The sequence below is a fragment of the Streptomyces sp. CY-1 genome (assembly GCF_047218265.1).
In the GTDB taxonomy this organism is placed as follows: domain Bacteria; phylum Actinomycetota; class Actinomycetes; order Streptomycetales; family Streptomycetaceae; genus Streptomyces; species Streptomyces niphimycinicus.
This window is the reverse complement of record NZ_CP178393.1, coordinates 8511645-8569315: the sequence shown is the minus strand read 5'-3', so window position 1 is coordinate 8569315 and position 57671 is coordinate 8511645. Positions and strand designations below refer to the sequence as shown.

Below are 57671 nucleotides of genomic sequence, written 5' to 3'. Positions count from 1 at the left end.
GTGACCCATGGCAATGGGGACCTTTCATGAGGAGAGAGAGCCAAGAGGGCGGAGGGCTGCTGTCAGGCGGCGCGGTCTTGGCGCTCGGGAGCGCGCCGCTCCTCGGCGTCGTTCGGCGTCTTCAGACGGTTGCCGGTGACCAGGCGTAGCCCGGGGCATGCCCTGGACCGGTCGTGTGCCTGGCGTTCGGCATCGACCTCGGCTTGCCAGGAGCGGAACGTGCGGCCGTTGAGCCTTTTGAGGAAGTGCGGAATGCGGTTGGCAGGGATCCCGACCAGCCGCGGGCCCAGTACCGCGAGGAGATCGCTGGCCTCTTGCGAGTGCCATCCGGCCGCGGCGATGGATTCCTCGTCGGGAAAGACGTCCGCCACCCGGTCACGCTCGGGGTCCAGCGCTGTGTCTTGGGTGCCGCCGAAGCTGAACACCCATAAGAAGTTGTCCGGCGGGTCCGGTTCCACCAGGGCGCGAAACCTGGCTACTTCTTTGGTGTAGGCGTAGAAGTTGACCGCTGGTCGGGCGCGGGTCACCCGAAGCCAGCTGCGTGTATAGGCGTCGGAGAAGAAGTCGCCTGAGTCGTGGATGCGCACCCAGACGCCGCGGAACTTCTCCGCTCCGAGTTCGGCGATCACCGCCTGTTCCCAGCCGGGTAAGTCATCCAGGACAAAGCGGAGGTTCGCCTGGTGCTTGGCTTTGACGGTGGGCCAGGTGTAGGTGCCGTGCCGGGCGTAGCAGACATGCCGGCAGATCCCCGCAGAGGGACAGGCGTTGTATGTCCGGCCGTCCGGCAACCGGCCTGCCCAGGCCGGCAGCGTCCAGTTCCATGCGCCGATCGCGCGCATTTCCCGGTTCTGGGTCAGCAACGGGGACGGGCGTGGTGGTGACACGGGAGACGGCGTTGACTTGGCAGAAGGCATGAGCGTGTCCTTCGTACGAAGGAGCAGAGGAGGGCATGGTCGGCTCCGCAGAACTGCGGGCATGGCAGCTTCACGGCGGCTTCCACGACGGGCTGACCGCTTTGCGCCGGTAGTCAAGCGGTATCAAGCTCGACCTGACTGCCGTTGTCGGGCTGGTAGTCACCCACGGCGTCGGCGGATTCGAGAGCTACGTAGGCATCCTCGGCCTCCGAGATGGCGTCGCTTTCGGCGTAGGCGGCGAGTTCGGCGGGGTCTGTGGTCACCAGGTGGTGCTCGGTGGGTGAGGCGATCGCTTCGAAGGCCACGCGTTGTGTTCCTGTGGAGAGCAGTCCTTGGCCGCGGTCGGCGGACAGCAGGAACTGGCGCTCACCGTCGGACAGGTTGAAAGCGGCCGTGATCTCGTCGATGGCCTGTGGGGCCTGGCGCAGCAGGATTTGGGTGGCGGCGTTGGCCACGATGGCCTTGCCGAGGTCGGAGCCGAGCACATCGGCGCTGTCCTGGGTGGCGACCGTGAGCCCTGCCCAGCGTTTGCGGAAGGACTTGGCCATGCGGAACAGGAATTCCGCTCCGGCGGGCTCCTGCATCAGCAACCAGGCTTCGTCGACAACGACCAGCCCGGGGCGGCGCAGGGCCGGGTTGGACACCCGCCGCCAGACCGAGTCCAGGGTCAGCAGTGTGCCGATCGGTTTGAGTTCGTCGGCCAGGTCGCGCAGCGAGAAGGCCACGAGGTGGCCTTCGGGCCTGCTGGTGGTCGGGCCGTCGAACAGACCGGAGAAGGCGCCGCGCACGTACGGGTCCAGCCGAGCGGCCAGATCCTGCGCTGTGCGGTTCTTCGACTGTTCCAGTACGGCTGCCAGGTCGGCGAGTAACGGAGCGGGGCGGGTCCAGGTCCGCGGGTCGGTCGTGATCCCAGCACGTTGGTAGGTCGCGGTAATCGCCCGGTCCAGCACGGCGCGCTCCGTCGGCGTGAGCGTGCTGCCCAACAGGACGCCGATGACCGTGTGCAGGAACAGAGCCCGGCGGATAACGGCATCTCGGGGAGCTGTACGCCGCCCGTCCGGTCGGGTGTGCAGGGGCAGGTCGAAGGGGTTGAGGCGGACCTGCTCGGCGCCGAGGTGGACGTAGGTGCCGCCGACCGCCTGGGTGAGGCGGGCGTATTCGTCTTCGGGGTCGATGACGTGGATCTCGATGCCGCGATAAAGCGATCGTAGAAGTTCGAGTTTGGCCAGGTAGGACTTGCCGGCGCCGGAGTGGCCGAGGATGACGGAGTTGTGGTTGTCCAGGGCGAAGCGGTCCCAGTGCACCAGCCCCTGCGAGCCGATGTTGTACCCATACAGCACGCCGGTGGGGGCGGCGGCGGAGGTGGGGTCGCTCGGGGGCAGGTCGGGGCTGGTGAAGGGGAAGGCTGCCGAGAGCGCCGCGGTGTCGAAAGTGCGGCGCATGCGGATCAGGTCCAGGCCCATGGGCAGACAGGTCACCCAACCTTGCAGGCTGCGGTAACTGGTCGGTTTGGCGTCCAGCAGCAGGCTCGCCGCCAGAGAGCGGACGGCGGCGACCTCGTCTGCCAGTTGCTCGGGGCTGGTTGCGTGCACGGTCAGGTAGAGCCCGAGGCGGTAGAGCTTGCCTTCGCCGCGGGCGACCCGGGAGGACAGCTCGTAGGCGTCCTCGGTGGCGGCTTCCACGTGCGGGTCGAGCAGCCGGCCCTTCTGCTCGGTGTAGCGGCGGCCGGATTCGAGCTTGGCGAGCTGCCGCTTAAGGCGGGTCGCGGCGGTGACCGGGTCGATCGGCTCGATGTGCACGCTGACGTCCACCCGGCCCGGGTAGGTCAGCAGGGGTTGCAGCCATCCGGGGTAGACCTCGCGGGGGAAGCCGGTGACGGCGAAGGAAGCCACCTGTTCCCCACCGATTTCCAGATGCCGGGGACTGACGGCCAGCGCATCCGGAGTGAAGGCACCAGCGCTCGCCATGGGCGCCTCCTGGCATGACGCGCGTGAACGGCCAGCACGCTTGCGGATCATCGTGATTCCCTCCCTGCCGACCGGTCGTGTTCGGTGACGTCGGCCTCTGGGCCGGACGTGTCCGGGCGTTCGAAGGCGCACTGGGCGGTGCCGTCTTCGGGGGTCGGGGCAAGGGTGATCACGTCGTCCGCTCCGGCGAGGTGGGAGGAGACGGGGACGAGGCTGTCGGGGTTGCAGGCGGCGGCCAGCACCGCGGTGGCTTGCCCGGCGTCCAGCGGGGTGACGACGATCCCGGTCGGGCTCAGCAGATCGACGGCCTCGCCGAGCCGCCGCACCAGGCGGGCTTCTGCCGCCCCGCGTGCCGCTTCCGCCGAGGGCTGAGCGGCGTCCCGGGACCGCGCGCGGCGGGTGAAAGCCGCGAGTGGTGAGGGGCCGCCGAGCCCGTCGACCCCCCGCTGTGCTCCCAGCGGTTCGCGCAGGACGAGCAGTACTTGGCGGCACAACAGGTCACTCTGGGCGCCCAGTTGAGCCAGATAGTCGGCATGTTCGCGGGCGGCTTCCTCCAGCGCCGGATGCGGCAGCCTGGGCGCCTGCTCGCGGAGCTCGCTGATCTGCCCCGTCAGGTCCAGGCGCTCGGTACGTACCAGCACCTGGACCGGGGCTGTGAGGGAGTGCAGGTAGCGGCCGAAGGCGGCGGTCAGGGATTCCTGCTCGGTCGGGGTGCGCAGGGAGAAGTTGACGGTGGAGCACACCGCTAGTGCCGCGACCCCGTCCGTGCCGAGGTCGACCACGCCGGTTTCGCTGACGCCTTCGGCGGGGAGCTCCAGAGCGGCTGGAGCAATCTTCCCCTTGGTTTTGAAGTCTTGCGAGTTGCGAGTGGCCCTGTGGGTCAGCCAGGCGGGGGCCGGGTGGATGCCTTCGGGGGCGGCGACCCGGTGGTGGGGGCTCATGCGCTGGCGGATGGCAGCCAGTGCCAGCCGGTCCAGTGCGATGCCGTCCCGCCGGCCGAGAGCCAGCAGGACGGTGGCCACCGCGATGGGGATGGCCACGACCGCGAACACCGCCAGCGGCACCACATCACGGACGGCCGTCCAGGTGCCGTAGAGCACGATGCCGGCCACCGCCAGGATGAGCAGCTGGCGGGCGGTCAGGTTCGCCAGGACGGTGTCCTCACGGTCGACGTCGGCGGGAATACGTACTGGCTGGGTCATCGCAGATCACCTCCTTCAGTTCCTGCGCCGTCCGTGGCTGGGCGATGGATGGGGATGAGGGGGTGGGGAGCTGAAGCGCGGCGGAGGTGGCGCACTGGTGCGCTTCCGCGGGCGCGGAGTGGTGGGACCGGGCACTGGTGGGCGGAAGGTCACCGGCGCGGGTTGATCACGAGTCCGTCGCGGCTGTGTGGGGGACGGATCGGTGGGCGGCTGAAACCGCGGCCGACCCGGGGATGTGGTGGGACGGCTGGTTCGGGCGGGTGGGGGTGTGCCGGATCCGGGTGCGCGGAAGGACGGCGCGCCAGGTGGTGTCGTGGGCCGGGGCGTGCGTGTGGAACGTGTGCTGGCCGAGCCGTCGTCGGCCGGGCGGGTGGGGGCGCGGAAGGTGGGCATGCCCGGCGGTCCGATCTGCGGGCCGAACCGAGGGGTTGCTCCGGGTACGGGTTCGCGGAACAGGGCGGGTCCGGGTGGGCGGCGCCGGATCACCGGCGGGCTGGGCGCTCGCGTGCTGCGGCGAGTCCGAGCGGGGATGGGCGTGCTGTTCCTGCCGGTGCGGGATCGCGATGCCGCACCAGCGGCGCTGGTTGAGTTCATACCGCGCAGTGCTCCGAAGGTTCGGGCGGCGATGTAGGTGCGCACCAGGCTCCCGGCGAGGGAACGCCGGTGGCTGCCGCGGAGAGAGCCGAGAATCCAGAACGGGATCTTGAACAGGATGTACATCAGGGCCAAGGAGACGATGAGGTCGACCAGGCCCGTTTTGCTGGGGCCGAGCAGAGTGAAGCCGTCGGGGTCCAGGAACACTCGCAGGGCGGTGACCAGGGCAAGGGACTGGGCGAGTTGGACGGCGAGCAGGCCGAAGAAGCAGCGCCACCACCAGCGGGCGATGCCGTCGGTCTGCGGCAGGGCATGGCACATCAGGGCCAGTGGCGCTCCGGCGACCATGATCATGGTCAGGGCGACGCGTACGGCGTAGGTGACAAGGAGCGCCACCAGCATCCCGGCGATGAATACACCCATGAAGATGACGAAGATGCCACCGTTGATGGAGCTGAGGATCAGATTGCGCAGCGTCTTCGCGGCCGTGTTCTCGTCCACGCCTTCACCGAGCACGGCTCGGGACAGGGCGTTGGCAGTGGCGATGGCCTTGTTGGCGACGAACAGCGACAGGGCCGCGGCCAAGAAGCCCAGCACGATACGGGGAGCGATCTCCTTGATGGAGTAGTGGGTCTGGACGGACTCGTAGGCCATCACCACGATCCCGGCGATCATGATGAGCATGCCGTAGCAGGCCAGCATGATGTGCCAGGAGTTCGACCACAGCTCGCCGATGCGCGGTAGTTGGTCCAGGATCGGGGTGGATAGCAGGGTTTTGCCGAGAAGGTCCAGCAGCGGGTTGAGCGCCTTGGTGACCAGTCCTTTGAAGAAGACGGTGATGGCGGCGTTGATGCCCTCGACGATCCAGCCGACGACACCGCCCGGGCCGCCCCCATCACCGTCGCTGTCGTCCGGTTCTGCGGTCGGCAGCGGAACGGAGCTGGCGCCGCTGCTGCTGGGCTGCGGAATGCAGTCCGACGGCGACGAGCTGCCCGACGGAGAGGAACACGGATCCTTCTTGGTCGTCGAAGGTGGTGCGGTGGGAACGTGAGGAATTCCTGGCGAAGAACCCCACGACGACGAACTCGGCGCCGGGCTGCGGGGGGCGACTGAGGCGGTGCCGGAGGGGGCAGGCGAGGGCGCGTCGGGCGCGGCCTGCGCCACCGACGCCAGGAGCCAGCCGAACAGCACCGCGATGACCACCGCTACGAAGCCCGAACTCAGGGCCCGTATCCGGACCACTGGCCGGTGAGGGCGCGCTCCGGCGGCTGTGTCGAGCGTGCCGCGTCGGCGGGCCACGGGCGGCGGGGGTGGCGGGGCGGCGGGCATCAGGCACCCACGATCCCTTTGAAGATCTCCACCACCAGCGGCGCCAGGGTGGCCAGCCCGTACCCGTAGCCGGCGCTCTTGAACGAGGACTTGGCCTTCTCGACCTCACCCGGGTCGCCTGCGGCCAGGATGTACCGCACGCCCCCGACGGTGAGGAACAATGTGGCCAAACCTGCCAGGATGCCCATGATCCAGTTACGCAGGTTGTCCAGGACCGTGTTGATCGACTTGGCCAGCGCCTGGACCCGTACCGGCTCGGCCTGTGCCGCCGACGTCAGCAGGATCGACACCGCGACAACGAGGCTGACGATCAGCAGGAACCGCCCTGCCCATGTGGCCATGCGTCGCGTGGAGCGTTGCTGGCCACCCTGATCGGCGTGGGCAGTGCGATCGCGTCGGAAGCGGCGGGACAGTGATGATGTCAGGCGCATCGAGGCACCTCCGGAGACGGCATGGACGATGCGGCGGGTGAACTCCCCCCGCACCCGAGAAGGCCGGTCTTCGGCCGCGAATTGGACAGCGGATCCCGAGCTTTCTGTGCCGTGCCCTGTGCCGCGTTACCTGGTGAGTCGCTAACGGAGCGTGACCAACCTGCGCGGAGCTGTCGGGCAGGCCGGTCCGGGTCGGCCAGCACCCTGGCGGCCACCGGGTCGTTCGGGTCGCTGTCCCGCACTTGATCCCGTATGAAGGCGACCAGTCGGTGCTCGGCGCGTTGGCGGGCCTTGTAGGCCGCGTCGGTCGTGGTCCGATTCGCGACTGCCCAGCCCGCGATGGAGGACTCCTCCAGTCGGGTTGCGCCGATCAGGTCGGCCTCGGTCCGGGTCAGGACCGACTCACGGACTGCCTGGGCCAAGACCAGGTCCGGGTGCCCCCATGGGGGCCTGGGCGGAGAGGAATGGAAGCCGTGGGCCACCGGTGTGGGGGCGTCGAGGGCTTCGGCCAGGGCGGCGTGCCCGGCACGATAGGCCGCCCATCGCAGCCGCACGAGCACCCGCGGGCGGCTCAAATCGAGGTCCGCCAGGGCGCGCAGAAAGCCGGAGAGGACCTCCGCGTGGACATCGAATGGATCGCCGGGATATCGGGCGGCCAGCCACCGGGAGGTGCTGGCGAGGGCGGGCAGCGCCATTCCGGTGCACGCCAAGGTCCAGGTGGCGCCTTCGTCCCGGGAGCGTTGCACCAGGTGGGTCCACACGGCGTCCCGGGTGTGGCGGGGGCAGCGGCGCTGCAGCATGCGGCGCCGCAACTCGTTCAACGGCACCAAGCGGTTGGGCAGGCCGGAAAATTTCCGGCCGTCCACCGACAGGGGATCTGGCCCGGTCACCAGCCAGGTAAAGCACTGCCGAGCTGTGTCCAGTGGCAACTGCTGGGTTTGACGGCGGTTCGAGCGATGGGCGCGCCTGCCAGTCATGAAACGCCCTCCTTCACACAAGGAGTGGAAACGACGCATCCATGAATTCAGGTCGCCGACAAGAAATGACCAAGAAGACAACAAGGCACTCACTCTTGTGCGCCGTCGACATCACTAAAGGATTCCTAAGCGTGACCTGAAGGTGATCATATGGAGGTAGTGGGGAACAGTTTCGAATGCATGCCCTTAGTCGCCCCTTAAGCTGCATTGACCTGCTGTTTTGTGCGTTTGGCAGGTGTTCCCTAGTAGTGCGGTAGGCCCGTGAAGTCGAGCGTTCCGGTTCCTGCTCTCGGCGTGGACGGTGAGCTCAGAGACCAAATATTTCTGGAAGAAAGCGCGGAGGGCTGCCGAGGTGTTGCCTGGGGCCAGGCCGAGGCGCCGACATTTCTATCTGTCGGCGTGCTGACGAAGAATTCCAGGAGAGCGTTCAGCTCGGTCACGACCTTGAGGGGCGGGAGTGAGTTTGGTCCGGCGGTGTCCAAAACCGGCCCGGATCCCGGTCTTTTCTGGTGTCCATGCAGCACTACGGATCTCAGGAGCACGGGTATGACACGCAACCGACGAGCTACCAGGCCACCCCAATGTGGAGAGGGGCGACACCAGTGCGCCCCTTCTGGCTGGCGGAACGGCGGGGGTGCCCAGGCCAGTTCGCCCTGGGTGGCACTGTGGGGCCGCTGGGCGCGCCCCGGATCGGTCTGGCCGGTCGCATTGGACCAGAGCCACCCGGACGCGGAAACCCTCCCCGGGTGGCTTCTGGGCGCCATCGTCAAGATCGTCGCCTTCTACAGCGAACCTGGGCAGCAGGTGCTGCTCCTTGCCCCGCCCAATCGCCAGAGTGAACCCACGGCTGACCCCGAACTCCCTTCAGGCCCGCCTGAGTCAGGACCCGGTCTGCTGACCGGACTGACCGACGCCGCCCAGACCGCGGCCCGACTCGGCCGCACCCTCCACGTGCGCACCGCTCGGCCCGCCAAGAGCCGGCTGTCCGATCCCCGACTCATCCACCAGTCGGCGATCGGACTGCCCCCGCAGCCGCCCGCCCCGACACCGACTCACACCGACTGTCCTACGGACCCGGGCTCGACCGCAGTCGGTCCGGATCGCTACGACGTTGTGATTACGTTCGTCGATCCACGAGACTCCGACTGGGTCGACGACGCCCCCTGGCACGATCTCCTGATGCCGAACGGGACCCTGGCATTCATCACCCATAGTGACCATCAACAGGGGCGCCTGATCGACCCCAGCAACCGGCTGACGCACACCGCGCACCGCGCGGCGCTCATCGCCCTCGATCACGTAGTCCTGTTGGAGATCCCTATCCGTCGAAGCAACCTGACCGCACCGCCGCCGCGTAAGGCGACAGCCCCGCTCCCGCAACGTCAGGCCGATGCTTCGAAAGCGCGCCACATGCGCATCCACTCTGACCTGTATCTGTTCGCACGTCCTCGGGCTGAGGTAGACACCGAAGCCGGGGAGATGCGCTGATGGCTGACCAATTCCCGCCGCTGTGCTGGGTAGGCCCGCGGCTCTCGGTGTGGAGCACCGGGCAGGACGATGCGTCCCTCCAACTCACGCGCGGTCCCTACTCGCCTGCCACAACCCAGGACAGCGCCCGCATGCCTCCGGCCGTCGCCGCTTACGCCGTCGCCGCGTACACCCGCCCCGGCGACACCGTGCTCGACCCCGACTGCGGAGCCGGCACGGTCCTGGTCGAGGCCCTGCGCGCCGGACGACATGCCATCGGGATCACCCGCCACCACCGGTGGCGGGCCATCGCCCGTGCCAACGTCACCGCCGCCAAACGTGACGGCGCTGTGCCGGATGGAATGGTGCTCGAGAGCCCACCCGACGCCGCCGCCATGCGCCACGCCGGTCTGGCTGGTCACAGCGACCTGCTCCTGACCACCTGGCGGCCCCCTCTGCGCTCCCGTGCGCACCGGGCAGATGAGCTCGATGGGGGCACCGGCACGCCCGCCGGAGAGAGCGCATCCACTGACCGCCTCCGTAGGCAACTGGCCCGGTGCCGGCCGCTGCTTCGACCCGGCGCTCATGTAATCGTTGTGGCCCCGCGACGCCGCAGCCGTGATGCTCTGCTCGACCTGCCCGGGCATGTACTGCGTGCTGGGTGGGCGGTCGGACTGCTGCCGGTGGAGCGGTGCGTCGCGCTGCTGGGTGAGTTGCGCGGCTCCCGGCTCGTAGCGTGTGCTTCGGCGGCCCAGCGCCGCAGCGTCGCTCGCCAGGAGCGGGCGCTTGGGCAGCCGGTCATGCTCCCCGCCCACCAGGATGTGCTGATCTTCCAGACACCCCGGCGGGCCGCCGCCGCGGCGTTGGCCGCTCCGCCGTCCGGGCCCAGCCCGCTTCACCGCAGTGAGCGGGTGGACGCCTCGCAGGGGAGGGCCGCCGCATGATCCCCCCGTACTACGCCGACGATTCAGTCACCCTCTACACCGGAGACGCGGTCGAGGTGCTGCGTGACCTCCCGGACGCCTGCGCGGAGTGCGTGGTCACCTCGCCCCCGTACTGGGGACTGCGCGACTACGGCACCGGCACCTGGACCGGCGGCAACCCCTCGTGTGCCCATTCCACCGGCCGCGGCACCAACGCCGCACAGCGCAAGCATCCGAGCCTGGAATACACCGCGTCTGCTGCGCACCGGGGCGACGATCCCCGCACCTGTCTGCGATGCGGAGCAGTCCGCGAAGACCGGCAATACGGCCTGGAAACCACCCCGGAGGACTATGTCGATCACTTGCGGGCCGTTTTCGCCGAATTGCGCCGCGTGGTGGCCGCGACCGGGACGGTGTGGCTGAACCTGGGCGACTCCTACAGCTCCACCCCGCCCGGGCACACCAACAACCCCATGAGCAAAAGCACCCTGGACGGTCGTACCGCTGTCGCGCGCCTGCGGGAATCCGTCCAGCGCGCGGACGTGGACCGCACCGGTGTGATCCCCCGGAAGAATCTCTTCGGCATGCCCTGGCGGGTCGCCTTCGCGCTGCAAGCCGACGGGTGGATCCTGCGCAACGCGATCATCTGGCACAAACCCAACGCCATGCCGGAGTCCGTGCGGGACCGGCTGTCCAACCGCTACGAGATGCTGTTCCTCCTGGTACAGCAGCCCCGGTACTTCTTCGACCTGAACCCGATCCGCGAACCGCTCGCCCGGCCCGAAGCACTCGGTGAGGGCATCGTGATCGGCGGGGCGAACAAAGGCCGCCACGGCGGTATCGACGCCACCGCCCGCCGCCGCGGCAGCAGCACTTACGGACACGGCAAGTACACCGACACCAGCTCCTTCCCCGCAGCCCCGCCCGGCGCCGCACTGCGTCCCACCGGACAACAGCACACCGCCACCCATCCCCAAGGGAAGAACCCCGGCGACGTGTGGACACTGGCCACCCGCCCGCTGCGGGCCGCGCACTTCGCCACCTTCCCCATCGATATCCCGCTGCGGTGCATCGCTGCCGGATGCCCGCCCGGCGGACAGGTGCTGGACCCGTTCAGCGGCGCCGCGACCACCGGACTGGCCGCACGTCAACTAGGCCGTTCCTATCTCGGCATCGACCTCCAAACCGCCTTCCACGACATCGGCCTGGACCGGCTCGAACTGCCACGACCCGAAGAACCCGGGACCTAGGAACGGAGGGCAGCATGAACCGGCCTGAACCCACCATCGGCACCCCAGCCCCGCAGGCTCAGAAGAGCACCACCCGATCCGCGCCCGCCGACCGCGGCCCGACGGCGCCCGCCGCTCACCCCTGCCGCGGTGTCACCCTGCTCACCGGTGACGCCGCACAGGTCCTGCGGACCCTGCCCGCTGCGTTGGCGGACTGCGTGGTGACCTCCCCGCCGTACTGGCGGCTGCGCGACTACGGCACCGGCACCTGGACCGGCGGCAACCCGCACTGTCCCCACCTCGCCGATCCGTCGGCGGACAGCCCCCAGAACACGATCAACGACCCACGGCAGTGCTCACGCTGCGCCGCACGCTGGACCGATGAGCAATACGGCCTGGAATCCACCCCGGACGGCTACGTGGAGCACCTGCGGCAGGTATTCGCTGCACTGCGACGCGTTCTCGCACCGACGGGGACGGCCTGGCTCAACCTCGGCGACAGCTACGCCGCCAACAGCGACGGCTACTGGTGTACGCGCCCCGGCCAGTACCGCCAGCCCAGGTTCCGGGCCACAGCCGACCTGCCGCACAAGAACCTGTTCGGCATGCCCTGGCGGGTGGCCCTCGCGTTACAGGCTGACGGGTGGATCCTGCGCAACGCGATCATCTGGCACAAGGTCAACGCGGCCCCCTTCCCCGTCCGCGATCGCCTCAGCTGCCACTATGAGTGGCTGTTCCTGCTGGTGAAACAGTCCCGGTACCACTTCGACCTCGACCCGATCCGCCAGCCCTACACCGGCGACCGCTCCCTGTCCCGCCGCACGCATCGATCCGCCACCAAGCCCCACACCGCCCGCGGCATCTGGCCCCCACCCCACGACACCGGCCGAGGCGGCACGCTCCGCGGACGCAACCCCGGCGACGTGTGGTCGATCCCGGTAACCCCGCGACGCCAGACCGCACATCCCGCCGCCTTCCCCCTGGAACTCCCGCTGCGATGCATCGCCGCCGGATGCCCACCCCTCGGGGTGGTCCTCGACCCCTTCAGCGGTACGGCAACCACTGGACTGGCCGCGCACCAGTTGGGGCGCTCCTACCTCGGCATCGACCTCAATCCGACCTTCCAGGCCCTCGCCTCAGAGCGACTGTCCCAAGCGAGGCAATCGGCCGACGAGCAGCGGGAGGGAGCGTGAAAACAGCGAAATCTCCCACAAGCGCCGACACACGATCCTCTATCTGCCTGGGGCCTCCTTTTTCACCCGGCCGGCGCTACACTCGCAGGCCCAATACCGGGCCTGAGCAGCTGTTTCGTACCGCTTCGACGTTCGGGTGGGCTCATCCCATCGCGCGCTGGACCACCGGCGTAGCCGATGAATCCGGCCTCCGGAACGGAGGGCATGCCGATGGGTGAGCCCAGCAAACATCCACAACCCCCGTCCGCCCCAGCCCACGCAGAAGCGCACCTCTCCCCTCGCGGGGACGACGTACCGGAGCCGCACCCCGGACCGGAGGTCACCGTCACGGTCCCCTCCGAGCCACCGGTGCTCATCCCGCCTGCCGCGGCGGCGCTGCTGCGGCTACTCCAGGCCGTTCACCGCACACACACAGGCGCCGACCACCCCCCGGACCCCAGCAGGACCGAGGAAGCGGCGTAGAGCAAGAGAAGGAGGACAGCGTGAGGACACGCTTCGCCTTCGCCGGACGGGTGTCCACCGAGGACCAGCAGGACCCGGAAGCCTCCCGCAACTGGCAGATCACCCGAGCCGAGGCACTCATCGAGCCCCGCGGGAAGATCGTGACCCAGTTCTTCGACATCGGTCAATCACGGTCGATCCCCTGGCAGCGCAGACCACGCGCCTCCGCCCTGTTGGAGGCGCTCAAACACCCTGACCGTGGCTTCGAGGCGGTCGTGATCGGCGAGCCGCAACGTGCCTTCTACGGCAACCAGTTCGGCCTGACCTTCCCCGTCTTCGTCCACTACGGCGTGCAGCTGTGGGTGCCCGAAGTCGGCGGGCCCATCGATCCGGAGTCCGAAGCGCATGACCTGGTGATGTCGGTCTTCGGCGGCATGAGCAAGGGCGAACGCAACCGCATCAAGATCCGGGTTCGCGCCGCGATGAGTGCCCAGGCCAAGATCGAAGGCCGCTACCTCGGGGGACGCCCGCCCTACGGCTACCGGCTCGTCGATGCCGGACCGCACCCCAACCCGGCCAAGGCTGCCGACGGGCGCCGCCTGCACCGTCTGGAGCCCGACCCGGTCACCGCGCCGATCGTGCAAAGGATCTTCCACCTCTATCAGGTCGCCAAATACGGGCTGTTCGCCATCGCTGAAATCCTCACCTTCGAGGGCATCCCCTGCCCGTCCGCGCACGACCGCGCCCGCAATCGCCACCGCTCCGGCATCGCCTGGTCCAAGGGCGCGGTCCGCACGATCTTGTCCAACCCCCGCTACACCGGCCACCAGGTGTGGAACAAGCAGCGCAAGGACGAAGTCCTCCTCGACGTCGACAACGTGGCCCTGGGCCATGAGACCCGGATGCGCTGGAACCAGCCCGAGACCTGGGTATGGTCCACCTCTCCCGTCCACGAACCATTGATCACCATCGAGACCTTCGAGCACGTCCAGCAGATGCTCGCGGGCAAGGGCGCAGGCAAGAACACCCGCGAGCGCAAGCGCACCCGCCACCCGTACGTCTTCCGCGGACTGCTGCACTGCGGGATCTGCGGGCGGCGCATGCAAGGCCAGCAGAGCCAGGACCGCCTGTACTACCGCTGCCGCTTCCCCAACGAATACGCCCTGGCCAACAAGATCAACCACCCGCGCAACGTCTACCTCCCCGAACAGGATCTCCTGCCCCCGCTCGACAACTGGCTTGCCCTGGCCCTCGCTCCCCACCGACTGGAAGAGACCATCGCTCTCATGCAGGCTGCTCAACCCGACATCGCACCCGCCCCAGGCGCAGAGGACGCCGAACGGGTGATCGCCGAATGCGACACCAAGCTCGCCCGCTACCGCGAAGCCCTGGAAGCAGGAACGGACCCGAAACTCGTCGCCCAGTGGACCGCCGAGGTCCAGGCCCACCGCGCCGAAGCACTCAGCCGGTCACGCAAGATCACCGGCCAGCGCCGAATGACCAAGGACGAGATCCGCGCCATGCTCAAGCCGCTGGGCCCGATCCCTGACGTCCTCCCCGACGCCGAGCCGCGGGACAAGGCCGAGGTCTACCAAAACCTCGGGCTCAAGCTGATCTACGAGCCCGGAAAACAGCTCGTGCGGGCCGAGGCAACGCTCGACCCGCACAAGTTGGGGATATGGTCTGTGTCCGAGGGGGGACTTGAACCCCCACGCCCGATAAAGGGCACTAGCACCTCAAGCTAGCGCGTCTGCCATTCCGCCACCCGGACAAGGTGTGTCTCCGCGGCGGGCCGCGGCGACATGGACCACGATACCAAGGTTTCGGAGTGCGTTTCACCTGCGTATGCCGGGCACCCACCCCCGGGTCGACCTGGGAGGACGGCGGGGATGGGCACGGAGAGTGATCACTTGGGGATCAGGTGGTAGTCGGGGAAGGCTGCCGGGCGGCTGTCCGTACGGAGAGGAAGGTGGCGGTACGGAGCGTGACGGTGGCCTGGGGCGCGGATCGGGCGCGGATCGGGCGCGGATCGGGTGCGGGTCAGCTCATGCGGCGGCGCCGGGGGTTTCGGCCAGCAGGGACACCACCAGGGCGGCGGTCTCCGTGGGGGTGGCTCCTACGCTGACGCCCGCCGCCTCCAGCGCCGCCTTCTTGGCCGTGGCGGTGCCCGAGGAGCCGGAGACGATGGCGCCCGCGTGGCCCATGGTGCGGCCCTCGGGGGCGGTGAAACCGGCGATATAGCCGACGACCGGTTTGGTGATGTGTTCGGCGATATATCGCGCGGCGCGCTCCTCCGCGTCGCCGCCTATCTCGCCGATCATCACGATGAGGTCGGTGTCGGGGTCGGCCTCGAAGGCGGCCAGGGCGTCGATATGGGTGGTGCCGATGACCGGGTCGCCCCCGATACCCACGCAGGTGGAGAAGCCGATGTCGCGCAGCTCGTACATGAGCTGGTAGGTGAGGGTGCCGGACTTGGAGACCAGCCCGATCCGGCCCGGTTTGGTGATGTCGGCGGGGATGATGCCGGCGTTGGACCGGCCCGGGGAGATCAGCCCGGGGCAGTTCGGGCCGATGATCCTGGTGGCGCGGGCCCGGGCGTACGCCTGGAAGGCGACCGCGTCATGGACCGGGATGCCCTCGGTGATGACGACGGCGAGCGGGATCCGGGCGTCGGCGGCCTCGGTGACGGCGGCCTTGGCGTGGGGCGGCGGGACGAACAGGACGCTCACCCCGGCGCCGGTGGCGTCCATGGCCTCGCGTACGGAGCCGAAGACGGGCACCGCGGCGCCGTCGATGTGGACCCGGGTCCCGGCCTTGCGCGGATTGACGCCACCGACGACGTCGGTGCCCGCGGCGAGCATCCGCCGGGTGTGCTTCATGCCTTCCGCGCCGGTCATGCCCTGGACGATGACCTTGCTGTCCTTGGTGAGGAAGATGGCCATGATGTGCGCCCCCTACGCGGCGAGTTCGGCGGCGCGCGCGGCGGCGCCGTCCATGGTGTCGGCCTGGTGGACGAGTGGATGAGCCAATTGGCCAAGGATGGCCCGGCCACGCGCGGCGTTGTTGCCGTCGAGCCGGACGACCAGTGGTTTGGTGAGCGGGACAGTGTCCAGGGCGCGCACGATGCCGTCGGCCACCGCGTCGCAGGCGGTGATGCCGCCGAAGACGTTGACCAGGACGGAGCGCACCTTGGGGTCGTCGAGGACGAGGGACAGCCCGTCGGCCATCACCTGCGCCGAGGCGCCGCCGCCGATGTCGAGGAAGTCGGCGGGGCGGGCGCCGCAGCCCGCGACGACGTCCAGCGTGGACATCACCAGGCCCGCGCCGTTGCCGATGACGCCCACCCGGCCGTCCAGTTTGACGTAGCCGAGCCCGGCGGCCGCGGCGCGGGCCTCCAGCGGGTCCCCGGCCCGGTCGCCGGAGTCGTCCCATGACGGCTGCCGGAAGCGGGCGTTGTCGTCGAGGGTGACCTTGCCGTCCAGGGCCACGATCGCGCCGTCCCGGGTGACCACCAGCGGGTTGATCTCGGCCAGGAGGGCGTCGTACGCGGTCAGGACGGTCCACAGCCGGCGGATGGTCGCGGCCGTCTCCGGCGGCAGTCCCCCGGCGGCGGCGATCTCGGCGGCCGTCGCCTCGGTCACCCCCTCGGCCGGGTCGATCGGGATCCGGGCCACCGCCTCGGGGCGGCGCGCGGCGACCTCCTCGATCTCCATACCTCCCTCGGCGGAGGCGATGGCCACAAAGCGGCCCGCGGCCCGGTCCAGGGTGAAGCCGAGGTACAACTCCCGTTCCACCTCGACCGGTTCGGCGACCATCACCCGGTGGACGGGGTGGCCCTTGATGTCCATGCCGAGGATCCGCCGTGCGGTTCGCTCGGCCGCCGCCGGGTCGTCGGCGAGCTTCACCCCGCCCGCCTTGCCCCGGCCGCCGGTCTTCACCTGGGCCTTGATGACGACGCGGCCACCGAGCCGCCCGGCGGCGGCGCGGGCGGCCTCGGCCGTGTCCACGACCTCGGCGCGCGGCACCAACACGCCGTTTTCTTGCAAGAGTTCCCGTGCCTGGTGTTCGTACAGGTCCATTGCCAGCTCCCTGATGACCGGTCAGCAGCGCTTGATCCAGCGCTGGATCGAACGAGTGGCGCACGCCCCCTGGACATCGCTCGGCCGATGGTGGGATAACAAAGTTCATACAGGATAACGTCGACTGTATGCAATCCTGTTGATCCATCCGCGAGGCACGCACCGACCCCTACGAAGGGACGCGATTCGCCATGCCCGACGACAGCCAGGACGTCATCTCCGGCGGGCACTTGGTCGCCAAAGCACTCAAGGCAGAGGGCGTCGAGGTGATCTACACCCTCTGCGGCGGCCACATCATCGACATCTACGACGGCTGCGTCGACGAAGGCATCGATGTCATCGACGTACGCCATGAACAGGTCGCCGCCCACGCCGCCGACGGCTACGCCCGGATCACCGGCAAGCCCGGCTGCGCCGTCGTCACCGCCGGCCCCGGCACCACCGACGCGGTCACCGGCGTCGCCAACGCCTTCCGCGCCGAGTCACCCATGCTGCTCATCGGCGGCCAGGGCGCCCACAACCAGCACAAGATGGGGTCCCTCCAGGACCTTCCGCATGTGGACATGATGGCGCCGATCACCAAGTTCGCCGCCACCGTCCCGGACACCGCCCGCGCCGCCGACATGGTCTCCATGGCCTTCCGCGAGTGCTTCCACGGCGCCCCCGGGCCCTCCTTCCTGGAGATCCCGCGCGATGTGCTGGACGCCAAGGTGCCGGTGGAGGCGGCCCGTATCCCCCAGGCCGGGCACTACCGCGCCTCCACCCGCAGCGCCGGGGACCCCGAGGCCGTGCAGAAGCTGGCCGATCTGCTGGTCCAGGCCGAGAAGCCCGCGATCCTGCTGGGCAGTCAGGTGTGGACCACCCGCGCCACCGACGCGGCCATCGAGCTGGTGCGCACGCTCAATGTGCCCGCGTATATGAACGGCGCGGGGCGCGGCACACTGCCGCCCGGCGATCCGCACCACTTCCAGCTCTCCCGCCGCTACGCGTTCTCCAATGCCGACCTCATCGTCATCGTCGGCACGCCCTTCGACTTCCGGATGGGCTACGGCAAGCGGCTCTCCCCCGATGCCACCGTGGTCCAGATCGACCTCGACTACCGCACGGTCGGCAAGAACCGGGACATCGACCTCGGCATCGTGGGCGACGCGGGGCTGGTGCTCTCGGCCGTCACCCAGGCCGCTTCCGGCCGCATGAACGGGGGCGCGGGCAAGCGCAAGGAGTGGCTGGACGAGCTGCGCGCCGCCGAGCAGAAGGCGATCGAGAAGCGGCTGCCCAGCCTCCGCTCCGACGCCTCCCCCATCCATCCGTACCGCCTGGTCAGCGAGATCAACGACTTCCTCACCGAGGACTCGATCTACATCGGCGACGGCGGCGACATCGTCACCTTCTCCGGCCAGGTCGTCCAGCCCAAGTCGCCCGGCCACTGGATGGACCCGGGGCCGCTGGGAACGCTCGGCGTCGGTGTGCCGTTCGTGATGGCCGCCAAGCAGGCCCGCCCCGACAAGGAGGTGGTGGCGCTCTTCGGCGACGGCGCGTTCTCGCTGACCGGCTGGGACTTCGAGACGCTGGTCCGCTTCGACCTGCCGTTCGTCGGCATCGTCGGCAACAACTCCTCGATGAACCAGATCCGTTACGGCCAGAAGGCCAAGTACGGCGAGGAGCGGGAGCGGATCGGCAACACCCTCGGCGATGTGCCCTACGACCAGTTCGCGCGGATGCTCGGCGGCTACGGCGAGGAGGTCCGCGACCCTGCGGACATCGTCCCGGCGCTGCGGCGCGCCCGGGAGTCCGGCAAGCCGTCGCTGATCAACGTCTGGGTGGACCCGGACGCGTACGCCCCCGGAACGATGAACCAGACCATGTACAAGTAGGGAGCCGCCACCATGTCCCAGGCTGCCCAGGCCAATCAAGCTCTGACGGGCATCCGCGTCCTCGATATGACGCATGTGCAGTCCGGTCCCTCCGCCACCCAGTTGCTCGCCTGGCTCGGCGCGGATGTGATCAAGCTGGAGAACACCACCGGGGACATCACCCGCAAGCAGTTGCGGGACCTCCCCGATGTGGACTCGCTCTACTTCACGATGCTCAACTGCAACAAGCGGAGCATCACCCTCAACACCAAGTCCGAGCGCGGCAAGGAGATCCTGACCGAGCTGATCCGCCGCAGCGATGTGCTGGTGGAGAACTTCGGTCCGGGCGCCGTGGACCGCATGGGGTTCTCCTGGGAGCGCATCCAGGAGATCAATCCGCGGCTGGTCTACGCCTCGATCAAGGGGTTCGGCGAGGGCCCGTACACCAAGTTCAAGGCGTACGAGGTGGTCGCGCAGGCCATGGGCGGGTCGATGTCCACGACCGGCTTCGAGGACGGCCCGCCGCTGGCCACCGGCGCCCAGATCGGCGACTCCGGCACCGGGGTGCACTGCGTGGCGGGCATCCTCGCCGCGCTCTACCAGCGCACCCACACCGGGCGCGGCCAGCGGGTCAATGTGGCGATGCAGCACGCGGTGCTCAATCTGTGCCGGGTCAAGCTGCGCGACCAGCAGCGGCTGACACATGGCCCGCTCGCCGAGTACCCGAATGAGGACTTCGGCGACGAGGTGCCGCGCAGTGGCAACGCCAGCGGTGGCGGCCAGCCCGGCTGGGCGGTCAAATGCGCGCCCGGCGGGCCCAACGACTACGTCTACGTCATCGTGCAGCCGGTCGGCTGGGAGCCCATCACCCGGCTCATCGGCCGCCCCGAGCTGGCCGAGGATCCGGAGTGGGCCTCGCCCGAGTCGCGGCTGCCGAAGCTGGCCAAGATGTTCCAGCTCATCGAGGAGTGGTCCAGCACGCTGCCCAAATGGGAGGTGCTGGAGCAGCTCACGGCCCACAACATCCCGTGCGGGCCGATCCTGTCCACCAAGGAGATCGTCGAGGACGCGTCGCTCGCGGCCAACGAGATGATCGTCGAGGTCGACCACCCCGAGCGCGGCTCCTTCACCACCGTCGGCTCCCCGCTGAAGCTCTCCGACTCCCCGGTCCAGGTCGAGCGCTCCCCGCTGCTGGGTGAGCACAACGAAGAGGTGTACGTCGGGGAACTGGGGCTCGGCGACGAGGAACTGCGGCTGCTCAAGACGGACGGAGTGATCTGACGGTGACGTATGACAACGATGCCGTGCGCGCGGTGCTGGACGCCGCCCGCGCCGAGGGGCGCACGGCGCTGACCGCTCCCGAGGGGAAGCGGATCACCGACGCGTACGGCATCCCGACCCCCGCCGAGGGGCTGGCGGAGACCGTCGACGAGGCGGTGTCGCTGGCCGACCGGATCGGCTTCCCCGTCGTCCTCAAGATCGTGTCCCCGGACATCCTGCACAAGACCGACGCGGGTGGGGTCCGGGTGGGGCTGGCCTCCTGCGCCGAGGTGCGGGGCGCGTTCACCGCCATCGTCGACAACGCCCGCTCCTACGACCCCAAGGCCCGGATCCAGGGCGTCCAGGTGCAGCAGATGGTCCCGGACGGCGGGCAGGAGGTCATCGTCGGCGCGGTCACCGATCCCACCTTCGGGAAGGTGGTGGCGTTCGGGCTCGGCGGGGTGCTGGTGGAGGTGCTGAAGGACATCACCTTCCGGCTGGCCCCGGCGACCGAGGACGAGGCGCTGTCGATGCTGGACGGGATCCGCGCCGCCGAGGTGCTGCGCGGGGTGCGCGGCGGCCAGGCGGTGGACCGCGGGGCGCTCGCCGATCTGATCGTGCGGGTCTCCCGGCTGGTGGCGGACTTCCCGGAGATCACGGAGGTCGATCTCAACCCGGTGTTCGCCACCGCGAGCGGGGTGCTGGCCGCCGATGTGCGGCTGCTGATCGGGGACCCCGCCCCGCAGGAGCGCCGCCGCTACTCGCGCGAGGAGATCCTGAGCGCGATGCGCCGGCTGATGCAGCCGCGCTCGGTGGCGGTGGTGGGTGCCTCCAACGAGCAGGGCAAGATCGGCAATTCGGTGATGCGCAACCTCATCGACGGCGGCTTCCCCGGGGAGATCCACCCGGTGAACCCCAAGGCCGACGACATCCTGGGCCGCAAGGCGTACAAGAGCGTCACGGACGTCCCCGGCGAGGTGGATGTGGCGGTCTTCGCGATCCCCGCGAAGTTCGTACCCGCCGCGCTGGAGGAGGTCGGCCGCAAGGGCATCCCGAACGCGGTGCTGATCCCGTCCGGCTTCGCCGAGACCGGTGAACACGAGCTTCAGCGGCGGATCGTGGAGATCGCCGAGGAGTACGGGGTGCGGGTGCTGGGGCCCAATATCTACGGCTACTACTCCACCTGGCAGGACCTGTGCGCCACCTTCTGCACCCCGTACGACGTCAAGGGGCCGGTGGCGCTCACCTCGCAGTCCGGTGGCATCGGGATGGCGATCCTCGGCTTCGCCCGGACGACCAAGACCGGTGTCTCGGCGATCGTCGGCCTCGGCAACAAGTCGGATGTGGACGAGGACGATCTGCTCACCTGGTTCGGTGAGGACGACCGCACCCAGTGCATCGCGATGCACCTGGAGGACCTGAAGGACGGCCGGGCCTTCGTGGAGGCGGCGCGGGCCACGGTGCCCAGGAAGCCGGTGGTGGTGCTCAAGGCGGGCCGTACGGCGGCGGGCGCGAAGGCGGCCGGCTCCCACACCGGCGCGCTGGCCGGGGACGACGCGGTCTACGACGACATCCTGCGGCAGGCCGGGGTGATCCGGGCGCCGGGCCTGAACGAGATGCTCGAGTACGCGCGGGCGCTGCCCGTGCTGCCCACGCCACAGGGTGACAACGTCGTCATCATCACCGGCGCCGGGGGCTCGGGGGTGCTGCTGTCGGACGCGATCGTCGACAACGGGCTGTCGCTGATGGAGATCCCGGACGACCTGGACGCCGCGTTCCGCCGCTTCATCCCGCCGTTCGGCGCGGCCGGGAACCCGGTGGACATCACCGGCGGCGAACCGCCGTCCACCTACGAGGCGACCATCCGGCTGGGCCTGGAGGATCCGCGGATCCACTCACTGGTCCTGGGCTACTGGCACACCATCGTCACCCCGCCGATGGTGTTCGCCGAGCTGACCGCGCGGGTCGTCGAGGAGTTCCGCGCCCGGGGCATCGCCAAACCGGTGGTGGCCTCGCTCGCGGGCGACACCGAGGTCGAGGAGGCGTGCGCCTACCTCTTCGAGCGCGGGGTCGTGGCTTATCCGTACACCACCGAGAAGCCGGTGGCCGTGCTGGGCGCCAAGTACCGCTGGGCCAGGTCGGCGGGGCTGCTCACATAGGCCACCACGTTTCCCGGAGCACGAAGAGTTTGGACAGGGGGCGCTGGCCGGGTTCCTTCGAAGCCAAGGGGACGAAATGAGCACAGCAGAACGACCGGAGGGGGCCCTCCCCTTCCGTGAAGTGCAGGACAGCAAGGGACGCACGTATCGCATCGGTGAGACGGACCGCGACATCCTGGGCCACAGCCGGAAGCTGATGGTCTATCTGCCGTGGATCGCGATGATGGCCATCAGCGTGTCCGAGTACGCGTACGGCTCGGCCGAGGACACGCTCTCGGACGCGCACGGCTGGACCCAGAGCAACACCTTCTGGATCCTGAGCGTCTGGGTGTTCTTCCAGGCGGGGATCGCCTTCCCGGCCGGGTGGCTGCGGGAGAAGGGGATCCTGACCGCCCGCGCGGCGATGTTCCTGGGGTCGGGGCTGTGTCTGATCGGGTTCGTGGCCCTGGCCCACCTGGACAACGTTTTCGCCGCCATCGTCGGCTTCGGCGTCATCGGCGGGCTCGGCTCCGGATTCATCTACGCCACCTGCATCAATATGGTGGGCAAGTGGTTCCCGGAGCGGCGCGGGGCGAAGACGGGGTTCGTCAACGGAGGGTTCGCCTACGGCGCGCTGCCGTTCATCTTCATCTTCAACTACTGGTTCGACACGGGTAACTTCGACGAGGTCCTGGACCTCATCGGGGTCTATGTGCTGATCGTCGTGGCGATCTGCGCCTGGTTCTTCAAGGACCCGCCGAAGAACTGGTGGCCCGCCGACATCGACCCGCTGAGCTACAGCGGCAACGCCAAGAGCGCGGCGAGCCTGGCGAAGAACCCGCCGGCGGCGCGGCAGTACACGCCCAAGGAGGCCATCAGGACCGGGATGCTGCCGCTGATGTGGGTGTCCCTGGTGCTCACCGCCGGGGTGTCCATCTTCGGCATCTCCTTCCAGGTCGACTACGCCAAGGACGTGGGCTTCGGCCCGCTGGTGGCGGCCTCGTCCATGGGCATCATGTCCGTCATCAACGGTGTCGGACGCGGAGTGGTCGGCTGGCTCTCGGACCTGTGGGGGCGGAAGACGACCCTGGTGTTCGTCATCGTGGTCCTCGGCCTCGCCCAGTTCGGGGTGATCTGGGCCGGCAACATCCACAGCGAGGCGCTGTTCCTCTTCTTCGCCTTCCTCTCGGGATTCGGCGGCGGCGCCTTCTACCCGATGTTCGCGGCGCTGACCCCGGACTACTTCGGGGAGAACTACAACGCCAGCAACTACGGCCTGGTGTACAGCGGAAAGCTGATCAGCGGACTGTTCGGCGGTGGCCTGGGGTCGATGGTGGTCGACTCCTGGGGCTACGACGGCGCGTACGCGCTCGCCGGAGGCATCTCCATGCTGGCGGCCGCGGTGGCCCTGCTGCTGCGGCAACCCGGCCGGCCACGGGTCCGGGGCATCGCCCCGAACCCGCAGCCGATCAGCCGCGAGGCCGTCTAGCGCCGCGAGGGACCCTCGCTCAGCCCCGTCCGCCGCACCGCAGTGACCGCAGATAGCGAGCGGAGCGGCGGGCGGTGGTGAGCGAATCGGCGGGCTGGTCGTGCTCCACCATCCAGTGGTGGCGCTGCCCGCCATGGGTCCTGCCGACCGCGGTCAGGAAGCGGCGGTAGTCGATGTCACCGTCACCGACGTCCACCATCCGGTAGCCGTCGGTGGCGGTTTCGTCGTGTTCCCCGTCCTTGACGTGGAAGAGCGGATAGCGGTGCGGGGCGCGCAGGACGTAGTCGAGCGGCTCGAAGGGCGCCGGGGAGCCGTCCGCCTTCTTGCCGAAGCGGTACTGGGCCACATACGCCCAGTAGATGTCCATCTCCAGATGGACCAGCTCGGGGTCGGTCTCGGCGAGCAGTACGTCGTAGAGGCGCACGTCCGGCCGGTCGGTGGCGAAGGAGAACTCCTCGGCGTGGTTGTGCTGGTAGAACTTCATCCCGCGCGCCTTGGCCGCCGCGCCGTAGGTGTTGAACTCCTCCGCACAGCGCTTCCAGCCGTCCACCGTGGAGCCGTAGCGCCAGGGTCCGGAGGCGGTGCCCACATGCGGCAGGCCCAGCGCCTCGGCGTCGTCCAGCACCTGGGTGAGGTTGGTGGCGAAGGTGTACGCCTTCGGGTCGTCGGAGTAGTAGCCGACGTGGCTGCCGATACCGCGCAGCCCGTGGTCCCGCATCAGCCGCTTGAGCTGCTTGAGGGTGATGTCGCCGGTGCCCTGGGTGTATCCGGCGAACTCCACCTGGTCGTAGCCGTACCGGGCCAGCTCCTTGAAGACCTGGGCGAAGCCGATGGACTGCACCTGGTCGCGGAGGGTGTAGAGCTGGATGCCGAGATGGCCGCGGGGCACCAGCGGGCCGCCCCGGCCCTTCTGGGCCGAGGTGTCGCTCCGGTCCGAGGTGCCGGTCTGGGCGGCGGTGGCGGTGGCCGTGCCGACCAGGGTGGCGGCCGTGGCACCCGCGGCGACGCCGAGGAATCTGCGGCGGCGGAGCGTCTCGGCGAGTTCGGGGTGTTCCTGAGCCCTCTTCACGGGGTGTCTCCTTCGGTTGCGTTCGTCAGGCCGGCGAGGCGGAGGAGCAGGGTCTTGACGTCGGTGGCGGCCACCTGGCCGCTCACCGCGCCCGGCTGGGAGCAGAGGAGGACGGGCCCGTCCTCCTCGCGGTCCGGCAGGCGGCCGTGGCTGCCGCGCACCGGGGACGGATCGAGCGGGACGACGGCCATGCGGTAGCGCATCCCGGTCTTCTTACGGGCCAGCGCGGTGGCGGCCCGCACCCGCACATAGGGGTCCTTGGGGTCCATGAACAGCTCGGCCGGGTCATAGCCGGGCTTGCGGTGGATCTCCACGAGCTGGGCGAAGTCGGGGGCGCGGGCGTCGTCGAGCCAGTAGTAGTACGTGAACCAGGCGTCCGGCTCGGCGACCGCGACCAGCTCCCCGGAGCGGGGATGGTCCAGGCCGTGGGCCTTCTTCCCCTCGTCGTCGAGGAGTTCGGCGATCCCGGGCAGACCGGCCAGGGCGGCCCGGGTGGCGTCCAGGTCCTCCGCGCGGCGCACATACACATGGGCGAGCTGGTGGTCGGCGACCGCGAAGGCCCTGGAGGCGCCGGGGTCCAGATACTCCATGCCGTCCTGGGTGTGCACCTCGAGCAGCCCGGCCCGGCGCAGCGCCCGGTTGATGTCCACGGGCCGCGAGACCCGGGTGATGCCGTACTCGGACAGCGCCACGACGGTACGGCCGCGGGCGGTGGCATCGTCGAGCAGCGGGCCGAGGGCGGTGTCGAGCTCGGTGGCGGCGGTGTGGGAGCGGGGGTCGTCGGGGCCGTACCGCTGGAGGTCATAGTCCAGATGCGGAAGGTAGGTCAGCACCAGGTCGGTGGGGCTGGTCCGCAGGATGTGGCGGGTGGCGTCGATGATCCACTGCGAGGAGACCAGATCGGCGCCCGGCCCCCAGAAGTGGAAGAGCGGGAAGGTGCCGAGCCGCGCGGTGAGTTCGTCGTGCAGCGCGGGGGGCCGGGTGTAGCAGTCCGGCTCCTTGCGGCCGTCGGCGTAGTAGACGGGGCGCGGGGTGACGGTGATGTCGGTGTCCGAGCCCATCGCGTACCACCAGCAGATGTTGGCCACCGTGTAGCCGGGGTGGGCGCGGCGGGCGGCGTCCCACAGCTTGTCGCCGCCGACCAGCCCGTTGTGCTGCCGCCACAGCAGCACCTCGCCCATTTCGCGGAAGTACCAGCCGTTGCCGACGATGCCGTGTTCGGCGGGGGTGGTGCCGGTGAGGAACGTCGACTGGGCGGCGCAGGTGACGGCGGGCAGCACGGTGCCCAGCGCGGCGCGGGAGCCGGAGCGGGCGAGGGCCTTGAGGCGCGGCATATGGTCCAGCAGCCGTGGGGTGAGGCCGACGACATCGAGGACGAGGAGGGGGGTCGGGCCGCCCCTGCCGCTCAGGTCGCTCATGGCAGCTCCTTGAGGCCGAGGTCGGTCAACAGGTCGCGGGCGAGGGCGAGTTCGGCGGCGATGCCGTCGGCGAGCCGGTCGCGGGTGCGGGGGCGCAGCTCGGGCGGGAGCGCCTGCCAGGTGTAGGTCTCCACTTCGAGGTGGCGGGTCAGCGGGGCGGGCCCGCCGACGAGCCGGGCGAGCGCGTCGGCCAGCACCGGGAGGGTGGAGGTGAGCGGTGGCTCGGGCGGGGCGTGCAGCGGCACATGGAAGTGGGACCGCCAGGGCGCGGTGTCGCCGAGCCCGCCCGCGAGCGCTTCGTCGAGGTCGTCGGTGCCGTGCACACCGCCCTCGGGGGCCCGGGTGCGGGTCTGGTGGAGGAAGCGGGGCTCGGCGAACGCCGCGAGGGCCTCCCGCACCCCGGGCCGCCCCGGGTCCTCGGCGTGCAGCGCGGCGGAGAGCTGCGCCTTGACGACCGGGACCCCGGCGGCGGTGAGCGCGTCGACAGCCGTGTGCGGATCCTCGAACTGCGTCGCCAGATGGCAGGTGTCCAGGCAGACGCCGATACGGTCCAGGGGCGGGCCGCCGGGCGCGGTGAGCGCCTCGATGGCCTGCCCGGTCGTCTCCACGGTGCAGCCGGGCTCGGGCTCCAGGCCGATGCGCACGGAGCGGCCGGTGAGCTCCTGGATGGCGTCGAGCCGCTGGGCGAGGGTGGTGAGGTGGCGGCGGGCGGCACGGGCCCGTTCGGTGTCGAAGGGGGTGCGCCAGGCCAGCGGCAGGGTGGAGACGGAGCCGTCGGCGATGTCGTCGGGGAGCAGCGCGGCCAGCAGCCGGGCCAGATGGGTGGTGTGCTCCAGCCGCTCCGGATCGGTCCAGTCGGGCTTGTAGACGCGGTACTTGACCTCCTGGGCGCCGAACCCCTCGTACGGGAAGCCGTTGAGGGTGACCACTTCCAGGCCGCGGGTGTCCAGCGCGGTGCGCAGCTTGCGGAGTTCGGCGGGGTCGGCGCTCAGGGTGCGGGCGGCGTCCCGGGCCAGCCACAGGCCGATGCCGAGCCGGTCGCGGCCCAGGCGGCGGCGCACGGGTTCGCAGTACAGCCGGAGCTGCTCCACGACGCCGTCGAGGTCTTCGGCGGGGTGGACGTTGGTGCAGTAGGCGAGGTGGACGGTGGAGCCGTCGGGGTGGCGGAAGCGCATGGTGTCCTCCTCACCGTTCCGTCGGCGCGGCGGCGGCAGGGTCGCCGCCGCCGCGCAGGATGGAGTTGCCCTCGTGGGTGGCGGTGGCCTCGGTCTCCTCGCTGTCCAGGTCGAGGTCCAGGCGGCCGCTGAGCCCGTAGAACGCGACCGGGTTGCGCCACAGCACCTGGTCGACGTCGTCCTCGGTGAAGCCCTCGGCACGCATCAGGTCGCCGACCTTGCGGGTCTTGAGCGGATCGCTCCGCCCCCAGTCGGCGGCGGAGTTGACCAGCACCCGCGCGGGCCCGTACTCGTGCAGGATCGCCACCATCCGCTCCTCGTCCATCTTGGTGTCGGGATAGACCGAGAAGCCCAGCCAGCAGCCGCTGTCCTTGGCCTCCTCGACGGTGGTCTCGTTGAGGTGGTCCACCAGGACGCGGTCCATGGGCAGCGCGGACTCCTTGACCACGTCGAGGGTGCGGCGCAGTCCGGCCAGCTTGTCGCGGTGCGGGGTGTGCACGAGGGCGGGCAGCCCGTGGTCGGCGGCGAGCTGAAGCTGGGCGGCGAGGGCGGTGTCCTCGGCCGGGGTCATCGAGTCGTAGCCGATCTCGCCCACGGCCACGACGCCGTCCTTGACGAGATAGCGCGGCAGCTCGTCCAGGACGGGGGCGCAGCGCGGGTCGTTGGCCTCCTTGGGGTTGAGCGCGAGGGTGCAGTGGTGGGCGATGCCGTGCTGGGCGGCCCGGAACGGCTCCCAGCCGAGGAGTGAGTCGAAGTAGTCGTAGAAGCTGGCGGGCGAGGTGCGCGGCTGTCCGAGCCAGAAGGACGGCTCCACGACGGCGCGCACCCCCGCGGCGTACATGGCCTCGTAGTCGTCGGTGGTGCGGGAGGTCATATGGATATGCGGGTCGAAGATGCGCATCAGGACTCCTCGCGGGTCAGGGCGCGGGTGGGGGCCGTCGGGGCTGTGGGGGACGCCGTGACTGCCGGGGCTGTCGGGGGCGTCGCGGCTGCCGGGGCTGTCGGGGACGTCTGGGCCGTCTGGGCCGTCTGGGCCGTCTGGGCCGTCTGGGCCGTCTGGGCCGTCTGGGCCAGTACGCGGTCGAGATCGGCGGGCACGGGGCGTCCGGCGGCGGTGCGCTCGCGGGCGTAGTCGGTGAGCATGCGGGCCAGCTCGGCGTCCCCGCGCGCCCGGCGCTCCCATTCGGCGACGGCGGTCAGGGGCACCCCCGTGAACAGGCACTTGAGCACGGCCTGCCGCCAACTGTGCGGCGAGAGGTGGCGGGCGGCGTACGGGCCGACGGCGGCGGCCACGAGCCGGGTGTCGTTGGTCCGCAGGGCGTCCTCGACGAGCGGGACGGCGTCCGCCGCGTCGAGACGGAGATACGGCAGCGCGAGGAGCACGGCGCGGCGCTCGGCGCCGGTGCCCCGCGCGTACAGCCTCGCGACGGTCGGCGCGTCCGCGCCGGCGGCGTGGAGGAGCAGGATGCGGGCGGCGTCGGGGAGGTCGTGGGGGGTGGGGTCGCCGGGGGCGGGCCGGGCGCTCCGGACGTGGCGTCCGGCGGAGGCGAAGTCCAGCTCCCAGCGGGCGGGACCGGAGGCGGGGTTAGAGGCGGAACCGGAAGCGGAGGCGGAGGCGGGGCCGGAGTCGCCCGCCTGGGGCCCGCTCTTCACCGCCTCCGTCAGGGCCCGGTCCAGCCAGGCGCGCCCTGCCTCGTCCAGTCGCCGCTCCACGGCGGCACGCAGCTCGGTCGGGGTCAGCACCGGACGCCTCCCTCGATCGCGGCCCGTTCGGCGTCCTGGAGGAACCGCAGGGAGCCGCGGGCCAGTTCGGGTCCGGCGTGGGAGTGGCGGGGCAGCTCGACGCCGACGAGCCCCCGGTACCCCGTGGCGCGCAGCGCCTCCAGGACCGGCGGGAAGTCGATCTCCCCCTCGCCGAAGGGCAGATGCTCATGCACCCCGCGCCGCATGTCCTCGATCTGCACATGCCGCACCCAGGGTGCCGCCGCGCGCACGCACTCGACGGGCGGGTCGGGCTCCAGGCACTGGCAGTGGCCGATGTCGAGGGTGAGGCCGAGGGCGGCCGGATCGCCGAGCGCCGTGCGCAGCCGGTGGAATCCGGCGAGGTCGGCGAGGAGATGCCCCGGCTCCGGCTCGATCGCGAGGGCCACGCCCGCCGCCTCGGCGGCGACGACCACCGCCCCGAGGGCATCCGCGAGCCGCCGCCACGCCGTCTCCTCGGACTCGCCGGGCGGCAGCACCCCGCTGAAGCAGTGCACGGCGGGCGCCCCGAGGTCGGCCGCCACCCGTACGGCGCGCAGCAGCAGATCGACACGGGCGCCGCGGGCATCGGGGTCCGGGTCGAGCAGGGTGGGGTGGTGCTTGCGCCGGGCGTCGAGAACGTACCGGGCACCGGTCTCGATCGCGACGCCGAGGCCGAACCGCTCGAGGTCGCGGGCGACGCGGCGGGTGCGGGCGGCGAGGTCCGGGGCGAGCGGGTCGAGATGCATATGGTCGAGGGTCAGCGAGACGCCGTCGTAGCCGAGGTCGGCGAGCAGGGCCAGGGCGTCGGTCAGACGGAGGTCGGTCAGACCGTTGGTGCCGTAGGCGAAGCGCAGGGATTCCGGGCGGGGACGGCTCATGTGGCGCTGACCTTTCTCGACAGCCGACGGGCGACGGGCATCAGCGCGAGCAGCCCCGCCGCCGTCCGGTGCGCCCCGGCGCGGGAGGCGAGCACGGCCTGAAGCGGGATCATCGCGCGGATGCCGCTGCCGACGGCACGTTGAAGGAAGTACGGCGAGGGGTTGAGCGCGGCATGCGCCAACGGCTTGGCCACCGTGGCCACATAGCCTCCGGCGAGCACGACCCCGGCGACGGCCGCGAAGCGGCCGGCCGCCGCGCCGGGCAAGGGGATGGTCCGGGGCAACCCGGCCCCGGCACGCGGCCCGCCCGGCGGACCGCCACCGGTGGCCGCCGTAGCGAGTCGGCTCGCGGCACCACCGCGCCGTGCGCCGAGCCCGCCCGGCGGACCGCCGTGCCCGGTGCCCGCCGCAACCGCCACGCGTCGGCCCGCCGCGATGAGCCGCCTCGCCGGACTGCCGCGTCCTGCCCGTTCGCCCTGGCCCCTTGCTAGCTCGCGGGTAACGGCGGCCGTGGTGCCCTGGACGACGGCCGCCGGGCCGGGCACGGCGGTCCTGGCCGTGGCCGCCGCGCTCCGGCTCCACCCGTTGGCCGGCCCCCGCCCCGAGGCGGCCCCACCGCCGAGCGCCGAGCCCACGGCAGGGACTCGGCCCGCCGGTGCGACGGCGCGCCAAGGGACCCACCGCCGACCGGGGCGGTTGCCCAGACTCGAAGAAGCCGGGGCGGCCAGGGCCCCGGCGAGTCGCCGGGACGGACCACCGCGGCGTAGCCCCGTGCGGGAGAGTTCCCTCGCGAGGGACGCAGCGGCGGCGCCGGTGACCGGGGCATCTGCCGGAGTGCCGCGTCGGCTCGGCGTGGTGGCGCCATTCGCGGTCGCGAGCGGCGCACGGTGGCCTGCCTCGGGGCCGCGGCCCGAAGCGGGGGCCGGGCGTCTGGTCGCCGCCCAGGCGATCGCCGTGCCCACCGCCAAGGCGCCGAGGGGGGCCGCTGAGGAGCCGCCGGTGGCCTCTCGGCGGGAGACCGTGGTCACCGCGAGGGTGTGGGCGCCCAGGAGGGCGGCCGGGGCGAGGGCGGGGCGCAGGGTGGCGGGGGCGGAGGCGGTGGCGCCGAGGAGGAGGTCCAGGGCGCGGGCGGCGGCCATGGCGGACGGGCCCGCGGGGGTGTTCTTCAGCCCCAGGTCGTACGCCCACACCGTGCCCGCCAGGGCCGTCGCCGTGGTGAGGGCCGGGCGGCCCGCGGCGGCGGCGCAGAGCAGTCCGGCGGCGGTCAGCCCGGTCGCGGCGGTCAGCGCGGCGCCCGGGGCGATACGGCCCGACGGCAGCGGGCGGCCGGGGCGTTCCACGGCGTCGATGTCCCGGTCCGCCCAGTCGTTGAGCGCCATGCCCGCCTCGTACAGGCACAGCGACGCGCAGACCGCGAGCGCCGTGCCCCGGTTGGGGCCGCGGTGGGCCGCGGCCGCGCCCGCCAGGGCGTCACCGGGCACGGTGAACAGGGCCGAGACCCGGAGCAGTTCGGCCCAGTCGCCCCAGTTCCCCCAGCCCCCGCGCTTCCCCGCCGCCCGCGTCATGAGCGGCCCCGCAGCCGTCCGGCGAGGCCGGCCAGCGCCGCGTACTGGTCGGCGAGGGCGGCCGGGCCGCCGTCCGGGTCCTTGAAGTAGAAGCCGAGTTCGGGGAGCGGCCCGGCGAGGCCGACCTCGTGGGCGCGGGCGGTCAGCCGGGCCAGGTCGAGGACGAGCGGTGCGGCGAGGGCCGAGTCGCAGCCCTGCCAGATGGTCTGAAGCACCATCCGGGAGCCGAGGAAGCCCTCGAAGGCGACGTGGTCCCAGGCGGTCTTCCAGTCGCCTAGCGCGGGCACGTTGTCGATGTGCAGCTCTCCGTCGGGGAGTTCGCCGAGGGTATCGGTCAGGACCCGCGCCTTCCCGGCGTTCTTGGCCGCCGCGGCGCCCGGGTCGGCGAGGGCGGCGCCGTCGCCGCCGCCGAGGAGGTTCGTACCGGACCAGCTCCGTACGGCCAGCGCCCGCTGGGCGAACATCGGCGCGAGGACGGACCGCAGCAGCGTCTGCCCGGTCTTGCCGTCGCGCCCCGCGTACGGCAGTCCGGAGCGCTCGGCGCGCTCGCGCAACCGGGGGTGGTGGAGCCCGGTGGACGGAGTGAAGTTGACGTACGGGCAACCGGCGCGCAGCGCGGCGGCGGCGTAGAGGGAGCTGGGCGGCAGGGTCCCGGTGTCCTCCGAGGCCGCTTCGGTGGAGGCGACGTTGACGACGACGGCGCGGGCCAGCCCGTGCGTATGGAGGAAGTCGGTGAGGTCGGCCGCGAAGGCCGCGATCAGCTCCTCCTCACCGCGGCCGTCGCCGGGCTGCGGCCCGCCGGGGCGGACGGCCGCGTCGGCGGCGGCGAGTTCGGCGCGTACGGCAGCGGGCAGCCCATGCGGCAGCACCCCGTCGGCGGCCAGCGCCTCGGCCCGCTTGGGCAGCGGGGTCGTGGCGGTGTCATGGCCTCCGAAGACGAGGTCGGCGAGTGCGGGAAGGCCGCTGTCCGCGAACGGCGCGGTCTCGGTGACCATTCCGGTCGCCGGCTGCAACCCCGCGGCGACGGCGGCACAGCCCGCCACGGCGGTGGTGGCGACGGAGCCGCGAGCGCCGATGAGCCAGACCCCCGTACGGGGTGCGTCGCGCGGTGGGGTGATGTCGTCGGGGCGGGTGCTCACTGCTGCCTCCCGGGGGCTGGGCGTGGGTTGCGCAGGTGGTTCGGGGCGCCGCGGATCCGCGTGGGCGGCGCCGGTCCGGTGGTGGCGTAGGGGTGTCGTGGGCGGGCGCGGCCAAGGCCGCCCCGCGCCCGGGAGTCGGGGCCGGGGCGGGGCGGCCGGAGCCGCCGGGTGGGTGACCCGGGGCCGTCAGGGTTCCGGCGCCGGACAGGTGGTTGGGGTGGCGGCGGGAAGGAGGCGGCGTACTCCTGCCCGCCGCCACGCCGCCCCCACGGCTCCCCTCGGGCCGTCGGGACGGCGGACCGGGGGCGGCTAGCCGTCGTGGTGGTGCTGGTGGTGGCCGCCGCCCTTCGCCGGCAGGTCCTTGATCCGGATGTCGCGGAAGGCGACCTCGTCCCCCTCCCCGTGGTTCTGGATGCCGACGTAGCCCTGCCGCAGGCTGCGCGCCGGGTCCTGGTTGGTGAAGTCGTTGATCTTCACGCCGTTGAGCCAGATCCGCAGCCGCTCGCCCTGCACCCGGATCTCGTAGGTGTTCCACTCCCCCGGCGGGTTCAGCGCCGCGTCCCGCTTGGCCAGGTCCGCGGACTGGAAGCCGTAGACCGAGCCGGTGGTGTGATCGGGGGTGTCGGTGGCGTCGATCTGCACCTCGTAGCCGTTGTTGACCGCCGACCAGGGGTCGTCGGAGGCCGGGAAGCCGACGAAGACACCGGAGTTGTCGTCGCCCGCCATCTTCCAGTCCAGCTTGAGCGAGTACCCGTGCAGCTCGCGCGCCTGGTACCAGAGCATGCCCATGCCGCCGGTGGAGGTGAGGGTCCCGGACGCGGTGTCGAGGGTGAAGCCGCCGGGGCCCGCCTGCTTCCAGCCGTCCGTCGAGGTGCCGTCGAAGAGCGGGCGGTAGCCCTGCTCGGGGCGGCAGTCGGCGTGGGCGGCGCCGGTGGCGTAGCGGATGCCGCCGAGCAGGTGCTGCCGGAAGGCGGGGTCGGCGTAGGACTCCTTGGTGTGGCCGAAGCCGGTGTAGAAGGCGCGCCCGCCCCGGTACTCCTGGCACCACGAGATGGGGTGGTCCTCGCCCATCGCGCCGCCCTGGTACGAGGATTCGTCGAGCGTGGCGAGGACCCGCACCCGTTCCCTCGGGTTGGTGCGGTAGTTGTACCACTCATCCGTCCGCTCCCACGTCGGCGCGAGATGCGCGGTCGCGGGGTTGGCCCGGTCCTCGACGTTCACGGTGGCCTGCTGGATGGCGGGGTGGGACTGGAAGTACGCCCCGGCCAGGCCCTCGTAGAAGGGCCAGTCGTATTCGGTGTCGGCGGCCGCGTGGACGCCGACGTAGCCGCCGCCCGCCCGCACATAGCCCTCGAACGCGGACTGCTGGCCTGCGTCCAGGACGTCGCCGGTCGTGGAGAGGAAGACGACGGCGTCGTAGCGGGCGAGGTTGTCGGGGGTGAAGGCCGCGCCGTCCTCGGTGGCGTCCACGGCGAAGCCGCTTTGCGCGCCGAGTTCCTTGATGGCGGCGACCCCGTCGGGGATCGAGTCATGGCGGAAGCCGGCCGTCTTGGAGAAGACCAGGACCCGGTCGTCGTCGGCGGCGGCCGAGGTGGCGGCCCCGGACGCGGCGGCGGGCAGGGCCGTCAGGGCGAGCAGCAGCGCGGCCCCGACGGCGGCGAGGCGCGCCCCTCGCCGGGAGCGGGTGCCGGAGTCGGGTCCGGAGTCGCGTCTGGAGTGCGAAGAGGTGTGCGGGTGCATATCCGTCGTGCTCCTTCCTCCCGGGCCGGGGGTGGCGGCCGTACGCGGCCGCCACCCCCGGCCCCGGGCGTCAACTCGTCAGCCGGTGCCGATCGTGAAGTCGTCCACGTCGAAGAGCGCTCCCGCGCCGCCCTTGAAGACGAGGGACAGCGTGGTGGTACCGGTCGGGGGTTTCTTCAGCGTCGTCTTGACGTCCTGGAAGGTCTCCCAGTCGCCGGTCACCGGCACGGTGACGGTGCCGAGCAGCCGTCCGGTCGGGGAGCCGCTGTGGATCTCCAGCGTGCCACCGGCGCCCGCCGAGGAGACCCGTGCGGTGAAGTCCTTGGCGTTGCCCAGCACATACGGGGTGAAGGAGATCCAGTCCCCGTTCTCGATGTTGCCGACCGTCCTGCCGCCGTTGGCCGGGGTGTGGTTGATCACCGAGACGCCCTGGCCGTGGTCGTAGTGCTCGGCCTGCCGGTGCTTGGGCTGGACGATGGACTGGTCATGGATGGTCAGCGGCGGCTGGCCGCCCCCGCCGCCGTCGGTGTACTCGGCGTCGAAGACCCCGAAGATGTTGGCGTTGGGGTCGTGCTCCCCGTCCGCGTTGGTCTTGATGGTGCCGGAGCAGCCGTTGGCCGTGGTGACGGGGTGGCCGTGGCTGTCATGGCCGAGGATGTAGGTGACCTTGACCTTGGCGCAGTCGACGGTCCCGTCCTCCGGGTCGGTCACCCTGACCTTGAACGGGACCTCGTCGCCGAAGCTGAAGAGCTGGCCGTCGGCGGGCAGTTGCAGCGTCACCTTGGGCGCGGTGTTGCCCACCGTGAGGTGGACATTGGCGCTGGCGGTGCGACCGGTGGGGTCCTTGACGGTGAGGGTCGCGGTGAAGGTGCCGTTCTTCTTGTAGGTGTGGGTGGGGTTGGTGGCGGCGGACGTCGTGCCGTCGCCGAAGTCCCAGTTGTAGGCGAGGGTGTCGCCGTCGGCGTCCGAGGTGCCCGCCGAGGAGAAGGCGACCTTCATGGGCGCCTTGCCGGAGGTGCGGTCGGCGCTCGCCTCGGCGATGGGCGAGTGGCCGTCGGTGGCGTTCTCGATCCGGTAGAGCGCGGAGTGCTCGTCGCCGTTGAAGTAGCCGAGGCCGTAGTCGAGGACGTACAGCGCGCCGTCCGGGCCGAACGCCGAGTCCATGACCTGGGTGCCGGACCACGGGAAGTCGTTGATCTTCTGTACGGCCCCGTCGGCGCCCTGCTCGATCCGCTTGATCCACTGGCGGCCGAACTCCCCCGCGAAGAAGTTCCCGTTGTACGACTCGGGGAACTTCACCGGGGAGTCGAGCGAGGCGTCATAGCGGTAGACCGGCCCGGCCATCGGCGATTCGGAGCCGGAGCCGAACTCGGGCACGGAGTCGTTGTCGTACGGGATCCAGGCGGGCTGGGCGGGCGGCAGATCGGTGAGCCCGGTGTTGTAGCGCGAGGTGTTCTTGGGCGCGGCGCAGTCGAAGGCCGGGCCGGAGGTGCCGGTGGCGAAGTCGTAGTCGCGGTACGGCTTGTTGTCGGCGATGCAGTACGGCCAGCCGTAGTTGCCGGGCTTGGTCACCCGGGCGAACTCGACGGCGCCGCCGGGGCCGCGCTCGGGGTTGGCGGCACCGGCGTCCGGTCCGTAGTCGCCGACGTAGACCGTGCCGGTCGGCTTGTCGACACTGATCCGGAACGGGTTGCGGAAGCCCATCGCGTAGATCTCGGGCCGGGTCTTCTCGGTGCCGGGCGCGAAGAGGTTGCCGTCCGGGACGGTGTACGAGCCGTCGTCGGCCACCTTGATGCGCAGGACCTTGCCGCGCAGATCGTTGCTGTTGCCCGCGGAGCGCCGGGCGTCGAAGGCGGGGTTGCGGTTGTCCCGCTCGTCGATGGGGGTGAAGCCGTCGGACTCGAAGGGGTTGGTGTCGTCGCCGGTGGACAGGTACAGGTTGCCGTCGGCGTCGAAGTCGATGTCCCCGCCGACGTGGCAGCAGATGCCACGGTTCGCGGGCACGTCGAGGACCTTCTTCTCACTGCCGGTGTTCAGGGTCCCGTCGGCGTTGAGGGTGAAGCGGGAGAGCCGGTTGACGCCGTCGAACTTGGCGAAGTCGGCGGCCGTGCCCTGGGTGGGCGCGTCACCGGCGGGGGTGTCGAGCGGGGGCGCGTAGTAGAGGTAGATGGCGCGGTTGTCGGCGAAGCCGGGGTCGATGCCGACGCCTTGGAGCCCTTCCTCGTCGTGCGAGTAGACGGGCAGCTTGCCGGACACCTTGGTCTCGCCCGTGGCATCGGTCAGCCACAGGGTGCCATCGCGCGAGGTGTGCAGCACGGAGCGGTCGGGGAGCACCGCGAGCGTCATGGGCTCGCCGGTCTCCTCCACGCCCTTGGCGAGGGTGACCTGCTGGAACTGCTCTGCTGCCGGGGCCGGTTGATCCGCGCCCGCCGGCGGAGCGGTGAGGGCGAGCCCCGCGCCGACGAGCAGGGCGCTTGTGACGAGCGCGAGGGGCCCGCGCAGTCGAAGCCTTTTCCTGTGCACGCTGATCCTCCGTGGAAAGAGGGGGGTACGGGCGGGCCGTCAGGCCGCCGTGACTGGCACAGGCGCGCGCCGTCGCGCCGGGATGACCGGTCCGGGGCGAGGGGCCCCTATGTGACCGGTACATCTCAAGGACCGTAGCGGTGTTTGTCCGGTCCGGAAACCCCTTTGACGCAAAGTAGCCCCTGCTTCATCCACGGGCAGGACAAAGCTGGGTGGGGGCGCAAGTGTGCGTCCCCCACCCAGGGGGGTGTGCGGTCCCCCACCCAGGGGCCCTTGGGGCGGTTCCTCGATCGCCGGACGGGCCGGGCTACTTCTCCCCGCCTCCGAAGGCCGCGTCGAACGACGCCGTCGGCGGGTCGAAGTCGAAGTGCTTCAGCCGGGCCAGCGCCTCCGGGGCGCCGGTGAGCCGGTCCATCCCGGCGTCCTCCCATTCGACCGACACCGGACCGTCGTAGCCGATCGAGCGCAGCATCCGGAACACGTCCTCCCACGGCACATCGCCATGGCCCGCCGAGACGAAGTCCCAGCCGCGGCGGGGATCGCCCCAGGGCAGATGGGAGCCGAGGCGTCCGTTGCGGCCGTCCAGCCGCTTCCGGGCCTCCTTGCAGTCGACGTGGTAGATCCGGTCCCGGAAGTCCCACAGGAAGCCGACCGGGTCCAGGTCCTGCCAGACGAAGTGGCTGGGGTCGAAGTTGAGCCCGAAGGCGGGGCGGTGGCCGACCGCCTCCAGGGCCTGGTGGGTGGTCCAGTAGTCGTAGGCGATCTCGCTGGGGTGCACCTCGTGGGCGAAGCGCACGCCCTCGGCGTCGAAGACGTCGAGGATCGGGTTCCAGCGCTCGGCGAAGTCCTGGTAGCCCCGCTCGATCATCCCCGGCACCACCGGCGGGAACATCGCCACCAGATGCCAGATGGAGGAGCCGGTGAAGCCGATGACGGTACGGACCCCGAAGGCGGCCGCCGCGCGGGCGGTGTCGGCCATCTCGGCCGCGGCCCGCTGCCGGACGCCCTCGGCCTCGCCGTCGCCCCAGATCCGGGCGGGCAGGATGGCCTTGTGGCGCTCGTCGATGGGCGAGTCGCACACGGCCTGGCCGACCAGATGGTTGGAGACGGCGAAGCACTTCAGGCCGTACTTCTCCAGCAGGCTGTGGCGCCCGTCCAGATAGCCGGGCTCGCCGAGCGCCCGGTCCACCTCGAAGTGGTCGCCCCAGCAGGCGAGTTCCAGGCCGTCGTAGCCGAAGTCGCGGGCCAGCCGGCAGACCTCCTCAAGGGGAAGGTCGGCCCACTGGCCGGTGAAGAGCGTGAAGGGTCTGGGCATTCCGGCCTCCTGTCTCAGACGGGTACGGGGGTGTAGACACAGTTCTTCTCCGCGCTCTCCTCGACGGCGGCGAGCACCCGCTGCACCTGAAGCCCGTCCTCGAAGGACGGCTCGGGGGCGGTCCCCTCGGCGACCGCGAGCACCATGTCCCGCGCCTGGTGGACGAAGGTGTGCTCGTAGCCGAGGGCGTGGCCCGGCGGCCACCACGCGTCCAGGTAGGGGTGCTCGGGCTCGGTCACCAGGATCCGGCGGAAACCGGAGTCGGCGGCGGGCTCGGTGTGATCGTGGAAGGACAGCTCATTGAGCCGTTCCAGATCGAAGGCGAGCGAGCCGTGATCGCCGTTGAGCTCGATCCTGAGCGAGTTCTTACGGCCTGCGGCGAAGCGGCTGGCCTCGAACGACGCCACCGCACCGGAGCCGAACCGCCCGGTGAACAGCGCCGCGTCATCGACCGTGACCGGTCCGCGGGCCGCCCCGCCCGCCCCGGAGCCGCCGAGCCCCGCCACCGCACCGGCGGGCAGCGGCCGCTCCCGGATGAACGTCTCGGTGAGCGCCGAGACGCCGACCAGCCGCTCCCCGGCCAGATACTGCGCCAGGTCGACGATGTGCGAGCCCAGGTCGCCGAGCGCGCCGGAGCCCGCGTACTCCCGGCGCAGCCGCCACACCAGGGGGAACTCCGGGTCGACGATCCAGTCCTGGAGATAGGTGACCCGTACGTGCCGCAGCAAGCCGAGCCGCCCCCGCTCCACCATCCGGCGGGCGTAGGCGATCGCGGGTGCGCGGCGGTAGTTGAAGCCCACCATCGCCACCTGTCCGCGCTCCCGCGCCCGCCGCGCCGCCTCCACCATGGCCTGCGCCTCGGTCACGGAGTTGGCCAGCGGCTTCTCGCACAGCACATGTTTGCCCGCTTCCAGGGCCGCGATGGCGATCTCGGCATGGCTGTCGCCGGGGGTGCATACGTCGACGAGCTGCACATCGTCCCGGGCGATCATCGACCGCCAGTCGGTCTCGGCCGCGGCCCAGCCGTGCCGGTCCGCGGCCGCCCGTACGGCGTCCGCGTCGCGTCCGCAGATGGCGGACATCACCGGGCGCGCGGGCAGGTCGAAGACACGGCCGACGGTACGCCAGCCCTGGGAGTGTGCGGCGCCCATGAAGGCGTAACCGACCATGCCGACGCCGAGCGTCTTCGCTTCAGGACTTTCCATGGGACTCCTTCTGACGATCGCAAACCGACGCGAGGTGGGGGGTCTGGCCCTGAATCGGGCTAGCTGAATCCCGTGGGGAGGTATTCGTCCACGTTGTCCTTGGTGACGACGGCGGAGTAGAGCGTGAGGGAGGCCGGGATCTCCAGCTCCGCGAGGCCGCCGACACCCTTGCCCTGGCCGAGCGCGCGGGCGAGGTCGATGGCGGAGGCGGCCATGGTCGGCGGGTAGAGCACGGTGGCCTTCAGCACGGTGTTGCCGGCCTTGATGGCGTCCATGGCGTGCTTGGCGCCCGCGCCGCCGACCATGAGGAAGTCATCGCGCCCGGCCTGCTTGATGGCACGCTCGGCGCCGACCCCCTGGTCGTCGTCGTGGTTCCACAGGGCGTCGAAGTCGGAGTGGGCCTGGAGCAGTTGGGCCATCTTCGACTGGCCCGACTCGACGGTGAACTCCGCGGCCTGGCGGCCGACCTTCTTGATGTTCGGGTAGTTCTTCAGGGCGTCGTTGAAGCCCGCGGTGCGCTGCCGGGTCAGCTCCAGGTTGTCGATCCCCGCCAACTCGATGACCTTGGCGTTCTTCTTGCCCTTGAGCTGCTCGCCGATGTACTGCCCGGCGTTGAAGCCCATGCCGTAGTTGTCCCCGCCGATCCAGCAGCGGTACGCCTGCGGGGAGGCGAAGACGCGGTCGAGGTTGACCACCGGGATGCCCGCCCGCATCGCCTTGAGCCCGACCTGGGTCAGCGCCTTGCCGTCGGCGGGCAGGATGACCAGGACGTCGACCTTCTTGTTGATGAGGGTCTCGATCTGCCCGATCTGCTGGGCGGTGTCGTTGGAGCCCTCGGTGATCTCCAGCGTGACGTCCTTGTACTCCTTGGCGCGCCGCTTGGCCTGCTCGTTGATGGCGTTGAGCCAGCCGTGGTCGGCCTGGGGCCCGGCGAAGCCGATGGTGACCGCCTTACCGGGCTTGTCATTGGCGGTGTTCGCGGCCTGCTTGCTGTTCTCGTCGCTGTCGTTGTTCTCGTTGCTGGTGCACCCGGCGGCGAACAGCGCGCCCGCCGCGGCGGTGCCCAGGAGCAGATTTCTGCGGCTGGTCGGGGAGGAGCTCGTGGGGTACCTCATGGCGTCGAACGACCCTTCTGTACCAGGACGGCGGCGACGATGATCGCGCCCTTGGCGATCTGCTGGACATCGCTCTGAAGGTTGTTCAGGGCGAACAGATTGGTGATGGTGGTGAAGACGAGGACGCCGAGGACGGAGCCGGTGATGGTGCCGCGGCCGCCGCTGAGCAGCGTGCCGCCGATGATCGCGGCGGCGATGGCGTCGAGTTCGTACAGGTTGCCGTTGGTGTTCTGGCCGGAGCCGGTGAGGACGACCAGCATGAAGGCGGCGACACCGCAGCACAGCCCGGAGAGCAGATACAGCATCAGCCGCTGCCGTTTGACGTCGATGCCCGCGAGCCGGGCCGCCTCCGCGTTGCCGCCGATGGCGACGGTGCGCCGGCCGAACGTCGTGCGGTTGAGCACCAGCCAGCCGAGGACGGTGACGGCGGCGAAGATGATCACCAGCGGCGGTATGCCGAGGACGTAGGAGTCCGGGAGCCCGAGGTCCAGGACCGGGTTGACGGTGACGACCTGGGTCCTGCCGTCGCTGATCTGTAGGGCGAGCCCGCGGGCGGAGGCGAGCATCGCGAGGGTGGCGATGAACGGGACCATCCCGCCGTACGCGATGAGCACCCCGTTGACCAGTCCGCAGCCGAGCCCCACCAGGACCGCGCAGAGCAGGATGCCGCCGAGTCCGTAGTCCTGGGTGGCGATCGTGGTGGCCCACACCGAGGCGAGGGCGACCATCGCGCCGACCGACAGATCGATGCCTCCGCTGGTGATGACGAAGGTCATGCCGACGGTGACGACGCCGATGACGGACGCCTGGGTGAGCACGAGCTGGAGGTTGTCGGTGCTGAGGAACTCGTCGGGCTTGGTGAAGCCGCCGACGATGACCAGCACCGCCAGCACCCCGACGAGGGAGAGGTTGCGCAGGTCGGCCAGGCGCCGCAGCCTGCTCAGCGGATCGGTGCCGGTGCGGCCGGCCGGCGGTTTGCCGACCGGACCGGCCGTCAGCGTGGCGCCCGCGCCCGGTACCGGTGCGGGGTCGGCCGGGGGGCTGGACACCGGCCTGCTCCCGGGTGAGTTCACGACGGGCTCCCTTCCATGACGAGATCGAGGACGCGGTGCTCGTCCAGCTCCCGCGCGGGCGCCGTATGGACGACGTGGCCCTCGCGGAGCACCAGCACCCGGTCGGCGAGGCCCAGGACTTCGGGCAGTTCGCTGGAGACGAGCAGGACGGCCATGCCGTCGTCGGCGAGTCGGCGGATCACGGCGTACAGCTCGGCGCGGGCGCCGACGTCCACCCCGCGCGTCGGCTCGTCCAGCAGCAGCACCCGGCAGCCGCGCAGCAGCCAGCGGGCCAGTACGGCCTTTTGCTGATTGCCGCCGGACAGGGTGCGCACCGGCCGTTCCGGGTCGTCGGGATGCAGCGAGAGGTCGCGTACGCACTGGCGGGCCGCCGCCCGCTCCGCGCCGCGGTCCACCCATCCGGCGCGGGAGAAGCGGGGCAGCGAGGAGACCGAGACATTGCGGGTGACGGACTCCAGCATCAGCAGCGCCTGGGCCTTGCGCTCCTCGGGAGCGAGCCCGAGCCCGGCGCGCACGGCGGCGGACACGCTGCCGGGACGCAGCGCGCGGCCGTCCACCAGGACCCGGCCCGAGGTGGGGCGGCGGGCACCGTAGACGGTCTCCAGGATCTCGGACCGCCCGGAGCCGACGAGTCCGGCGAGCCCGACGATCTCACCGGGCGCCACTTCGAGGTCGATCGGCTCGAACTCCCCCGTCCGGCCGAGGTTTTCCAGCCGTAGTACGGGCGTGGCGGTGGCGAGCGGAGGGGCCGTGGTGCGGCGCGGGAACGCGTACTCCACGTCCCGGCCCGTCATCAGGGCCACGACCTCGCGGGTCGGGGTGGTGCGGGCGTCCAGCCCGCGGGCCGCGGCGCGGCCGTCCTTGAGCACGGTGACGCGGTCACCGATCCGGCGGATCTCCTCCAGCCGGTGCGAGATGTACACGACGGCGACCCCGGCGGCGGTCAGATCGCCGACGATGCGGAAGAGGTTGTCCACCTCGTCGGGGTCGAGGGCCGCGGACGGCTCGTCCATCACGATCAACTGGACGTCGTGGGAGAGCGCGCGGGCCATCGAGACGATCTGCTGTCCGGCCGCGGACAGCTCCCCGACCAGCCGCCCCGGGTCGATCTCGGGGTGGCCGAGCCGGGTCAGGAGCGCGGCGGTGGCGGTGCGGGCCGCACGGGAGCGGACGAAACCGGCGGTGGCCATCTCATGGCCGAGGAAGACGTTCTCGGCGACGGACAGCCCCTCCACCAGGTCGAGTTCCTGGTAGATGGTGGCGATCCCCAGGCGCATGGCGGCGATGGGCGACTTGAGGGTGACCGGTGTGCCCCGCCAGAGGATCTCGCCGCTGTCGGGCTGATGCGCCCCGGCGATCACCTTGATCAGGGTGGACTTGCCCGCGCCGTTCTGGCCGAGCAGACAGTGCACCTCGCCCGCTTCGACATCGAGGTCGACGCCGTCCAGGGCCCGTACGCCGGGGAAGGACTTGGTGATCGCGGACATGGTGAGGAGCGGGCGCGGGTCGGGTGGTGCCGGTGCCATGGCTGGCCTCCTCGGCGGGTTCGCTCGATGCGGTGCGGGTCGCTGGGCGTGCCGGAGCCGCTGCGGGGGCGCGGCGGGGCTGGGGCTGGGTGGTGCGGCTCGGTGGTGCCGGTGGTGCGGCTCGGTGGTGCCGGTGGTGCGGCTCGGTGGTGCCGGTCGTGCGGCTCGGTGGTGCCGGTCGTGCGGCTCGTCCTCGGCGTGGCGTACGTCGAGGGGCGGTGCGGATGCCGTGCTGCTGCGCTGTGCCGAGGTGCGGACCGGCCGTGGCCGGGCGGGATCGGGCCGTCAGGCCGTCACCCCGGGCGGGATCGGGCCGTCAAGCCATCAGGCCGTCAAGCCATCAGGCCGTCAGGCCGTCAGGCCGTCAGGCCGTCAGGCCGGGGAGAAGAGGTGGTCGCTGATCAGGCGGGCCGCGCCGGTGACCCCGGCGGCCGGGCCGAGTTCGCCCAGCACGATGGGGAGGTTGCCGGTGGCCAGGGGCAGGGACTGGCGGTAGACCTGGGTCCGTATGGCGGCGAGCAGCGTATGGCCGAGCCCGGTGACACCGCCGCCGATGACCACCAGACCGGGGTTGAAGAAGCTGACGAGCCCGGCGATGACCTGGCCCGTACGGGTGCCGCCCTCCCTGATGAGGTCGAGGGCGGTCGCGTCGCCCGCCGACGCCGCAGCGGCGACATCCGTGGCGGCGAGGCTGCCCACCTCCTCCAGCCGGGCGGCGAGTTCGGCGGACCGGCCGTCGCGGGCCGCCGCCTCGGCGTCGCGGGCCAGCGCCGCACCGCCGAAGTACGCCTCCAGGCAGCCGTGGTTGCCGCAGGCGCAGGGGCGGCCGTCGGGTTCGGCCTGGATATGGCCGATGTCGCCCGCGCTGCCCGTCGTACCGCGATACACCTCACCGCCGACGACGATCCCGCAGCCGATACCGGTGCCGATCTTGACGCAGAGGAAGTCCTTGACGGAGCGGGCGACTCCGGCGTGCTGCTCCCCCATCGCCATGAGGTTCACATCGTTGTCGACCATCACCGGGCAGCCCAGCTCCTGGCTGAGTGCCTCCCGTACGGGGAAGCCGTCCCACCCCGGCATGATCGGCGGTGCCACCGGCACGCCCTCGGGGAACCGCACGGGGCCGGGCACTCCTATGCCCGCCCCGTCGAACCCCTCGGCCACCCCGGAGGCCCGGAGCTTCGCGGCCATGTCCAGCACCTGCTCGAAGACCGCGACGGGTCCCTCGCGCACATCCATGGGCTGGTTGAGGTGGCCGAGAATCTCCAGTTCGGCATTGGTCACGGCGACGTCCACGGAGGTGGCGCCGATGTCGACGCCGAGCAGTCGCAGCCCGGGCGCGAGCCGGATGTTGTGCGAGCGCCGGCCGCCACGCGAGGCCGCGAGCCCGTCCGCGGCCACCAGCCCGGTCTCCAGCAGCCGGTCGATCTCCACGGCGAGCTTCGAACGCGAGAGATCGATCTGATCACCTAGCTGAGCACGGGAGTTGGGGCCGCCGTCGCGCAGCAGACGGAGCAGTCGTGCCTGATGCGCGTTGGCCGGTCGTGCCGTCATGCGCCTCACGCTGCCCCTCCCGCCGTCATCGGCATCCATGTCACCGGGCTTTCACGGGGAACGTAGCAGCGGTTGTCGGGGGTGGGAAGAACTTGCGCCGCAATTGGCTACGACTTTCTCCTGTCGCAGGACAAAGCGGAGTTGATTTCGGGACAGCACGGAGAGGCAGCGGCTCGGGAGGGCGGGACCGGCGAAAGGGTTCGGCCATTGCGACCACTACGATCGGCGGTCATGGAGATAGCGGCGGCGTACATCCTGCTCATGGTCCTCGTCATGCAATATCCGCTGCTGGAGTCGAGGATCAAGAAGATCCAGCGCAGGGCGGACCGTATCGAGCACAAGCTGGACCTGATCCTCGACCACCTGGGCATCGAGGTGGTCGGGCCCGACCTGCGGCGGGTGACGGCCCTGTTGCGGGAGGGCAAGAAGTTCGAGGCCATCAAGGTCTATCGGCAGCTCACCGAAGCCGACTTGAAGGAGGCCAAGGAAGCGGTCGAGCGCATCGACGCCACTCGGGCATGACGCGACCCGGCGACGGCCGGTGCGGCGGAGGGGTCAGGGCCGCTCGCGGTCGTGGTACGTGACGCGGGTGTGTTCGGTGTGAGCGCGCATGACGGCCGTGGCGCCGTGTTCATCTCCGGCGGTGATGGCCGCGATCAGCTCGCGGTGCTCGATCCAGGACTGCTTGCCGCGCTGCCGGGCGACCGGGGTGTAGTACCAGCGGACCCTGCGGCCCACCTGGGCGGCCAGCTCGGACAGGACCGCGTTTCCGGCCAACTCCATCACCTTGGCGTGGAATTCGGCGTTCGCCGCGACCGCGCCGTCCACATCGTCGTCCAGCACCGCGCGCTCGCCCTTCGCGCACAGCTCCTCAAGCGCGGCGATCCCGGCCGCGTCGGCACCCGCGGCGGCCAGCCGGGCGGCCTCGGCCTCCAGGAGCGTGCGCACCGTAAGGAGCTGATCGGCCTCCTCCTCGGTGGGCTCGTGGACGAACGCGCCCTGTGCGGGCCGCAGGTCGACCCAGCCCTCGGTGTTCAGCCGCTGGAGGGCCTCGCGCACCGGCTGGCGGGAGACCCCGAGCTGCCCGGCCAGTTCGCTCTCCACGAGGTGCTGGCCGGGGCGGAGGGCGCGGGTGGTGATGAGCTCGAGCAGCGCCTCGTAGACGCGCTCGCGGAGTGGACCGGGCCGCTCCAGCTTCGGTACCGCGCCGTGCGGCAGTCCCCTGGACAGCATCGCGCCCCCTCTGGCTCGCCGTTCACCGGATACCCGGATTGGTTATTGTCTACAGTTTACCCATCCCGTCCACGCGGCCGACATATCCAAGGCGCTTCTACGTCTGGTCATTGACTCGTTGAATCCTTAAAGTCCGGGCACATGCTCTCCAATGATCGACTCGGCCCGCTACACCGCTCGCGCACCCTGGCCCCACCGGGCTGGAGCCGCTGGCTGGTGCCGCCGGCCGCCCTATCCGTCCATCTCTCCATCGGCCAGGCGTACGCCTGGAGCGTGTTCAAGCCGCCCCTGGAGTCCTCCATGGACCTCTCGGGCACGGCCAGCGCACTCCCCTTCCAGCTCGGCATCGTGATGCTCGGCCTGTCCGCCGCCTTCGGCGGGACGCTCGTCGAGCGCAACGGCCCGCGCTGGGCGATGTTCGTCTCCCTCGTCTGCTTCTCCTCCGGCTTCCTCGTCGCCTCGCTCGGCGCCGCCACCAGCCAGTACTGGCTGGTCGTCCTCGGCTACGGCTTCATCGGCGGGATCGGTCTGGGCATCGGGTACATCTCCCCCGTCTCCACGCTCATGAAGTGGTTCCCCGACCGGCCCGGCATGGCCACCGGCATCGCCATCATGGGCTTCGGCGGCGGCGCGCTGATCGCCTCGCCCTGGTCGAGCTGGCTGATGGAGCGCTTCGGCACCGACAACGGCGGCATCGCCACCACCTTCCTGGTGCACGGCCTGACCTACGCGGTCTTCATGACCCTCGGCGTGCTGCTGGTACGGGTACCGGCCGACGGCTGGCGGCCGGCCGGCTGGGAGCCGCCGCAGGAGCAGGGGCACCTGGTCAGCACGGCCGACGTCTCCGCGCGCAACGCCCTGCGCACCCCCCAGTTCTGGTGTCTGTGGGTGGTGCTGTGCATGAACGTGACGGCGGGCATCGGCATCCTGGAGAAGGCCGCGCCCATGATCGGCGACTACTTCAAGGACACCGACACCCCCGTGACCGCCACCGCGGCGGCCGGTTTCGTCGCCCTGCTGTCGGCGGCCAACATGGCCGGGCGGCTGGTCTGGTCGTCCACGTCCGACCTCATCGGGCGCAAGAACATGTACCGGATCTATCTGGGCGTGGGCGCGCTGATGTATCTGGCCATCGCGCAGCTCGGGGACTCCTCCAAGCCCCTGTTCGTGGTGTGCGCGCTGGTGATCCTCTCCTTCTACGGGGGCGGCTTCGCGACCGTTCCGGCGTATCTGAAGGACCTGTTCGGCACCTATCAGGTGGGCGCGATCCACGGTCGGCTGCTCACCGCGTGGTCGGTGGCCGGGGTCCTCGGCCCGTACATCGTCAACAAGGTGGCCGACCACCAGGAGGAGGCGGGGAAGACCGGCCCCGGGCTGTACTCGCTCTCCCTCACCATCATGATCGCGCTGCTGATCGTCGGCTTCGTCGCCAACGAACTGGTACGGCCGGTCCATCCGCGATTCCACGAACCGGCCACCGCGACGGCCGACGCCGCCGAGTCGGCGCCCGCCGAGAAGGGTGCGGACCGATGACCGAACCCACCAGCAACCGCACCGCGCTGACCGTGGCCGTCTGGGCCTGGGTGGCGCTGCCCTTCGCGTACGGGGTCTACGAGCTGATCCGCAAGGCCACCCAGCTCTTCACGGGCTGAGCCCGCCTTACCGGCTTCACCGGCCGAGCTCGCTTCCCCCCGTGGGCTCTCTTCACCGGCCGACGTCCCAGCACCGGCGGACGGGAGGGGGGTTGAGGTGTCGTTCGACTCCTTGACCCCTTCCCGAGGCATACTGTATTCAATATCCTGTCGACGATACCCGGACGCTCGGTTCCCTCACGTCGCACCGCGGCGTGACCGCCGTAAGGAGCCCGTCGTGGCCCGTAACCGCCAGCGCGACCGACAGCAGAAGCAGTACCCGCGGCTGACCCACCCCCTGGTGCGGGACTCGGTCAGCGGTGAACTCCGCCGCGCCTCCTGGGAGGAGGCGCTCAGCCGGGCCACCGCCGGGTTCCGGGCCGTGACGGCGGCCCACGGGCCCGACGCGTTCGGCATGTTCTCCTGCGCCCGCGCCACCAACGAGATGAACTACGTGGCCCAGAAGTTCGCCCGGGTGGTGATGGGCACCAACAACGTCGACTCCTGCAACCGCACCTGCCACGCGCCCAGCGTCGCGGGGCTGTCCGCCGTCTTCGGCTCCGGCGGCGGCACGTCGTCGTACGCGGAGGTCGAGGACACCGACCTCATCGTGATGTGGGGCTCCAACGCCCGCTTCGCGCACCCGATCTTCTTCCAGCACGTCCTCAAGGGCATCCACAACGGCGCCCGGATGTACGCCGTCGATCCGCGCCGCACCTCGACCGCCGAATGGGCCGAGAGCTGGCTGGGGCTCAACGTGGGCACCGACATCCCGCTCGCCCACGCCGTGGGCCGCGAGATCATCCACGCGGGGCTCGCCAACCGCTCCTTCATCGAGCGCGCCACCAGCGGCTTCGAGGAGTACGCGGCCCATGTGGAGCCCTGGACCCTGAGCGTCGCCGAGAAGGTCACGGGCGTCCCGGCGGACGCCATCCGCGATCTCGCGCACGCCTACGCCACCGCCGAGCGCGCCCAACTGTGCTGGACGCTCGGCATCACCGAGCACCACAACGGCACCGACAACGTCCGGGCGCTGATCAATCTGTCCCTGCTGACCGGCCATGTCGGCCGGTACGGCTGCGGGTTGCAGCCGCTGCGCGGCCAGAACAACGTCCAGGGCGGCGGCGACATGGGCGCCATCCCCAACCGGCTGCCCGGCTTCCAGGACATCCTGGACCCGCCCACCCGGTCCAAGTTCGAGCGCGCCTGGGACGTGGTCATCCAGCCGCGCTACGGGCTGAACCTCACCGAGATGTTCGAGGCCATGGAGGCGGGCGAACTGCGCGCCGTCTACTGCATCGGCGAGAACCCGGCCCAGTCCGAGGCCGACACCGAACAGGCCGTCCGGCGGCTGGAGTCGCTGGAACACCTGGTGGTCCAGGACATCTTCCTCACCAGGACCGCCGAGCTGGCCGATGTGGTGCTCCCGGCGACCGCCGGCTGGTGCGAGACGGAGGGCACCACCACCAACAGCGAGCGCCGCGTCCAGCGGGTGCGCAAGGCCGTGGAGCCGCCGGGCGAGGCGCGCGAGGACATCGACATCATCTGCGAGCTGGCGCGGCGGCTGGGCCACGACTGGAAGTTCGAGAGCGCGGAGGAGGTGTGGAACGAGCTGCGCGCCGTCTCCCCCGACCACTTCGGCATGACCTACGAGCGGCTGGAGGAGCACCAGGGCATCCAGTGGCCGTGCCCCAGCACCGACCGCCTCGAACCCACCTATCTGCACGGCAGGCTGTGGGAGGGCGATCCGGCGCGGCGCGGCGCCCTCGCCCCCTTCGGCCCGGTGAAGCACGATCCGCCGGTCGATCTGACCGATGACGCCTATCCGATCCGGCTCACCACCGGGCGGCGCCTGGACTCGTACAACACCGGGGTGCAGAGCGGGGGGTTCGCCTCTCCGCTGCGGCGCGGCGAGTACATCGAGCTGTGCCCGGAGGACGCGGCCCGCTACCGGGTGGAGACCGAGGAGCGGGTGCGGGTCACCTCGCGGCGCGGCTCGGTGGTGGCGCCGGTGTGGATCGATCCCGGGCTGCGGCCGGGGCTCGCCTTCATGACCATGCACTTCCCCGACGAGGTGGACACCAACTCCCTGACGATCGAGGCGAACTGCCCCATCGCGGGGACTGCGGAGTTCAAGGCGTCGGCCATAAGGATCGAGAAGATTCCCGTGACCGCCGTAAGGAGCTGACCGTGGATCTGCGCTTCGGTGCCGGCAAGCCCACGGACGAGGAGCGGGCGGCGGTCGACGCCCTGCTCGGCCCGCCCGAATCCGCCTGGGAGGGCGCGGACGACCGCAACGACACCGATCTGCGCTGGGCGCGCGGCGGCCGCGAGGCACGTGAGCGGCGCGAACTGCTGCTGCCGGGGCTGCACGCCCTCAACGACCGGGTGGGCTGGATCAGCGAGGGCGGCCTGGACTATCTGTGCCGCCGGCTGACGGTCCCTCCGGCGGAGGGCTACGGGGTCGCGACCTTCTACGCGATGTTCGCGGTGAAACCCCGTCCGGCGACCGTCGTCCACGTCTGCACGGACCTGGCGTGCGCGGCCCGGGGCTCCGCCCGGGTGTGCGCGGAGCTCGAACGGGACCTGGGCCCGGCGGGCTCGGCCGGGTCCGGCGCCGTGTGGCAGCCCAGCCCATGTCTGGGCCTGTGCGAGCGTGCCCCGGCGGCCCTGGCGATCCGCGCGGGCGAGGCCCCGCAGGCGGCGGTCGTCGCCCCCGCCACGGCCGAGGCGGTGGCCGACGCGGCGTCGGCGCCGCACGTGGCGCCGGGCGAACCCCCCGCGGCGGCCGCGGTCCCCCAGACCGGCGCCACGGTCCCTCAGACCGGCGCCACGGTCCCTCAGACCGGCGCCGACGGCCTGGTGCTGCTGCGCCGGGTCGGGGTGGTGGATCCGGGGTCGCTCGACGACTACCGCACCCACGGCGGATACGCCGCCCTGCGGCGCGCGTTCACGCTCGGACCCGCCGGGGTGATCCGGGAGGTCACCGAGGCGGGGCTGGTCGGGCGGGGCGGGGCCGCGTTCCCGACCGGGCGGAAGTGGGCGGCCACCGCCCAGCAGCCGGACCATCCGCACTATCTGGTCTGCAACGCCGACGAGAGCGAACCGGGCACCTTCAAGGACCGGGTCCTGATGGAGGGCGATCCGTACGCCCTGATCGAGGCCATGACCATCGCGGGCTATGCGACCGGGGCCCACCGCGGCTATCTGTATCTGCGCGGCGAGTACCCCCGTGCGCTGCTCCGGCTGCGCACCGCCATCGACCGGGCCCGGGCCCGCGGCTTCCTCGGCGAGGACGTCATGGGGCAGGGGTTCGCGTTCGACATCGAGATCCGGCGCGGTGCGGGCGCGTACATCTGCGGCGAGGAGACCGCGATCTTCAACTCGATCGAGGGGCGGCGCGGTGAACCGCGCAGCAAACCGCCGTTCCCGGTCGAGAAGGGGCTGTTCGGCAAGCCGACCGCGGTCAACAACGTGGAGACGCTGGTCAATGTGTTGCCGATTCTGATCGAGGGTGCGCAGGCGTATGCCCGCACCGGTACCGGCACCTCGACGGGCACCAAGCTGTTCTGCGTCTCCGGCACGGTCGCCCGGCCCGGCGTCTACGAGCTGCCGTTCGGGGCGACGCTGGGCGAGTTGCTGGAGCTCGCGGGGCCACCCAAGACGCTGCGCGCGGTGCTGCTCGGCGGCGCGGCGGGCGGTTTCGTACGCCCCGACGAGCTGGACGTCCCACTGACCTTCGAGGGCACCCGCGCCGCGGGCACCACCCTCGGCTCGGGGGTGGTGCTGGTCCTGGACGACAGCGTCGACCTGTCCCGCATCCTGCTGCGCATCGCGGAGTTCTTCCGCGACGAGTCCTGCGGCCAGTGCGTCCCCTGCCGGGTGGGCACCGTACGGCAGGAGGAGGCGCTGCACCGGATCAAGGACCTTACGGGCGCCGCCGCGGCCGGGGACATCGCGCTGCTGCGCGAGGTCGGCCGGGTCATGCGGGACGCCTCGATCTGCGGTCTGGGCCAGACCGCCTGGAACGCCGTGGAGTCCGCCATCGACCGCCTGGGAGCCTTCAAGTGACCGCGATACCGCTGCGACCCCCGCGCCGTCTGGTCGACCTCACCCTGGACGGCGAGCCGGTCCGCGCCCCGGAGGACAGCACCCTGCTGGACGCGTGCCGCGCCGCGGGCAAGGACATCCCGACCCTGTGCCAGGGCGACACGCTCACCCCGAAGAACGCCTGCCGGGTGTGCGTGGTGGAGGTGGAGGGCGCCCGCACCCTCGCCCCGGCCTGCTCCCGCCGGGTGGAGCAGGGCATGGAAGTGCGCACGGACACCGAGCGCGCCCGGCACAGCCGTAAGGTCGTCCTGGAGCTGCTGGCCTCCTCGACCGATCTGTCGACGACCCCGCGCGCCGCCGAGTGGATCGAGGAGTACGGAGCCGAGCCGGACCGCTTCGGCCCGGACGCCGCCCGGGTGGCCGAGGAGCCGAAGGTCGACAACGACCTGTACGTCCGCGACTACGACAAATGCATCCTCTGCTACAAGTGCGTGGACGCCTGCGGCGACCAGTGGCAGAACACCTTCGCGATCGCGGTCGCGGGCCGCGGTTTCGACGCCCGGATCTCCACCGAGCACGACGCGCCCCTTACCGACTCCGCGTGTGTCTACTGCGGCAACTGCATCGAGGTGTGCCCGACCGGCGCGCTGAGCTTCAAGACGGAGTTCGACATGCGGGCGGCCGGGGCCTGGGACGAGTCGGCGCAGACGGAGACGACGACGGTATGCGCCTACTGTGGTGTGGGGTGCAATCTCACCCTCCATGTGCAGGACAATGAGATCGTGAAGGTCACCTCGCCGCACGACAATCCCGTCACCCACGGGAACCTGTGCATCAAGGGCCGTTTCGGATACCAGCACGTACAGAACCACGCACAGAACCGGGACTGATCGACATGGGACGGGTCACCGAGCGACGCCGCGTCATCCGCATCCGGGACGGGGCGGTCAGCACCCGGCCGGACACCCTGGTGGCGGAGGAACCGCTGGAGATCCGGCTGAACGGCAAACCGCTGGCGATCACCATGCGCACACCGGGCGACGACTTCGCCCTGGCCGCCGGGTTCCTGGTGAGCGAGGGCGTCCTCGGGCGCGCGGACGAGCTGGCGAACATCGTCTACTGCGCGGGCGCCACCGAGGACGGATCCAACACCTACAACGTGGTGGATGTGACGCTCGCTCCGGGTGTGCCGGTCCCGGACATCACCCTGGAGCGCAATGTCTATACGACGTCCTCCTGCGGGCTGTGCGGCAAGGCCAGCCTGGACGCGGTGCGGACGACGGCGCGCTGGCCGCTCGCGGACGGTCTCGGCGACGGGGCGGACGGCGGGGGTTCTCCCGTCCGGATCGAGCCGGAGACGCTCTCCGTGCTCCCCGACCGGCTCCGCGCCGCGCAGCGCGTCTTCGACCGGACCGGCGGGCTGCACGCGGCGGGACTGTTCACCCCGGACGGTGAGCTGCTGGACCTGCGCGAGGACGTGGGCCGGCACAACGCGGTGGACAAGCTGGTGGGGCGGGCGCTCCAGCAGGGTCTGCTGCCGCTGTCGGGGTCGGTGCTGATGGTCTCGGGCCGCGCCTCCTTCGAGCTGGCGCAGAAGGCGGTGATGGCGGGGATCCCGGTGCTGGCGGCGGTGTCGGCGCCCTCGTCGCTGGCGGTGGATCTGGCGGCGGAGACGGGGCTGACCCTGGTCGGCTTCCTCCGTGGCACTTCGATGAACGTGTACGCGGGCGAGCAGCGACTCGCTCTGCGGACAGCGGTCGGCGGGACCTGAGAAGCGGTCCGCCCGCTGCACGGGTTGGTGGGCCGGCCGGCGGGGAGCGCCCCCTGCGCCGGCCGGCCCCTGCCGGGTCGCTTACGCACGTCACCGGGCCCCGTACACGCGTTCCATATCCGGGTCTTCACTCGAAAGTGTTCTTGACCGCTCGTTCTGATTAGGTGCTACGGTTGGGGCATGGCCAGAACGAAGGAATTCGATCCGGAGGCCGCCCTGCAATCGGCTCTCGAGCTGTTCTGGCAGCGCGGCTATGAAGCGACCTCGATGGCGGACCTCGTCGACCACCTCGGCATCGGCCGCGCCAGTATCTACGCGACCTTCGGCAGCAAGCACGAGCTGTATCTGAAGGCGATGGACCGCTATGCGGAGACGCGCGACCCGTCCCTGCTGACCGAGCTGTCCCAGCCGGGCCCGGCACTGCCCGCGGTGCGGGCGGTGGTGCGGCGCTTCGCCGAGGAGGCCGCCTCCCCGGAGAAGCGACTGGCCGGCTGTCTGGTGACCAACACGGCGGCCGAGCTGGCCCCACACGACCCGGCGGCCGCCCGCCGGGTGGAGCTGAGTTGGGACCATGTGGAGACACCGCTGTGCTCCGCGCTGATACGGGCCCAGGCCCAGGGGGAGCTTCCCGAGGACCGCGACCCCCGTGCGCTGGCGCGGATGCTGTTCGTGCTGATGCAGGGGCTGCGGGTGGTCGGCAAGGCGTCGGACGACCCGGCCCGGGTGCGGGACGCCGCGGAGCAGGCGCTGGCACTGCTGGATTGACCTCCATGACCTGACGCTTCCGACCCGACACCTCCGACCTGACCTCGGCGGCCCGGGGCACTCGCATGCCCGCATATCAAAACGATCGGTCAAATATTGGGGGGACAGTTGACCGTCACCGACACCCCGCGCGGCACCGGCACCACCGCCGCCACCACCACGACCACGACCCGCCCTCGCCACGCCTTCGCCCTGCTCGGCTCCGTCCAGATCACCCTGATCTTCACGCTCGCGGCGATCGCCGTGCCGCTGCCCGAGATCGGCCGCGCCTTCGGCCTGGAGCGGGCCGATCTGATCCTGCTCAGTGCCGCCTATGGGCTCACCTTCGCCGGGCTGCTGCTCTTCGGCGCGCGTCTGTCCGATCGCTACGGCGGGCGGCGCGCCCTCACCGCCGGGCTCATCGTCTTCGCCGCCGCCTCGGCCGCCGCCCCGTTCTCCCCCGGTATCGGGACACTGCTCGTGGCCCGGTTCGCCCAGGGCGCGGGGGCGGCCCTGATCGCACCCGCCGCCATGGCCGTGCTGCGCGCCGTCTTCCCCACCCCCGTGGCCTATGGCAGAGCGATGGCCACCTGGGGCGGGCTCTCCGTGCTCGGCGCGACCGCGGGCAATCTGGTCTCCGGCGTCATAGCCGAGTTGCTCTCCTGGCGCTGGAGCTTCGCCGTGCCCCTTGCGGTGGCCGCGGCCGCCCTCGTCCTCGCGCCCCGGCTGCTGCCGGACACCGCGCCGAGCCGGGGCCGGAGGCTCGATCTGCCGGGCGCGCTGCTGGCCACGGCCGGGATCACGCTGGCCAGTTACGGGCTCGTGGTCACCGACGCGCTGCCCTGGTCGTCGGCCGGGGTGCTGGTGCCCCTGCTCATCGGCGCCGCGCTGCTCATCGCGTTCTGGTGCGTCGAGCGCCGGGCCGGCGATCCACTGCTGCCGCCCCGCTTCCTGCTGGACCGGCGGCGGGCCCTCGCCCTCGCGGCCATCGCGCTCAGCGCCTGCGCGACCGCGATGACCTTTGTGACCCTCTCGCTCCATCTCCAGCAGGACCGTGACTGGTCACCGCTGGGGACCTCGGCCGCCTTTGTGCCGTTCGCCATCGCCCTGCTCGCCTCGGGGCGGGCGGCCGGGCCGCTGATAGCCCGCTTCGGCGCCCCCGTCGTCACCGCCGCCGGGCTGGCCACGGCCGCGGCCGGGCTGGTTCTGCTCGCCCTCACCGGGCTCGATCCGCACACCTCGTATGCCTCCGCGCTGTTGCCGGGGCTGGTGCTGCTGCCGGCGGGCGCCGCCGCCTCCTTCGCCGGGGCCGCCGTGCTCACCACCCATGGGGTGCCGCCCGAGCGGACCGGGCTCGCGGGCGGGGTGCTGAACACGGCGATGGAGCTCGGCCCGACCGTGGTCTTTGCCATCGTGCTCACCTTCGGCAGCGATGCCGTCTCCCTCGCCGCGACGGGAGCCGCGCTGGCCCTCGTCGCCGCCCTGAACCTCCGCGTCCAGCGGACCCGTCCATCCCGTCCCTCCTCGCTTCCTCAAGGAGCCACGCAGTGAACCGCTTCACCGGAAAGACCGCCCTCGTCACCGGAGCGGGCACCGGCCTCGGCCGTGCCATCGCGCTCGCCTTCGCCGCCGAAGGCGCCTCCGTGGTGGCCGCCGGGCGCACCGAAGCCACCCTGGCCGAGACGGTCCGCCTGATCGAGGCCGCCGACGGCCGGGCCGCCGCCGTGCCCGCCGATGTCACCGACTCCGGGCAGTTGCGCGAGCTGGTGCACCAGGCCGTCACCCGTTTCGGCGGACTGGACATCGCCGTCAACAACGCCGGGATCATGGGTGGCCAGGGACCCCTCGGAGAGGTCAGCGAGGAGGACTGGGAGGCGGTGCTGCGCACCAATGTCACCGGTGTCTGGCTGGCGATGAAGCACCAGATCGCGCATATGAAGGACCACGGCGGCGGGGCGATCGTCAATGTCTCCTCCAACCTCGGCGCCCACCTCCGGGTCCCGGGCCTCGGCGCGTACAGCACCTCCAAGGCGGCGGTCGCCACACTGACCCGGGCCGCCGCGCTCGACCACATCCACCAGGGGATCCGGATCAACGCGGTCAGCCCCGGTGCCTCCGACGCCCCCATGTCCCTGCGGCCCGGTGAGACCGAGGCCGACCGCGCCGAGCGGATGAAGACCGAGAATCCGCTGGGCCGGATAGCGGAGGCGGGAGAGATCGCGGCGGCCGTGCTCTACCTCGCGTCACCGGCGGCCGGCTCGGTGGTCGGCACGGATCTGGTGGTGGACAGCGGCTCGTCGGCCTGACCGGCCCGAGGGCCCAACCGGCCGCGAGCGCCTGACCGTGCCGAGCGACCGACCGGCCGGAGCGGCCCGGTCGTGGTGCTCCGGCCGTGGTGCTCCGGCCATGGGGCTGCCCCCACTCTTACGCGGGGGCTGGCCGCATGGCCGGGGCGGCGCCGTACCCGGAGGCTGGTGAGACATGAACGCACCCACGAAGCGCCCTCGTTTACGCCTCGTCATGGCCACCGCCGTCACCGCCGCCCTCCTCGGCGGTGCGGCGGCGGTCCCGGCCGCCGCCACCACCACCGCCGACCCCGGAGCCTCCACAGCGCCCCAAGCCCCCGCAGCCCCCGCAGCACCCGCAGCGTCCGGCTCCGGCTCCCCCGACCACCGGCTCACCGAGGACGAGTTGCGGCGCGAGGTGGCCCGGACGCTAGAGGACGCCGGTTTCATCGGCCTGACCGTGGAGGTGCGCGACGGCCACCGCCGGATCCACGCCCGCGCGGGCGAGGCGGAGCTGAACACCGGCCGTCCCATGCCGTACGGGGCGCACTACCGGGCCGCGAGCGTCACCAAGTCCTTCGTGGCCACGGTCGTCCTCCAACTGGTCGCCGAGGGGCGGCTCTCGCTGAGCGATCCGGTGGACAAGTGGCTGCCGGGCGTGGTGAGCGGCAATGGCAACGACGGCCGCCGGATCACCGTCAGGAATCTGCTCCAGCACACCAGCGGCATCCACAACTACGCCTACAGCGAGGACACCGGCGACTCGGCGGCGGACTTCGATCGGACCCGGTTCGACCATGTCTCCCCCGAGCAGGTGGTCGCCGGGGCGATGAAGCACCGGCCCGACTTCCCACCCGCCCCGGCCGATGACCAGAAGCCCGACTGGAACTACTCCAACCCCGGCTATGTCCTCGCCGGAATGATCATCCAGAAGGTCACCGGACGGGCGTGGCCGGAGGAGGTCCGCGAGCGCATCATCCGCCCGCTGGGCCTGACCGGCACCTATGAGCCCGGGGACGATCCGCGGCTGAAGGCCCCGTACGCCCATACGTATCAGCGCTTCCCCGGCTCCAGCGCCTGGACGGACACCACGATCCGGAACGTCTCCTGGGGCGGTGCGGCCGGTTCGCTCATCACCACCGACCGCGATCTGGACCGGTTCTACACCGCGCTGCTGGGCGGCCGTCTGCTGCCCCCGGCGCAACTGGCCGAGATGCGCCGGACCGTCCCCGTCGGACCGGACTTCGAGGTGGCTTTCCCGCATGCCCAGTACGGGCTCGGGATGATACGGCAGCCGCTGAGCTGCGGCGGCTACCGCTGGGGTCACGGCGGCGACCTCGAAGGCGCCATGGTGCGGACCGGCTTCACCGAGGGCGGGCGGCGCTCGGTGACCATCAGCTCCAGCGGCAAGACCGACGACGACGAGCAGTTGC

The 57671-nt window shown here is 71.0% G+C and carries 43 protein-coding genes, 1 tRNA gene and 2 pseudogenes (1 of these 46 only partly in view); 20 read left to right on the top strand and 26 right to left on the bottom strand.

Features of this window, described 5'->3' with window-relative positions:
* Window positions 1-62: 62 nt before the first annotated feature.
* The 6 genes from ACK1X7_RS36865 to ACK1X7_RS36840 form a co-directional block, all read right to left on the bottom strand.
* Window positions 63-914 (bottom strand): GP88 family protein, encoded by an 852-nt coding sequence (locus tag ACK1X7_RS36865; protein WP_413116199.1) that lies wholly within the window; start codon window positions 912-914, stop codon window positions 63-65.
* A 113-nt stretch (window positions 915-1027) separates the two neighbouring features.
* On the bottom strand, window positions 1028-2881 hold the full coding sequence (locus tag ACK1X7_RS36860) for a VirB4 family type IV secretion system protein (RefSeq protein WP_413116198.1): 1854 nt from the start codon (window positions 2879-2881) through the stop codon (window positions 1028-1030).
* Between the two features lie 47 nt (window positions 2882-2928).
* A complete protein-coding gene (locus ACK1X7_RS36855; protein WP_413116197.1) occupies window positions 2929-4083 on the bottom strand; it encodes a PrgI family protein in 1155 nt (384 codons plus the stop codon).
* A gap of 15 nt (window positions 4084-4098) precedes the next feature.
* Window positions 4099-6006 (bottom strand): hypothetical protein, encoded by a 1908-nt coding sequence (locus tag ACK1X7_RS36850; protein ID WP_413116196.1) that lies wholly within the window; start codon window positions 6004-6006, stop codon window positions 4099-4101.
* Window positions 6006-6437, bottom strand: a complete 432-nt coding sequence (locus tag ACK1X7_RS36845; RefSeq protein ID WP_413116195.1) for a pilin — start codon at window positions 6435-6437, stop codon at window positions 6006-6008. Before ACK1X7_RS36845 ends, ACK1X7_RS36850 begins: the two co-directional genes overlap by 1 nt.
* Window positions 6428-7414 carry a hypothetical protein gene (locus ACK1X7_RS36840; RefSeq protein ID WP_413116194.1) on the bottom strand — a complete coding sequence of 329 codons (987 nt, stop codon included), beginning with the start codon at window positions 7412-7414 and terminating at the stop codon, window positions 6428-6430. Before ACK1X7_RS36840 ends, ACK1X7_RS36845 begins: the two co-directional genes overlap by 10 nt.
* Window positions 7415-8071: 657 nt before the next feature.
* On the opposite strand from ACK1X7_RS36840, the gene ACK1X7_RS36835 reads away from it, so the two are divergent.
* From ACK1X7_RS36835 to ACK1X7_RS36815, 5 genes and pseudogenes are all read left to right on the top strand, one after another.
* Entirely contained in the window at window positions 8072-8902 is an 831-nt protein-coding gene (locus ACK1X7_RS36835; protein ID WP_413116193.1) for a hypothetical protein, read from the top strand.
* Complete coding sequence (locus ACK1X7_RS36830) at window positions 8902-9825, top strand: DNA methyltransferase (protein WP_413116192.1); 924 nt, start codon at window positions 8902-8904, stop codon at window positions 9823-9825. The genes ACK1X7_RS36835 and ACK1X7_RS36830 overlap by 1 nt, the downstream gene beginning before the upstream one ends.
* Window positions 9822-11054 (top strand): DNA-methyltransferase, encoded by a 1233-nt coding sequence (locus ACK1X7_RS36825; RefSeq protein ID WP_413116191.1) that lies wholly within the window; start codon window positions 9822-9824, stop codon window positions 11052-11054. Before ACK1X7_RS36830 ends, ACK1X7_RS36825 begins: the two co-directional genes overlap by 4 nt.
* Before the next feature lie 14 nt (window positions 11055-11068).
* A complete protein-coding gene (locus ACK1X7_RS36820; RefSeq protein ID WP_413116190.1) occupies window positions 11069-12226 on the top strand; it encodes a DNA-methyltransferase in 1158 nt (385 codons plus the stop codon).
* A gap of 482 nt (window positions 12227-12708) precedes the next feature.
* Window positions 12709-13785: pseudogene (locus ACK1X7_RS36815) on the top strand (recombinase family protein); the annotation flags it as partial.
* A gap of 568 nt (window positions 13786-14353) precedes the next feature.
* On the opposite strand, the gene ACK1X7_RS36810 reads toward ACK1X7_RS36815, so the two are convergent.
* From ACK1X7_RS36810 to sucC, 3 genes are all read right to left on the bottom strand, one after another.
* A tRNA-Leu gene (locus tag ACK1X7_RS36810) sits at window positions 14354-14438 on the bottom strand.
* Between the two features lie 274 nt (window positions 14439-14712).
* Complete coding sequence (gene sucD / locus ACK1X7_RS36805; protein WP_413116189.1) at window positions 14713-15609, bottom strand: succinate--CoA ligase subunit alpha; 897 nt, start codon at window positions 15607-15609, stop codon at window positions 14713-14715.
* A gap of 12 nt (window positions 15610-15621) precedes the next feature.
* On the bottom strand, window positions 15622-16746 hold the full coding sequence (sucC, locus tag ACK1X7_RS36800) for an ADP-forming succinate--CoA ligase subunit beta (RefSeq protein WP_385154288.1): 1125 nt from the start codon (window positions 16744-16746) through the stop codon (window positions 15622-15624).
* A gap of 191 nt (window positions 16747-16937) precedes the next feature.
* On the opposite strand from sucC, the gene ACK1X7_RS36795 reads away from it, so the two are divergent.
* The 4 genes from ACK1X7_RS36795 to ACK1X7_RS36780 all read left to right on the top strand — a co-directional run bounded on the left by ACK1X7_RS36795 (window position 16938) and on the right by ACK1X7_RS36780 (window position 23486).
* Complete coding sequence (locus tag ACK1X7_RS36795; protein ID WP_413116188.1) at window positions 16938-18620, top strand: thiamine pyrophosphate-binding protein; 1683 nt, start codon at window positions 16938-16940, stop codon at window positions 18618-18620.
* Window positions 18621-18632: 12 nt separating this feature from the next.
* A complete protein-coding gene (gene frc / locus ACK1X7_RS36790; protein ID WP_385154285.1) occupies window positions 18633-19880 on the top strand; it encodes a formyl-CoA transferase in 1248 nt (415 codons plus the stop codon).
* 2 nt (window positions 19881-19882) lie between these two features.
* On the top strand, window positions 19883-22018 hold the full coding sequence (locus ACK1X7_RS36785; protein WP_385154282.1) for an acetate--CoA ligase family protein: 2136 nt from the start codon (window positions 19883-19885) through the stop codon (window positions 22016-22018).
* Between the two features lie 76 nt (window positions 22019-22094).
* Window positions 22095-23486: an OFA family MFS transporter gene (locus ACK1X7_RS36780; protein ID WP_385154279.1), complete on the top strand. Its 1392-nt coding sequence runs from the start codon at window positions 22095-22097 to the stop codon at window positions 23484-23486.
* Window positions 23487-23505: 19 nt separating this feature from the next.
* Here the strand turns inward: ACK1X7_RS36780 and ACK1X7_RS36775 are convergent, their stop codons facing one another.
* From ACK1X7_RS36775 to ACK1X7_RS36700, 16 genes and pseudogenes are all read right to left on the bottom strand, one after another.
* Window positions 23506-24555, bottom strand: a complete 1050-nt coding sequence (locus ACK1X7_RS36775; protein ID WP_413116187.1) for a sugar phosphate isomerase/epimerase family protein — start codon at window positions 24553-24555, stop codon at window positions 23506-23508.
* Window positions 24552-25973, bottom strand: coding sequence for a nucleotide pyrophosphatase/phosphodiesterase family protein (locus tag ACK1X7_RS36770; protein ID WP_385154273.1), 1422 nt, complete (start codon window positions 25971-25973; stop codon window positions 24552-24554). The genes ACK1X7_RS36775 and ACK1X7_RS36770 overlap by 4 nt, the downstream gene beginning before the upstream one ends.
* Entirely contained in the window at window positions 25970-27148 is a 1179-nt protein-coding gene (eboE, locus tag ACK1X7_RS36765; RefSeq protein WP_385154270.1) for a metabolite traffic protein EboE, read from the bottom strand. The genes ACK1X7_RS36770 and eboE overlap by 4 nt, the downstream gene beginning before the upstream one ends.
* 10 nt (window positions 27149-27158) lie before the next feature.
* Window positions 27159-28049: a TatD family hydrolase gene (locus tag ACK1X7_RS36760; RefSeq protein ID WP_413116186.1), complete on the bottom strand. Its 891-nt coding sequence runs from the start codon at window positions 28047-28049 to the stop codon at window positions 27159-27161.
* Window positions 28049-28891, bottom strand: coding sequence for an EboA domain-containing protein (locus ACK1X7_RS36755; protein ID WP_413116185.1), 843 nt, complete (start codon window positions 28889-28891; stop codon window positions 28049-28051). The genes ACK1X7_RS36760 and ACK1X7_RS36755 overlap by 1 nt, the downstream gene beginning before the upstream one ends.
* On the bottom strand, window positions 28885-29769 hold the full coding sequence (locus ACK1X7_RS36750; RefSeq protein WP_385158305.1) for a sugar phosphate isomerase/epimerase family protein: 885 nt from the start codon (window positions 29767-29769) through the stop codon (window positions 28885-28887). Before ACK1X7_RS36750 ends, ACK1X7_RS36755 begins: the two co-directional genes overlap by 7 nt.
* An 824-nt stretch (window positions 29770-30593) precedes the next feature.
* Window positions 30594-31412: pseudogene (locus ACK1X7_RS36745) on the bottom strand (SCO3242 family prenyltransferase); the annotation flags it as partial.
* Complete coding sequence (locus ACK1X7_RS36740) at window positions 31331-32473, bottom strand: inositol-3-phosphate synthase (protein WP_385158509.1); 1143 nt, start codon at window positions 32471-32473, stop codon at window positions 31331-31333. The pseudogene ACK1X7_RS36745 and the gene ACK1X7_RS36740, both read right to left, overlap by 82 nt.
* A 309-nt stretch (window positions 32474-32782) precedes the next feature.
* The gene (locus ACK1X7_RS36735; protein ID WP_390795205.1) at window positions 32783-34213 is read right to left on the bottom strand and encodes a ThuA domain-containing protein; all 1431 of its coding nucleotides are present in this window, start codon (window positions 34211-34213) and stop codon (window positions 32783-32785) included.
* 78 nt (window positions 34214-34291) lie between these two features.
* Entirely contained in the window at window positions 34292-36736 is a 2445-nt protein-coding gene (locus ACK1X7_RS36730; RefSeq protein WP_413116184.1) for a carbohydrate-binding protein, read from the bottom strand.
* A gap of 307 nt (window positions 36737-37043) precedes the next feature.
* A complete protein-coding gene (locus ACK1X7_RS36725; protein ID WP_216345725.1) occupies window positions 37044-38051 on the bottom strand; it encodes a sugar phosphate isomerase/epimerase family protein in 1008 nt (335 codons plus the stop codon).
* Between the two features lie 14 nt (window positions 38052-38065).
* Window positions 38066-39256 carry a Gfo/Idh/MocA family protein gene (locus ACK1X7_RS36720; RefSeq protein WP_385145355.1) on the bottom strand — a complete coding sequence of 397 codons (1191 nt, stop codon included), beginning with the start codon at window positions 39254-39256 and terminating at the stop codon, window positions 38066-38068.
* 59 nt (window positions 39257-39315) lie between these two features.
* A complete protein-coding gene (locus ACK1X7_RS36715; RefSeq protein WP_385145353.1) occupies window positions 39316-40371 on the bottom strand; it encodes a substrate-binding domain-containing protein in 1056 nt (351 codons plus the stop codon).
* The gene (locus ACK1X7_RS36710) at window positions 40368-41420 is read right to left on the bottom strand and encodes an ABC transporter permease (RefSeq protein WP_413116183.1); all 1053 of its coding nucleotides are present in this window, start codon (window positions 41418-41420) and stop codon (window positions 40368-40370) included. Before ACK1X7_RS36710 ends, ACK1X7_RS36715 begins: the two co-directional genes overlap by 4 nt.
* 20 nt (window positions 41421-41440) lie before the next feature.
* Entirely contained in the window at window positions 41441-42970 is a 1530-nt protein-coding gene (locus ACK1X7_RS36705; protein WP_385145351.1) for a sugar ABC transporter ATP-binding protein, read from the bottom strand.
* A gap of 372 nt (window positions 42971-43342) precedes the next feature.
* On the bottom strand, window positions 43343-44524 hold the full coding sequence (locus ACK1X7_RS36700; protein WP_043235769.1) for an ROK family transcriptional regulator: 1182 nt from the start codon (window positions 44522-44524) through the stop codon (window positions 43343-43345).
* Between the two features lie 231 nt (window positions 44525-44755).
* On the opposite strand from ACK1X7_RS36700, the gene ACK1X7_RS36695 reads away from it, so the two are divergent.
* Window positions 44756-45046, top strand: coding sequence for a hypothetical protein (locus ACK1X7_RS36695; RefSeq protein ID WP_385145349.1), 291 nt, complete (start codon window positions 44756-44758; stop codon window positions 45044-45046).
* Window positions 45047-45079: 33 nt separating this feature from the next.
* Here the strand turns inward: ACK1X7_RS36695 and ACK1X7_RS36690 are convergent, their stop codons facing one another.
* Complete coding sequence (locus tag ACK1X7_RS36690) at window positions 45080-45757, bottom strand: GntR family transcriptional regulator (protein ID WP_385145347.1); 678 nt, start codon at window positions 45755-45757, stop codon at window positions 45080-45082.
* A gap of 141 nt (window positions 45758-45898) precedes the next feature.
* Here ACK1X7_RS36690 and ACK1X7_RS36685 point away from each other — a divergent pair, with 141 nt between their 5' ends.
* The 10 genes from ACK1X7_RS36685 to ACK1X7_RS36640 all read left to right on the top strand — a co-directional run.
* Window positions 45899-47290 carry an L-lactate MFS transporter gene (locus ACK1X7_RS36685; protein ID WP_385145345.1) on the top strand — a complete coding sequence of 464 codons (1392 nt, stop codon included), beginning with the start codon at window positions 45899-45901 and terminating at the stop codon, window positions 47288-47290.
* Window positions 47287-47409 carry an MFS transporter small subunit gene (locus tag ACK1X7_RS36680; protein WP_385145343.1) on the top strand — a complete coding sequence of 41 codons (123 nt, stop codon included), beginning with the start codon at window positions 47287-47289 and terminating at the stop codon, window positions 47407-47409. Before ACK1X7_RS36685 ends, ACK1X7_RS36680 begins: the two co-directional genes overlap by 4 nt.
* A 217-nt stretch (window positions 47410-47626) precedes the next feature.
* Window positions 47627-49576: a molybdopterin oxidoreductase family protein gene (locus ACK1X7_RS36675; RefSeq protein ID WP_385145341.1), complete on the top strand. Its 1950-nt coding sequence runs from the start codon at window positions 47627-47629 to the stop codon at window positions 49574-49576.
* Window positions 49577-49578: 2 nt separating this feature from the next.
* Window positions 49579-51459: an NADH-ubiquinone oxidoreductase-F iron-sulfur binding region domain-containing protein gene (locus ACK1X7_RS36670; RefSeq protein ID WP_413116182.1), complete on the top strand. Its 1881-nt coding sequence runs from the start codon at window positions 49579-49581 to the stop codon at window positions 51457-51459.
* The gene (locus ACK1X7_RS36665; protein ID WP_385145337.1) at window positions 51456-52328 is read left to right on the top strand and encodes a 2Fe-2S iron-sulfur cluster-binding protein; all 873 of its coding nucleotides are present in this window, start codon (window positions 51456-51458) and stop codon (window positions 52326-52328) included. Before ACK1X7_RS36670 ends, ACK1X7_RS36665 begins: the two co-directional genes overlap by 4 nt.
* 5 nt (window positions 52329-52333) lie before the next feature.
* Window positions 52334-53209 (top strand): formate dehydrogenase accessory sulfurtransferase FdhD, encoded by an 876-nt coding sequence (gene fdhD, locus ACK1X7_RS36660; protein ID WP_385145335.1) that lies wholly within the window; start codon window positions 52334-52336, stop codon window positions 53207-53209.
* A 180-nt stretch (window positions 53210-53389) separates the two neighbouring features.
* On the top strand, window positions 53390-53974 hold the full coding sequence (locus tag ACK1X7_RS36655) for a TetR/AcrR family transcriptional regulator (RefSeq protein ID WP_216347339.1): 585 nt from the start codon (window positions 53390-53392) through the stop codon (window positions 53972-53974).
* Between the two features lie 108 nt (window positions 53975-54082).
* Window positions 54083-55504 carry an MFS transporter gene (locus tag ACK1X7_RS36650; RefSeq protein WP_385145333.1) on the top strand — a complete coding sequence of 474 codons (1422 nt, stop codon included), beginning with the start codon at window positions 54083-54085 and terminating at the stop codon, window positions 55502-55504.
* A complete protein-coding gene (locus ACK1X7_RS36645) occupies window positions 55501-56259 on the top strand; it encodes an SDR family NAD(P)-dependent oxidoreductase (protein ID WP_390795200.1) in 759 nt (252 codons plus the stop codon). The genes ACK1X7_RS36650 and ACK1X7_RS36645 overlap by 4 nt, the downstream gene beginning before the upstream one ends.
* 175 nt (window positions 56260-56434) lie before the next feature.
* Window positions 56435-57671, top strand: partial view of a serine hydrolase domain-containing protein gene (locus ACK1X7_RS36640; protein ID WP_398158625.1) — the 5' portion only. The gene runs 71 nt beyond the window's last position; 1237 of the gene's 1308 nt are visible here — the first part of the coding sequence; the start codon lies at window positions 56435-56437; the stop codon falls past the right edge of the window.

Coding starts and splice junctions, on each gene's coding strand:
- ACK1X7_RS36865 (WP_413116199.1), bottom strand. CDS start 914: ATGCCTTCTGCCAAGTCAACGCCGTCTCCCGTGTCACCACCACGCCCG.
- ACK1X7_RS36860 (WP_413116198.1), bottom strand. CDS start 2,881: ATGGCGAGCGCTGGTGCCTTCACTCCGGATGCGCTGGCCGTCAGTCCC.
- ACK1X7_RS36855 (WP_413116197.1), bottom strand. CDS start 4,083: ATGACCCAGCCAGTACGTATTCCCGCCGACGTCGACCGTGAGGACACC.
- ACK1X7_RS36850 (WP_413116196.1), bottom strand. CDS start 6,006: ATGCCCGCCGCCCCGCCACCCCCGCCGCCCGTGGCCCGCCGACGCGGC.
- ACK1X7_RS36845 (WP_413116195.1), bottom strand. CDS start 6,437: ATGCGCCTGACATCATCACTGTCCCGCCGCTTCCGACGCGATCGCACT.
- ACK1X7_RS36840 (WP_413116194.1), bottom strand. CDS start 7,414: ATGACTGGCAGGCGCGCCCATCGCTCGAACCGCCGTCAAACCCAGCAG.
- ACK1X7_RS36830 (WP_413116192.1), top strand. CDS start 8,902: ATGGCTGACCAATTCCCGCCGCTGTGCTGGGTAGGCCCGCGGCTCTCG.
- ACK1X7_RS36825 (WP_413116191.1), top strand. CDS start 9,822: ATGATCCCCCCGTACTACGCCGACGATTCAGTCACCCTCTACACCGGA.
- ACK1X7_RS36820 (WP_413116190.1), top strand. CDS start 11,069: ATGAACCGGCCTGAACCCACCATCGGCACCCCAGCCCCGCAGGCTCAG.
- sucD (WP_413116189.1), bottom strand. CDS start 15,609: ATGGCCATCTTCCTCACCAAGGACAGCAAGGTCATCGTCCAGGGCATG.
- sucC (WP_385154288.1), bottom strand. CDS start 16,746: ATGGACCTGTACGAACACCAGGCACGGGAACTCTTGCAAGAAAACGGC.
- ACK1X7_RS36795 (WP_413116188.1), top strand. CDS start 16,938: ATGCCCGACGACAGCCAGGACGTCATCTCCGGCGGGCACTTGGTCGCC.
- frc (WP_385154285.1), top strand. CDS start 18,633: ATGTCCCAGGCTGCCCAGGCCAATCAAGCTCTGACGGGCATCCGCGTC.
- ACK1X7_RS36780 (WP_385154279.1), top strand. CDS start 22,095: ATGAGCACAGCAGAACGACCGGAGGGGGCCCTCCCCTTCCGTGAAGTG.
- ACK1X7_RS36770 (WP_385154273.1), bottom strand. CDS start 25,973: ATGAGCGACCTGAGCGGCAGGGGCGGCCCGACCCCCCTCCTCGTCCTC.
- eboE (WP_385154270.1), bottom strand. CDS start 27,148: ATGCGCTTCCGCCACCCCGACGGCTCCACCGTCCACCTCGCCTACTGC.
- ACK1X7_RS36760 (WP_413116186.1), bottom strand. CDS start 28,049: ATGCGCATCTTCGACCCGCATATCCATATGACCTCCCGCACCACCGAC.
- ACK1X7_RS36750 (WP_385158305.1), bottom strand. CDS start 29,769: ATGAGCCGTCCCCGCCCGGAATCCCTGCGCTTCGCCTACGGCACCAAC.
- ACK1X7_RS36735 (WP_390795205.1), bottom strand. CDS start 34,213: ATGCACCCGCACACCTCTTCGCACTCCAGACGCGACTCCGGACCCGAC.
- ACK1X7_RS36725 (WP_216345725.1), bottom strand. CDS start 38,051: ATGCCCAGACCCTTCACGCTCTTCACCGGCCAGTGGGCCGACCTTCCC.
- ACK1X7_RS36720 (WP_385145355.1), bottom strand. CDS start 39,256: ATGGAAAGTCCTGAAGCGAAGACGCTCGGCGTCGGCATGGTCGGTTAC.
- ACK1X7_RS36715 (WP_385145353.1), bottom strand. CDS start 40,371: ATGAGGTACCCCACGAGCTCCTCCCCGACCAGCCGCAGAAATCTGCTC.
- ACK1X7_RS36705 (WP_385145351.1), bottom strand. CDS start 42,970: ATGGCACCGGCACCACCCGACCCGCGCCCGCTCCTCACCATGTCCGCG.
- ACK1X7_RS36700 (WP_043235769.1), bottom strand. CDS start 44,524: ATGACGGCACGACCGGCCAACGCGCATCAGGCACGACTGCTCCGTCTG.
- ACK1X7_RS36695 (WP_385145349.1), top strand. CDS start 44,756: ATGGAGATAGCGGCGGCGTACATCCTGCTCATGGTCCTCGTCATGCAA.
- ACK1X7_RS36690 (WP_385145347.1), bottom strand. CDS start 45,757: ATGCTGTCCAGGGGACTGCCGCACGGCGCGGTACCGAAGCTGGAGCGG.
- ACK1X7_RS36685 (WP_385145345.1), top strand. CDS start 45,899: ATGCTCTCCAATGATCGACTCGGCCCGCTACACCGCTCGCGCACCCTG.
- ACK1X7_RS36680 (WP_385145343.1), top strand. CDS start 47,287: ATGACCGAACCCACCAGCAACCGCACCGCGCTGACCGTGGCCGTCTGG.
- fdhD (WP_385145335.1), top strand. CDS start 52,334: ATGGGACGGGTCACCGAGCGACGCCGCGTCATCCGCATCCGGGACGGG.
- ACK1X7_RS36655 (WP_216347339.1), top strand. CDS start 53,390: ATGGCCAGAACGAAGGAATTCGATCCGGAGGCCGCCCTGCAATCGGCT.